The organism is Actinoplanes sp. NPDC049316, from assembly GCF_040677315.1.
GTDB lineage: Bacteria > Actinomycetota > Actinomycetes > Mycobacteriales > Micromonosporaceae > Actinoplanes.
This window is the reverse complement of the sequence record NZ_JBFAQM010000001.1, coordinates 514,030-571,700: the sequence shown is the minus strand read 5'-3', so window position 1 is coordinate 571,700 and position 57,671 is coordinate 514,030. Positions and strand designations below refer to the sequence as shown.

44 protein-coding genes and 1 pseudogene are annotated in these 57,671 nt (G+C 72.4%); 22 read left to right on the top strand and 23 right to left on the bottom strand.

The genetic code is table 11. The annotated features are described in order from the left end of the window. Positions 1-142 precede the first annotated feature (142 nt). The 3 genes from AB0K03_RS02435 to AB0K03_RS02425 all read left to right on the top strand — a co-directional run bounded on the left by AB0K03_RS02435 (position 143) and on the right by AB0K03_RS02425 (position 4,751). Positions 143-1,153 (top strand): LuxR C-terminal-related transcriptional regulator, encoded by a 1,011-nt coding sequence (locus AB0K03_RS02435; RefSeq protein ID WP_364679405.1) that lies wholly within the window; start codon positions 143-145, stop codon positions 1,151-1,153. Between the two features lie 82 nt (positions 1,154-1,235). Beyond that, positions 1,236-3,728: a Tex family protein gene (locus AB0K03_RS02430; protein ID WP_364679317.1), complete on the top strand. Its 2,493-nt coding sequence runs from the start codon at positions 1,236-1,238 to the stop codon at positions 3,726-3,728. A 168-nt stretch (positions 3,729-3,896) separates the two neighbouring features. Then, positions 3,897-4,751, top strand: coding sequence for a DUF427 domain-containing protein (locus AB0K03_RS02425; protein ID WP_364679314.1), 855 nt, complete (start codon positions 3,897-3,899; stop codon positions 4,749-4,751). Positions 4,752-4,821: 70 nt separating this feature from the next. Here AB0K03_RS02425 and AB0K03_RS02420 read toward each other — a convergent pair whose 3' ends face one another. The 6 genes from AB0K03_RS02420 to AB0K03_RS02395 form a co-directional block, all read right to left on the bottom strand. Beyond that, the gene (locus AB0K03_RS02420; RefSeq protein ID WP_364679312.1) at positions 4,822-6,561 is read right to left on the bottom strand and encodes a serine/threonine-protein kinase; all 1,740 of its coding nucleotides are present in this window, start codon (positions 6,559-6,561) and stop codon (positions 4,822-4,824) included. Positions 6,562-6,716: 155 nt separating this feature from the next. Further along, entirely contained in the window at positions 6,717-8,549 is a 1,833-nt protein-coding gene (locus AB0K03_RS02415; protein WP_364679309.1) for a serine/threonine-protein kinase, read from the bottom strand. A 2-nt stretch (positions 8,550-8,551) separates the two neighbouring features. Next, complete coding sequence (locus tag AB0K03_RS02410) at positions 8,552-9,415, bottom strand: cytochrome c biogenesis protein CcdA (RefSeq protein WP_364679306.1); 864 nt, start codon at positions 9,413-9,415, stop codon at positions 8,552-8,554. A gap of 3 nt (positions 9,416-9,418) precedes the next feature. Beyond that, positions 9,419-9,943 carry a redoxin domain-containing protein gene (locus AB0K03_RS02405; protein WP_364679304.1) on the bottom strand — a complete coding sequence of 175 codons (525 nt, stop codon included), beginning with the start codon at positions 9,941-9,943 and terminating at the stop codon, positions 9,419-9,421. Continuing rightward, positions 9,940-11,412, bottom strand: coding sequence for an NADH-ubiquinone oxidoreductase-F iron-sulfur binding region domain-containing protein (locus AB0K03_RS02400; protein ID WP_364679302.1), 1,473 nt, complete (start codon positions 11,410-11,412; stop codon positions 9,940-9,942). Before AB0K03_RS02400 ends, AB0K03_RS02405 begins: the two co-directional genes overlap by 4 nt. Next, entirely contained in the window at positions 11,409-13,298 is a 1,890-nt protein-coding gene (locus tag AB0K03_RS02395; RefSeq protein ID WP_364679299.1) for a translation initiation factor III, read from the bottom strand. The genes AB0K03_RS02400 and AB0K03_RS02395 overlap by 4 nt, the downstream gene beginning before the upstream one ends. 421 nt (positions 13,299-13,719) lie before the next feature. Here AB0K03_RS02395 and AB0K03_RS02390 point away from each other — a divergent pair, with 421 nt between their 5' ends. Next, positions 13,720-14,511 carry a hypothetical protein gene (locus AB0K03_RS02390; RefSeq protein WP_364679296.1) on the top strand — a complete coding sequence of 264 codons (792 nt, stop codon included), beginning with the start codon at positions 13,720-13,722 and terminating at the stop codon, positions 14,509-14,511. Between the two features lie 158 nt (positions 14,512-14,669). On the opposite strand, the gene AB0K03_RS02385 is transcribed toward AB0K03_RS02390, so the two are convergent. Next, on the bottom strand, positions 14,670-15,152 hold the full coding sequence (locus tag AB0K03_RS02385; RefSeq protein ID WP_364679293.1) for a GNAT family protein: 483 nt from the start codon (positions 15,150-15,152) through the stop codon (positions 14,670-14,672). 229 nt (positions 15,153-15,381) lie between these two features. Here AB0K03_RS02385 and AB0K03_RS02380 point away from each other — a divergent pair, with 229 nt between their 5' ends. Further along, positions 15,382-17,145 carry a glycoside hydrolase family 6 protein gene (locus tag AB0K03_RS02380; RefSeq protein WP_364679291.1) on the top strand — a complete coding sequence of 588 codons (1,764 nt, stop codon included), beginning with the start codon at positions 15,382-15,384 and terminating at the stop codon, positions 17,143-17,145. A gap of 152 nt (positions 17,146-17,297) precedes the next feature. On the opposite strand, the gene AB0K03_RS02375 is transcribed toward AB0K03_RS02380, so the two are convergent. Continuing rightward, positions 17,298-18,686, bottom strand: a complete 1,389-nt coding sequence (locus tag AB0K03_RS02375; protein WP_364679289.1) for an OFA family MFS transporter — start codon at positions 18,684-18,686, stop codon at positions 17,298-17,300. A gap of 102 nt (positions 18,687-18,788) precedes the next feature. Here AB0K03_RS02375 and AB0K03_RS02370 point away from each other — a divergent pair, with 102 nt between their 5' ends. Both AB0K03_RS02370 and AB0K03_RS02365 read left to right on the top strand, forming a co-directional pair. Continuing rightward, entirely contained in the window at positions 18,789-19,337 is a 549-nt protein-coding gene (locus AB0K03_RS02370; protein WP_364679286.1) for an RNA polymerase sigma factor, read from the top strand. Positions 19,338-19,392: 55 nt separating this feature from the next. Next, on the top strand, positions 19,393-20,205 hold the full coding sequence (locus AB0K03_RS02365) for a hypothetical protein (protein WP_364679283.1): 813 nt from the start codon (positions 19,393-19,395) through the stop codon (positions 20,203-20,205). A 7-nt stretch (positions 20,206-20,212) separates the two neighbouring features. Here the strand turns inward: AB0K03_RS02365 and AB0K03_RS02360 are convergent, their stop codons facing one another. Beyond that, positions 20,213-22,729 (bottom strand): LamG-like jellyroll fold domain-containing protein, encoded by a 2,517-nt coding sequence (locus AB0K03_RS02360; protein WP_364679280.1) that lies wholly within the window; start codon positions 22,727-22,729, stop codon positions 20,213-20,215. Positions 22,730-22,966: 237 nt separating this feature from the next. Here AB0K03_RS02360 and AB0K03_RS02355 point away from each other — a divergent pair, with 237 nt between their 5' ends. Further along, positions 22,967-23,635 carry a copper homeostasis protein CutC gene (locus AB0K03_RS02355; protein ID WP_364679277.1) on the top strand — a complete coding sequence of 223 codons (669 nt, stop codon included), beginning with the start codon at positions 22,967-22,969 and terminating at the stop codon, positions 23,633-23,635. Here the strand turns inward: AB0K03_RS02355 and AB0K03_RS02350 are convergent. Next, positions 23,607-23,792 (bottom strand): hypothetical protein, encoded by a 186-nt coding sequence (locus AB0K03_RS02350; protein WP_364679275.1) that lies wholly within the window; start codon positions 23,790-23,792, stop codon positions 23,607-23,609. The two genes, AB0K03_RS02355 and AB0K03_RS02350, sit on opposite strands and share 29 nt — an antisense overlap. A 49-nt stretch (positions 23,793-23,841) precedes the next feature. Further along, positions 23,842-25,212 carry a UDP-glucose/GDP-mannose dehydrogenase family protein gene (locus AB0K03_RS02345; RefSeq protein ID WP_364679273.1) on the bottom strand — a complete coding sequence of 457 codons (1,371 nt, stop codon included), beginning with the start codon at positions 25,210-25,212 and terminating at the stop codon, positions 23,842-23,844. Between the two features lie 127 nt (positions 25,213-25,339). Here AB0K03_RS02345 and AB0K03_RS02340 point away from each other — a divergent pair, with 127 nt between their 5' ends. Together AB0K03_RS02340 and AB0K03_RS02335 are read left to right on the top strand one after the other, a co-directional pair. Next, a complete protein-coding gene (locus AB0K03_RS02340) occupies positions 25,340-26,860 on the top strand; it encodes a sensor domain-containing diguanylate cyclase (protein WP_364679271.1) in 1,521 nt (506 codons plus the stop codon). A gap of 57 nt (positions 26,861-26,917) precedes the next feature. Further along, positions 26,918-27,145 carry a hypothetical protein gene (locus tag AB0K03_RS02335; RefSeq protein ID WP_364679269.1) on the top strand — a complete coding sequence of 76 codons (228 nt, stop codon included), beginning with the start codon at positions 26,918-26,920 and terminating at the stop codon, positions 27,143-27,145. Between the two features lie 4 nt (positions 27,146-27,149). On the opposite strand, the gene AB0K03_RS02330 is transcribed toward AB0K03_RS02335, so the two are convergent. Further along, the gene (locus AB0K03_RS02330; RefSeq protein WP_364679266.1) at positions 27,150-27,674 is read right to left on the bottom strand and encodes a 2'-5' RNA ligase family protein; all 525 of its coding nucleotides are present in this window, start codon (positions 27,672-27,674) and stop codon (positions 27,150-27,152) included. A gap of 58 nt (positions 27,675-27,732) precedes the next feature. Next, entirely contained in the window at positions 27,733-28,398 is a 666-nt protein-coding gene (locus tag AB0K03_RS02325; RefSeq protein ID WP_364679263.1) for an alpha/beta fold hydrolase, read from the bottom strand. A gap of 112 nt (positions 28,399-28,510) precedes the next feature. Here AB0K03_RS02325 and AB0K03_RS02320 point away from each other — a divergent pair, with 112 nt between their 5' ends. After that, the gene (locus AB0K03_RS02320) at positions 28,511-30,676 is read left to right on the top strand and encodes a LuxR C-terminal-related transcriptional regulator (RefSeq protein ID WP_364679260.1); all 2,166 of its coding nucleotides are present in this window, start codon (positions 28,511-28,513) and stop codon (positions 30,674-30,676) included. A 3-nt stretch (positions 30,677-30,679) separates the two neighbouring features. Here the strand turns inward: AB0K03_RS02320 and AB0K03_RS02315 are convergent, their stop codons facing one another. Then, on the bottom strand, positions 30,680-31,801 hold the full coding sequence (locus AB0K03_RS02315) for a glycerophosphodiester phosphodiesterase (RefSeq protein WP_364679258.1): 1,122 nt from the start codon (positions 31,799-31,801) through the stop codon (positions 30,680-30,682). A gap of 263 nt (positions 31,802-32,064) precedes the next feature. On the opposite strand from AB0K03_RS02315, the gene AB0K03_RS02310 reads away from it, so the two are divergent. The 5 genes and pseudogenes from AB0K03_RS02310 to AB0K03_RS02290 all read left to right on the top strand — a co-directional run. Further along, on the top strand, positions 32,065-32,682 hold the full coding sequence (locus AB0K03_RS02310) for a hypothetical protein (RefSeq protein WP_364679255.1): 618 nt from the start codon (positions 32,065-32,067) through the stop codon (positions 32,680-32,682). A gap of 163 nt (positions 32,683-32,845) precedes the next feature. Then, complete coding sequence (locus AB0K03_RS02305) at positions 32,846-33,811, top strand: carboxypeptidase regulatory-like domain-containing protein (RefSeq protein ID WP_364679252.1); 966 nt, start codon at positions 32,846-32,848, stop codon at positions 33,809-33,811. Between the two features lie 89 nt (positions 33,812-33,900). After that, positions 33,901-34,611: a hypothetical protein gene (locus AB0K03_RS02300; protein WP_364679250.1), complete on the top strand. Its 711-nt coding sequence runs from the start codon at positions 33,901-33,903 to the stop codon at positions 34,609-34,611. A gap of 13 nt (positions 34,612-34,624) precedes the next feature. Next, positions 34,625-35,011: a DUF6086 family protein gene (locus AB0K03_RS02295; RefSeq protein ID WP_364679247.1), complete on the top strand. Its 387-nt coding sequence runs from the start codon at positions 34,625-34,627 to the stop codon at positions 35,009-35,011. Between the two features lie 1,284 nt (positions 35,012-36,295). Next, positions 36,296-36,448 (top strand): annotated as a pseudogene (locus tag AB0K03_RS02290) (IS5/IS1182 family transposase); the annotation flags it as partial. A 306-nt stretch (positions 36,449-36,754) separates the two neighbouring features. Here AB0K03_RS02290 and AB0K03_RS02285 read toward each other — a convergent pair. Both AB0K03_RS02285 and AB0K03_RS02280 read right to left on the bottom strand, forming a co-directional pair. Then, the gene (locus AB0K03_RS02285; protein ID WP_364679244.1) at positions 36,755-37,663 is read right to left on the bottom strand and encodes a DUF1963 domain-containing protein; all 909 of its coding nucleotides are present in this window, start codon (positions 37,661-37,663) and stop codon (positions 36,755-36,757) included. Positions 37,664-37,715: 52 nt separating this feature from the next. Continuing rightward, positions 37,716-40,682: a glycine--tRNA ligase gene (locus tag AB0K03_RS02280; RefSeq protein WP_364679242.1), complete on the bottom strand. Its 2,967-nt coding sequence runs from the start codon at positions 40,680-40,682 to the stop codon at positions 37,716-37,718. Positions 40,683-40,726: 44 nt separating this feature from the next. Here AB0K03_RS02280 and AB0K03_RS02275 point away from each other — a divergent pair, with 44 nt between their 5' ends. After that, a complete protein-coding gene (locus AB0K03_RS02275; protein WP_364679240.1) occupies positions 40,727-41,878 on the top strand; it encodes an acyl-CoA dehydrogenase family protein in 1,152 nt (383 codons plus the stop codon). Positions 41,879-41,884: 6 nt separating this feature from the next. On the opposite strand, the gene AB0K03_RS02270 is transcribed toward AB0K03_RS02275, so the two are convergent. Beyond that, complete coding sequence (locus AB0K03_RS02270; protein WP_364679237.1) at positions 41,885-44,776, bottom strand: WD40 repeat domain-containing protein; 2,892 nt, start codon at positions 44,774-44,776, stop codon at positions 41,885-41,887. 24 nt (positions 44,777-44,800) lie between these two features. Then, the gene (locus AB0K03_RS02265; RefSeq protein ID WP_364679235.1) at positions 44,801-45,184 is read right to left on the bottom strand and encodes a PRC-barrel domain-containing protein; all 384 of its coding nucleotides are present in this window, start codon (positions 45,182-45,184) and stop codon (positions 44,801-44,803) included. Between the two features lie 232 nt (positions 45,185-45,416). Here AB0K03_RS02265 and AB0K03_RS02260 point away from each other — a divergent pair, with 232 nt between their 5' ends. Continuing rightward, entirely contained in the window at positions 45,417-46,127 is a 711-nt protein-coding gene (locus AB0K03_RS02260; protein ID WP_364679232.1) for a hypothetical protein, read from the top strand. A 6-nt stretch (positions 46,128-46,133) separates the two neighbouring features. Here the strand turns inward: AB0K03_RS02260 and AB0K03_RS02255 are convergent, their stop codons facing one another. Further along, a complete protein-coding gene (locus tag AB0K03_RS02255) occupies positions 46,134-47,774 on the bottom strand; it encodes a glycoside hydrolase family 27 protein (protein WP_364679229.1) in 1,641 nt (546 codons plus the stop codon). A gap of 161 nt (positions 47,775-47,935) precedes the next feature. Continuing rightward, positions 47,936-49,486 (bottom strand): SGNH/GDSL hydrolase family protein, encoded by a 1,551-nt coding sequence (locus AB0K03_RS02250; protein ID WP_364679227.1) that lies wholly within the window; start codon positions 49,484-49,486, stop codon positions 47,936-47,938. Between the two features lie 118 nt (positions 49,487-49,604). Here AB0K03_RS02250 and AB0K03_RS02245 point away from each other — a divergent pair, with 118 nt between their 5' ends. Then, positions 49,605-50,768 (top strand): helix-turn-helix domain-containing protein, encoded by a 1,164-nt coding sequence (locus AB0K03_RS02245; RefSeq protein WP_364679224.1) that lies wholly within the window; start codon positions 49,605-49,607, stop codon positions 50,766-50,768. Positions 50,769-50,775: 7 nt separating this feature from the next. On the opposite strand, the gene glpK (AB0K03_RS02240) is transcribed toward AB0K03_RS02245, so the two are convergent. Further along, positions 50,776-52,269, bottom strand: a complete 1,494-nt coding sequence (glpK, locus tag AB0K03_RS02240) for a glycerol kinase GlpK (RefSeq protein WP_364679221.1) — start codon at positions 52,267-52,269, stop codon at positions 50,776-50,778. A 25-nt stretch (positions 52,270-52,294) separates the two neighbouring features. Further along, positions 52,295-53,050 (bottom strand): IclR family transcriptional regulator, encoded by a 756-nt coding sequence (locus tag AB0K03_RS02235; RefSeq protein WP_364679219.1) that lies wholly within the window; start codon positions 53,048-53,050, stop codon positions 52,295-52,297. A 106-nt stretch (positions 53,051-53,156) separates the two neighbouring features. Between AB0K03_RS02235 and AB0K03_RS02230 the strand changes: the two genes are divergently transcribed. The 3 genes from AB0K03_RS02230 to AB0K03_RS02220 are packed head-to-tail and all read left to right on the top strand — an operon-like array spanning position 53,157 to position 57,205. Beyond that, positions 53,157-53,996: an MIP/aquaporin family protein gene (locus AB0K03_RS02230; protein ID WP_364679217.1), complete on the top strand. Its 840-nt coding sequence runs from the start codon at positions 53,157-53,159 to the stop codon at positions 53,994-53,996. Further along, positions 53,989-55,506: a glycerol kinase GlpK gene (gene glpK / locus AB0K03_RS02225; protein WP_364679214.1), complete on the top strand. Its 1,518-nt coding sequence runs from the start codon at positions 53,989-53,991 to the stop codon at positions 55,504-55,506. The genes AB0K03_RS02230 and glpK (AB0K03_RS02225) overlap by 8 nt, the downstream gene beginning before the upstream one ends. A 43-nt stretch (positions 55,507-55,549) precedes the next feature. Next, positions 55,550-57,205, top strand: a complete 1,656-nt coding sequence (locus AB0K03_RS02220) for a glycerol-3-phosphate dehydrogenase/oxidase (RefSeq protein WP_364679403.1) — start codon at positions 55,550-55,552, stop codon at positions 57,203-57,205. Between the two features lie 132 nt (positions 57,206-57,337). On the opposite strand, the gene AB0K03_RS02215 is transcribed toward AB0K03_RS02220, so the two are convergent. After that, positions 57,338-57,544: a hypothetical protein gene (locus AB0K03_RS02215; protein WP_364679211.1), complete on the bottom strand. Its 207-nt coding sequence runs from the start codon at positions 57,542-57,544 to the stop codon at positions 57,338-57,340. Positions 57,545-57,671 lie beyond the last annotated feature (127 nt).

Here is a 57,671-nt window from a genome sequence, read left to right as displayed (position 1 = left end):
CACAAAGCTCATGGCACATAGACTGCCGCGTTGCGCAAAGCTCATGACACCCAGACTGCCGCGTTGCACGAAGCTCATGCGACAAGACTGCCAAAGGCCGGTGGGCATGTCTGTAGTACGTACTACGTAGTGTTGGGCGGTGATGCCGGTACCGATGGTGGGGCGGGCGGTCGCGCTGGACGAGCTGCGGCACGCCTGGGAGCGGGTGCGCGGCGGCGGTCGATGCGTTCCCGCCGTCGTCACGGGGCTGCCCGGCACCGGCAAGAGCACGCTGGCGGCCGCCGCGCTGCAGGTCGCGGCCCCCGAGGTCACGCTCGCCGGGTCGGCGCGGCTGCATTCGCCCGCACCGTACGACTGGCTGGCCGCGGTGCTCGCCACCACCGGCCCGCGCCCGGACCTGCCCGTACCACCGGACGCGCTGGCGTGGCTGGCGCAGGACCCCGATGTCCCCCGGGAGCGGTACACACCCGACGCGCTGCTGCGCCTCGCCGTCACCACCGTGCGGGGGCTGATCGGCGGGCGTCCCGCCGTCCTCGTGGTCGAGGATCTTCACGCGCTCGACCCGGCGAGCCTGAGCCTGATCGCGGAGCTGGCCGGCGCGGACCTTCCCGCCCTGCTGCTGGTCACCTCACGGCCGCCGGATTCGGCCGTCAACCCGCTTCTGACGGTACGCACGCTGGAACGGCTGGCGGGCTCCCCCGGCGCCGTGCGGCGCCATCTGGGACCGCTCAACGCCGGCGAGGTGCACAAAATCCTCGACCACGTGTACGGCGGGAGCTGCCCGTCGCGCGACGTCGCCGAGGCGGTGTGGCGGCGTACGGGCGGCAACCCGTACCGGTTGACCGAGCTGCTGGCCGAGGCCGGCGACCCGGAGCAGCTCGCCGGGCATCTGCGCGAGCCGGTGGAACTGACCGCCCGCGAGCGGGAGGTGCTCGGCTGCCTGGCCGAAGGCATGGCGAACAAGCAGATCGCCGCCGTCCTGGGCATCTCGGTGCGGACGGTCACCGTGCACGTCTCCAACCTGCTGCGCAAGACCGGCGCCGCCTCCCGCACCGAGGCCGCACTGTGGGCCGTGCACCCCCGTCCGACCGCCCCACCGCCACCCACGAACGGACTGAAGGCTCATGGTCGCCGTCAGAGCGCGACCCGATGACGTGCCCGGAGAGGGTGATCATCGGCTCGCCGTACGCGGGGTGCCGCGACAAGTGTCGGACCCCTCGGTCACAATCGTCCGCGTGACGACAGCCATCCATCAGCGCATCGCCCAGGAGCTCGGGGTCCGTGAGGGCCAGGTGGCCGCGGCCGTCGAGCTGCTCGACGGCGGCGCCACCGTGCCCTTCATCGCCCGATATCGCAAGGAGGTGACCGGCACCCTCGACGACCAGCAACTGCGCGTCCTGGAGGAGCGGCTCGGCTATCTGCGGGAGCTCGAGGAGCGGCGCGCCGCCGTGCTGGAGTCGATCCGGTCGCAGGGCAAGCTCGACGACGCTCTCGAGGCCCAGATCCTGGCCGCCGAGTCCAAGGCCCGGCTGGAGGACATCTACCTGCCGTACAAGCCGAAGCGGCGGACCCGGGCGCAGATCGCCCGCGAGGCCGGCCTCGAGCCGCTCGCGGATCTGCTGCTCGGCGACCCGGCCAAGGATCCCCGCGCCGAGGCGGAGGCCTTCGCCGACACCGACAAGGGCGTCGCGGACGCGCAGGCCGCGCTCGACGGCGCACGCGCCATCCTCATCGAACGCTTCGCCGAGGACGCCGACCTGATCGGCGAGCTGCGCGAGCGCATGTGGACGCGCGGCCGGCTGGTCGCCAAGGTGCGCGAGGGCAAGGAGACTGAGGGCGCCAAGTTCGCCGACTACTTCGACTTCGCCGAGCCGTACACGAAACTGCCCTCGCACCGGATCCTCGCCATGTTCCGCGGGGAGAAGGAGGAGGTCCTCGACCTCACGATGGAGCCGACCGCCGACGAGCAGGACCTGCCGTCGTTCGAGGCCGCGATCGCCGGCCGCTTCGGCATCACCGACCAGGGCCGCCCGGGCGACCGCTGGCTCGCCGACACGGTGCGCTGGGCCTGGCGCACGCGCATCCTCATCCACCTCGGCGCCGACCTGCGGGTCCGGCTGTGGCAGGCGGCCGAGGACGAGGCCGTGCGGGTCTTCGCGGCCAATCTGCGCGACCTGCTCCTCGCCGCGCCTGCCGGCACGCGCACCACCATGGGCCTGGACCCCGGATTCCGTACGGGCGTGAAGGTGGCCGTCGTCGACGCCACGGGCAAGTGCGTCGCCACGTCGACGATCTACCCGCACGTCCCGCAGAACAAGTGGGACGCGTCGATCCACACGCTGGCGGAGCTGGCCAAGCAGCACAAGGTCGACCTGGTGGCGATCGGCAACGGCACGGCGTCACGCGAGACCGACAAGCTGGCGGCCGATCTCATCAAGCGGCACCCCGAGCTCAAGCTCACCAAGGTCATGGTGTCGGAGGCCGGTGCGTCCGTGTACTCGGCTTCGGCGTACGCGTCGCAGGAGCTGCCCGGTCTCGACGTCTCGCTGCGCGGCGCGGTCTCCATCGCCCGCCGCCTGCAGGACCCGCTCGCCGAGCTGGTGAAGATCGACCCGCGCTCGATCGGCGTCGGGCAGTACCAGCACGACCTGTCCGAGGTGAAGCTCTCGCGCTCGCTCGACGCGGTGGTGGAGGACTGCGTGAACGCGGTCGGCGTCGACGTGAACACCGCGTCCGCTCCCCTGCTGACCCGGGTGTCCGGCATCGGCGCGGGCCTCGCGGAGAACATCGTGCTGCACCGCGACGCGAACGGCCCGTTCCGCAACCGCTCGGAGATCAAGAAGGTGCCGCGGCTGGGCCCGAAGGCGTTCGAGCAGTGCGCGGGCTTCCTGCGCATCCCGGACGGCGACGACCCGCTCGACGCCTCCAGCGTGCACCCGGAGTCGTACCCGGTGGTCCGCACGATCCTCGCCACGGCCGGCACCGACCTGCGCACGGCCATGGGCAACGGCCCGATCCTGCGCGCGCTGCGCCCGGAGCAGTTCGTCACGGACACCGTGGGCCTCCCGACGATCACCGACATCCTCAAGGAGCTCGAGAAGCCAGGCCGCGACCCCCGCCCGGCCTTCACCACGGCGACGTTCGCCGAGGGCGTCGAGAAGATCGCCGACCTGCAGCCGGGCATGGTCCTCGAGGGCGTCGTGACCAACGTCGCGGCGTTCGGCGCCTTCGTCGACGTCGGCGTCCACCAGGACGGCCTGGTCCACGTCTCGGCCCTGTCCAACACGTACGTCAAGGATCCGCGCGAGGTCGTCAAGTCCGGCGACGTGGTCAAGGTCCGCGTGGTGGACGTCGACGAGGCCCGCAAGCGCATCTCCCTGACGATGCGCCTCACCGACGAACCCCGCCAGGGCGGCGACCGGCGCGGCGCGGGCGGCGACCGTCCCCGCCAGGCCGGCCGCGACAGCTCCGGCGCCGCCCGGGGCGGCCGCGACGGCACAGGCCGCGACGGCACGGCGCGGGAGGGCGGACAGCGGGGCGGCCAGCCCCGTCAGGGCGGTGGCGGCGACCGTCGCGGCGGCGGGGACCGGCGCGGTGGACAACCCCGGCAGGGCGGCGGGCAACAGCGGCAGGGTGGCGGGCAGCAGCGGCAGGGCTCGTCCGGCACCAGCTTCAACGGCGGCGCGATGGCCGACGCCCTGCGCCGGGCCGGGCTGACCAAGGACTGACGCGCCGGCCCTCAGCACGGGCGAAACCGGGCGGCCGCGGCGATGCGGCCGCCCGGGGACCCGGCCGGGCGCAGTGGCCCGGAATGGCACCGCCTGCCCGGAAGACCCGGGCACGGTGACCGGGGCACGGCGCCCCGGAACGGCACCGCCCGCCAGGAGAAGCCGGGCATGGTGACCCGGGAGGGCGCCGCCTGCCGGGAGGCGGCCACCGGCGCCTGCCGGGAGGCGGCCACCGGCGCCTGCCGGGAGGCGGCCACCGGCGCCGAAGGCACCGGGAAGGGCTGGCCCTCGACCTCGCACCGGTGTAGACCGGACGTCATGGCCTGGACACCGCCGCAGCCGTACGTCGAGCGCTCCCCCCGCCGCGTCCGCGTCCGCCTCGGCGGCACGGTCGTCGCCGACAGCGAACGGGCCCGACTGCTGATCCGCTACGGCCCCGAGGGCTTCCCCACCTACTTCATCCCGCTCGAGGACGTACGGCCCGGCGTGCTCGTCGACGAGACCCCGCGCGGCTGGTCCGTCGTGGCCGGTGGGCGGCGGGCCGAGGCCGCCGCGATCGTCGAGGACGGGTTCGCCGAGCTCAAGGGTCACGTGACGTTCTCGTGGGAGACCCTCGACTGGTACGAGGAGGACGAGCCGGTCCACGTCCACGCCCGCGACCCGCATCACCGCGTCGACACCGTGCGCGCCTCGCGGCGGGTCGAGGTGTTCGTCGACGGTGAGAAGCTTGCCGACAGCGTACGGCCGGTGCTGCTGTACGAGACCTCGCTGCCGACCCGCTACTACCTGCCGTTCGCCGACGTGCGGACGGAGCTCCTGACCGCGAGCGAGACCGTCACCGCGTGCCCGTACAAGGGCCGGGCGCGGTACTGGTCGCACACCCGCGTGCCGGATGTGGCGTGGAGCTACCCGGACCCGGTGCCCGAGCTGCCGAGGATCCGCGACCTGCTCTGCTTCTACAACGAGCGCGTCGACCTCGTCGTGGACGGCGTACGGCAGGACCGGCCCGAGTCGCCCTTCTGAGCCCCGGCCCGCCGGCCCACCGGGCCACCAGGCCGCCAGGCCACCAGGCCACCAGGCCGCCGGGCCGGGCTCAGCGGTGGATGCCCCAGATCTTGATGTCGGTGAACGCGACCTCGTACGGCCCCTGGACCGGCGCGTACTGCTCGGTGTAGATGCCCAGCGCCAGCCGTCCGCCCTGGATGTCCGGGTCCTGCACCGGCACGGTGCCCACGAGCTCGCCGTCGCGCAGGACCTCGAGGGTGGTGCCGTACACGCTCACCGTCATCGTCGTCGGGGGCGCTCCGATGCCGATCGGCTCGTCGTCGAGCGGGAACGTCTTCAGGACCTCGATGTCGGCGTTCTTGTGCGTGCCGACGTACACGTTGCGTTCGCAGACGCGTACCTGATAGCCCTGGTTGTTGCGGAAGCGCAGCCAGATGGACGCGCAGCTGTCCGGGCGCAGCAGCCGGACCCCGACCTGGGCCTGCAGGTCGTCCGGTTCGGCGTCGGCCGGGCCGCGGCAGCGGTAGACGCCCTTGGTCTCGCGGCGCACGACCAGGCCGTCGGAGAACGAGCAGCCGGCCCGTTCGTCGCGGTCGTAGTAGGCCTTCCACAACCGCTGCTGGCGCAGCGGGTCCTCCATCAGCGGCGGCACCTCGGGCTCGGTCTGCGCCGCCGGGTCGTCGCCGCCGCGTGGCCAGAGGGTCACCGCGATGCCGCCCACCGCGAGGATCGCCAGCACCAGCAGGGCGACCGCGACGGGCAGGACCCAGGGGCGGCGCGGGTGCGGATCATGGGTGAACGGGGTGGCGGGCGCCGCCGGGGGCACGGACACCGGCTGGGTGACGATCGAGTCCTCGTCGTAGCCGACGAGGTCGCCGGCCGGCGCGAGCGCGGTCAGCTGGCGGGCGGTGTGGTAGCCGGTGGCCGCCTGGGCCTCCTGCGCGGCCACCCGCAGGCCGGGCTGGTGCGCCAGCGCCGCGGCCGCCGGGCCGGTCGTCTCCTGCGGGCCGGTGACGAGCAGGTCGAGCAGCTCGCGCGCGGTGGGCCGGTTGGCCGGGTCCTTCTCGAGGGCGTGCGCGACGAGGTCGCGCAGCGGGCCGCTGAGCCCGCCGAGGTCGGGCGGGCGGGTGAGGATGCGGGCCGCGGTCGCCGGCGGGGAGTCGGCCTGGAAGGGGGTACGGCCGTTGCCCGCGTACGCGACGACGGCCCCCCACGCGAACACGTCGGCGGCCGGGGTGAGCACCGTGGTGTCGTCGCCGAAGCGTTCCGGGGCCATGTACGCGACCGTGCCCACCATCTGGTCCGTCTGGGTGTGTCCGGTGGTGGACTCCATGGCCCGCGCGATGCCGAAGTCGATGACCTTGGGGCTGCCGGGGGCGAGCAGCACGTTGCGCGGCTTGAGGTCGCGGTGGATGATCCCGGCCCCGTGGATCGCGGTGAGCGCGGTGGCCACGCCGATGGCGACGCTGTGCAGGTTGGCGGCGGTCAGCGGGCCGCGCTCGTCGACCACCTGGGCGAGGCTGGGGCCGTCGACGTACTCGACGACGAGGTAGGGGTGCTCGTGGTCGGGGTCGGCGTCGAGGATCTCCGCGGTGCAGAACGGCGGCACCTGTCGGACGCGGGCGACCTCGCTGCGGAAGCGGCGCCGGAACGCGTCGTCGGGGGCGAGGTCGGCGCGGACCATCTTGACGGCCACCAGCACCCCCGAGGCGCTGCGGGCCAGGTAGACGGTGCCCATGCCGCCTTCGCCGAGCCGGCCGAGCAGCTCGTACGGGCCGAGCCGGCGCGGGTCACGCGGGCGCAGCGGGCTGGTCCGCTCGTCCGCCATGCCGCTGCTCCTACGCCCCCGGCGGCCTGTGCGCCGCCCGTCCCCGCGCCGGTGAGGGCGCGGGTCGTCTCCCCCGTCAGGAAGGCACCCTATCGGGCGACATCAGTGCCTGCGAAGACCCCGTACGCCGGTTGCCGCCCAACCGACACTCGTCGCTACAACGAGCGGATGTCGACATCGGCGAACGTCACCGCGTACGGCGGGTCGGTGTCGACCGCCTCGACGCTGATGCCCAGCTGCACCTGCCCCTCGTGCGGCCCCTTGACCGGCAGGTCGATCGTGCCGGCGAACCTGCCGCCGCGGAACACCTGGGCCTCGCCCTCGCGGACCACCAGGTGCACCTTGGTCGGCTTCTGCAGCGGGATCCGGTCGGTGAGCTCGACCCTGCCGTAGACGCGGTGGTCGTTCGGCGTGTCCGCGGCGATCGAGACGTCGTCCTGGCAGATCCGCAGCACCTGGCCGCCGCGCCGGTCGTCCCAGTGGAACCAGATGCCCGCGCAGCTGCCGGCCGTCTGCAGCGCCGTGATCACCTCGACGCCGAAGTCGTCCTCGATCTCCTCGCGGGGCCCGGCGCAGCGGAACGTGCCGCGGTCGACCCGTTCGGCGCGCATGACCCCGTCGGTGAAGCAGCGGGCGTTCTGTTCGCGGATCTCGCTGTCGAGCCACTGGCCGGGCTCGCTGAGCGGATCCTGGATGATCGGCTCGCCGCCGTCCGGCTCGATCGGCACGGGGGTCTGGGTGCGGCTGCGCGTGGGCTTCGGCGAGGCGGGCCGGGTGCCTTCGGGCTGGGCGGTCGCGCCGGTCGGCTCCACCGCCGGTTCCGCGTCCCCGGCTGCCTCTCCCCCGTCGGGCTGCGTGGTCGTCGTGACCGAGTCGCGGAGCTGGGCCTGGGCGTTGATGACCAGCCCGACCGTGGTGAGGCCGGCGACGACGAGCAGTACGGCCAGCGCGGCGAGCAGCTTGTGCCGGCGGGCGCGGGCGTCGCGGCCGGGCACCGGGTCATAGCGGTCGTACCGGGCGTCCGCGGCCGCCGCGACCAGGAGGTCGTCGCGCAGCGGGCCGGTGGGACCGGTGAAGCCCGGCGGGCCGGCAGGACCGGCGGGGACGGGCGGGCCGGCCGGGGCGTACTGCCGGACCGGGGCCGGGCGGGGCGACGGCCGGTCGCCGAGGAGCATGTCGAGCAGCTCGCGCGCGGTGGGCCGCTCGTCGGGGTTCTTGGCCAGGGCCAGCTCGACGACGTCCCGCAGCGGGTCGGGCAGGCCGTTCAGGTACGGCGGCTGGGTGAGGATGCGGGCGGCGGTCGCCGGGGGCGAGTCGCCGTGGAAGGGGGTGCGGCCGGTTCCGGCGTACGCGACCACGCAGCCCCACGCGAAGATGTCGGCGGCGGCGGTCAGCGGGGTGCCCGGCTCGGACGAGAACCGCTCCGGCGCCATGTACGCGACCGTGCCGACCATCTGGTCGGTACGCGTGTGCTGGCTGGTCGCCTCGAACGCCCGCGCGATGCCGAAGTCGATGACCTTGGGGCTGCCGGGGGCGAGCAGCACGTTGTCCGGCTTGAGGTCGCGGTGGATGACGCCGGCGCCGTGGATGCCGGTGAGCGCGGTGGCCACGCCGACGGCGAGCGAGTGCAGCGCGGCGGTCTTGAGCGGGCCGCGCTCCTCGACGACCTCGGCCAGGCTGGGCCCGTCGACGTACTCGACGACCAGGTACGGCGGGTAGTGGTCGAGGTCGGCGTCGAGCACCTCGGCGGTGCAGAACGACGGCACCTGCCGGGCGCGCTCCACCTCGCTGCGGAACCGCCCGCGGAACTCGGGGTCGTTGACGAGCGTGGCGTGCACGAGCTTGATCGCCACGTAGCCGCCGTCACGGTCGCGGGCGAGGTACACCACGCCCATGCCGCCGGAACCGAGCCGGCCGGTCAGCCGGTACTGACCCAGCCATTCCGGATCGTCGCGGCGTAGTGGACTCACGCGGTACGCGGTGTCCACGATCAACTCCCCACTGAGGTACGGCGGCGGGACAGCAGGAGCGCTGCCAGCGTCAGGACGGCCAGCAGCAGCCCGAACCAGCCCGCGCCCAGCCGCCCGACCAGACCACTCAACTCGTGCTGGACATTCGAGGCAAGATTCACCACCGGATCCTGCCCGGAAGTCCTCACATTCTTGACAATCCGCAGCTCATACCATCCGTAGTAGGCCACGTACGCTCCGGCGAGCACGAGGATCGCGCCGCCCACGCGAGGCACCGCCGCGGCCGCCCTGCGCAACCGTGCCACTGCGGAGAGCCGCGCCAGCGCCACGGCCGTCGCCGTCACACCGATGACCAGCCCCATCCCCGTGGCGTAACTCACGAACAGCGCGAGTCCCTCGCCGAGGGAGCCGGCGCGCAGGCTGGAGACCACGATCGCCAGGAACGGCCCGACCGCGCAACCGAGCGAGGCCACGGCGTACGCGGCACCGAACAGCACCATCGACGCGGCCGTGCCGGTGAGCCGGGGCGCGCGCAGGCCCCGGCCCGGCGTGGGCAGCGACCGGCCGGCCAGCAGCCATCCGCCGAGCAGCGCCAGGGCCAGACCGAAGACCACGGTCAGCCAGGGCAGCCGCGGCACCAGCCGGCCGGCCAGCGGCGCCAGGAGCAGGCCGAAGGCCCCGAAGACCGCGACGTACCCGAGGGTCAGCGCGGCCGTGCAGCGCAGCGCGCGGCCGACGGCCGCGAGGCTCGCCCGCGGCCCCTCCGGCCGGCCGCGATCCCCCGCCACCAGCACCGACAGGTACGCCGGCAGCAACGCGAAGCCGCACGGGTTCACGGCGCCGAGCATGCCGGCGGTCAGCGCGAGCAGCACCGGCCCCCGCACGGCTCAGGCCACCAGGGCCTTGACCCGGGAGGTGAGCTGCAGGTCGTCGAGGTAGCTCGTGACCACCACCCGGCCGGACCGGTCCAGGATCACGTACGTGCTCTGCTCGGTGACGCCGAACTTCTTCCAGATCACGCCGGGCTCGTCGTCGAGGTGGGGCACCGCCCCGACCTCGAGGTCCGAGACGAACTCGTGCATCTCCTTGTTGCCGCCCATGCCGGCGATGCCCACGATGTTCAGGCGGTCGCCGTACTCCTCCTGGATGTCCGCGATGGACATCGCCTCGCTGGCACAGGTCGCGCACCACGGCGCCCAGAACCACAGGATCGTCGGCTTGCCGGCCAGCGTGGCGGCGTCGAACGCCGTACCGTCCAGAGTCCTGCCCGTGAAGGTGAGCGAGGCGGGCACCGCGCCGGGCGACGCGCCCGGGGCCGCCGGGGCCGCGACCGGCGCGGCGGGCGCCGCCTGGCCGCACCCGGCCAGGGCCGCCACCATCGCCATCGCGAGCAGGACCTTGGACCTCGTCACTTCTTGCCCGCCTCCGTCAGCCGCAGGGCCAGCGCCGGGCACACGTTCACGGCCTTGCGCGCGCCGTTCTCCAGCCACGGCGGCAGCGGCGTCTGCGGGAACGCCGGGAAGCCGTTCGCGTCCAGCCGGATGATCTCCGGGGCCACCGCGGAACAGAGGCCGTGGCCGTCGCAGCGCGACCAGTCCAGCGCGAGCTTCCGCGCGCCCTGCTGCTGGTGGTACGGCAGCGGCAGGATCCCGCGGACCTGCTTGCCGCAGCCCTCGCCGTTGGCGTGCAGCTCGACGTCGCGGGCGAACACCTCGAGCGCGGACAGGGCGAAACGGGACGTGCCGTCGGGGTGGCTGCACGCGCCGCGTCCCTTGACCACGCCGGCCGCCTGGCGCACGTTCTCCAGCGCGCTGCCGCCCAGCGCGACCAGCGTCACCGCGCGGGCCAGGTCGGGCAGGCCGAGCCGGCACGGCCCGCACTGGCCCGCGGACTCGCCGGCGAGGTACTGCACGACCTGCGCCACCTCGCCCAGCGGGCAGGTCTGCGAGCCGATCGGGATGAGCATGCCGGCGCCCAGCGTGCCGCCCACCTTCGCGAAGCCCTTGCGCGAGATGGTGACGGTCTTGGCCGCCTCGGCGCTGATCCACTTGCCGTGGTAACCGCCGACCAGCAGGCCGGGGCCGATGTCGGCGCCGCACATCTCCAGCACCTCCATCAGCGGGGTGCCCGACGGCGCCTCCACGACGGCGGGCGCGGTCGACGAGCCGCCGACGGTCAGCATGACCGTGCCGGGCTCCTCGGGGATGCCGACCGCGTTGTACTCCCACGGCCCCAGCCGGGCGGCGATGGCCAGCTGCGAGTACGTCTCCGCGTTGGACAGCAGCGTGGGCAGGCCCGCCACGCCGTTGTCGCTGGAGCGGACTTTGCGCCCGGGCGGGATGTGCGCCTCGCCGTTGATGCCGCGGACCAGCGCGCCGCCCTCGCCGGAGATGAACCGGTGCGGCACGGTCACGATCCGCGTCGGCACCGGCATCCGGCGCTCGGCCAGCGCCGCGGCCAGCGAGTCCTGGCCGATCCCGTCGTCGGCGATGCCGATGACGATCTCCTCGGCGTCGAGCGCGGCCGCGGCCAGCGCGGCGCCGTCGAGGATGAGGTGCGGGCCGCGGGTCAGGATCGCCTTGTCCTTCCACGACGGCGGCTCACCCTCGGTGGCGTTGACCACGATGATCGGCGGCAGGTCCTGGCGGCGGCACGAGTCGAGCACCGCGCGCAGCTTGCGGGCGAACGGGAACCCGGCCCCGCCGCGCCCGCGCAGCTCGATGCGGTCGGCGAGGCCGATCAGCTCACCGCTGGACAGGGCCGCGAACCCGCCGTGCACCTCCTGGTGCGCCAGCAGGTCCAGCCGCCCGTACTCGTCGAAACCCGCGGTGATCCGCGGCGTCCCGATCGACGTGACAGGTGGAACCTTGCCAGAACTCACTGGGCTTCCCCTCGCAGCTGCGCCCAGTACATGTCGTCAGCTGCCTCGTCAGCCGTGCGGCTCCGGGATCCCCGGCGGGCCCCCCGGCCCGATCCGGAGCGCACGGGTTCCTGCTGTGCTGCCCTGCGAGCCCGGCGCTGGGCCATGTCGACGAGCGTGGGCGTCTCGTCGGGCTCGAGGTAGTTCGGGTCGGCATCGTCGCCGGCCAGGTCCACGAACTCACTGCGGCTGTGCCGCCCCGAGTCGGCGCGGTCGACGTCGGCGCCCCGGTCGCGCCGGGCCCGGGGCGCATCCTCGTCCTCCTCGGCGTAGCGGGAGGAACGCGACGGGCGCGGCGGCTCGTCGTCGGCGTACCGGGTGGCCCGGCGGCGCGGCGGGGTGTCGTCGTACCGGTCGTCGTCGTCGGCGTAGCGGCGCTGGCGCGGGGCCGGCGGCTCGTCGTCGGCGTACCGCGACAGCGGCAGGTCCTCGGCCGCCCGGCGGCCGCGCGGAACCGGCACGACCTCCTCGTCCTCGCCGGCGTAGCGGCGGCCCCGGGAGCGGGGGGCCGGCTCGTCGTCCAGGTCGGTGTCGGCGTAGCGGCGGGAGCGGGGGCGGGGCACGTCCTCGTACGCGTCGTCCGTCCGGCGGCGGCCCCGCGGCGCGGGCACGACGTCCTCGTCCTCGTCGGCGTAGCGGCGCACCCCTTCCTCGAGCGCCCGGCGCGACATGGCGCCGGTGGGCTCGTCGAACCGCTCGCCGCGGCGCTGCCGGGGCGCCGGGGCGCCGTCCTCGGCGTAGCGGCGCGAGCGCGGCGGCGGCATGTCGTCGTCCTCGTCCTCGAAGCTCCAGCGCTGGGTGGGAGCGTCGTCGAAGTCGCGGCGCCGGCGGGCCCGCTCGTCCTCGTCGGGACGCCGGCGGGGAGCGCGCTCGGCCATGGGCGCGGCGCTGACCGGCGCGGGCGCGGCCGGGCTGACCGGCTTGACGACCGGCTCGGTCATCGCCGGCGCGGCGGGACGGGCCGGCCCGGCGGGCTTCCACGCCTCGACGGCGTTGCCGCGGTCGGACACGATCGGGTCCTCGTCCCGGCTGCTCCGGCCCCGGCCGCGGCCCTTGGCGATCACGCCGGTGGTGGGCGCGAGCTTGCCGACCGGCTTCATCCCGCCGGTGCCGCCGGCGGTGCCGGCCTGCGAGGCGAAGTCCTTCTTGCGGTTCAGGCTGACCGCGAGACGCACCGCGAGCCCGATGAGCACGCCCAGCACGCACACGATGTAGCTGACGATGACCCAGACGGCGGCGGGGCGTCCGGCGTTCAGGCCGTGCATCAGGGCGATCGGCCAGGTCAGGTAGGAGATGCTGTGCACGGCCCGCCACATCCACGGCTTGCCGCGGCCGATGAACCGCGCCCGGATGATGCCGGTCCACATCGTCAGCACCATGACGTACGCGGAGATCGTGCCGAAACCGACGAACACTCTGGCAAGGCCCGGGTACATGAACGGGATGAAGATGTCGAGCAGCCCGATGTGGTTCTCGGCGAACTTCGTCCAGAGGTGGATGCCCAGGGCCGAGACCGCCATCACGCCGGTCGTGCGGTGCGCCGACTGCAGCAGCAGGCGCTGGCGGATCGACAGGACGAGGCGGTCGGTGGAGACCAGCCCGATCATGATCGTGATCGAGAGCGACACGAGCGCGAGCACACCCATGTAGAACTCGAGGTAGTAGAAGATGTAGACGTACGCGACCCGGCCCTGCGGGATCAGCATCATCACCGACCAGACGGCGGCCAGGATCGACACCGCGAACAGGGCGATGGTGAGCTTCGACGGTGGTGTCCGGCCACCGGTGGCACCCATCTCGACGTCCACACGACTGGCGGATCGTTCTTTCGTCTTCGTCCGGGCCATGGCTCCTCGTTCTCCGCAGCGGTATGGCGTCCGTCGTGGGCATTCGCCGACGCCGGCATCCGTGGGGGATGCCCCGCGCTCGTTACTGTCGGGCGGTCCGGTGCTGCCTTCCCTTCCTCACGTTCTGTCGTCCCCGGTCCCTGCCCTCCCCCATCTACGTGCCGGGGGCCGGATCGGATGAACGTTCGGGCACTCTTTTGCGGCGAAGTTTGCGCGGCCTTGCTAGGCAACCCCGCCGAACGTGCCCTGACCAGGGAAGACACCGTCTCGAAACCGGGCGCTAAGGGAAAAATAATGTGGCGCGTCCCGGTGATCCTGTGCCGGCGGTGAACCTTTCGCGACCCAGCGCCGAACTACCTCACGTGCGGGCACTCCGGTGACTTTGTGTGAGGAGATGATTGCTGTGCGGCATCGTGCTGCGGTGGCTGCGACCGCTCTGGCGGCGGCAGCGGCGGCGCTCGCCCTGCCGGGCCCGGCTTCCGCCGTGGAGCCCGGCTTCGCGGTACGCATCACCGAGCTGCCGGCGACCTTCGGGGCCGGCGCCGAGAGCCGGACGCTGACGGTCGTCGCGTCCACCGACCGGGTGCGCTGCCAGAAGGTGCGGTGGTCGCTGGTGCTGCGGGTCGAGGGTTCCACCCTGGACCAGGTCGAGGTCGACCGGGTCGAGGAGAGCGGCGCCTTTCCCGTACGCGTGCAGAGCAACGGCGACACCGCCCGGATCACCGACGTGAACCTCGACCCCGGCCAGCTGTGCCGGGGTCGTACGGTCACCGCCCGCTACCGGATCGCCTTCGACGACGAGGCCGGCACCGGCCGGGTCCAGTTCCAGCCGCAGGCGTTCGACGCGGCCGGCACCCTGCTGCAGCAGAGCTCGGGGCAGAGCCCGGTCGTCGGTCAGCAGCCCGCGGCCACCGAGTCCCCCGCCGGCGAGGCCGAGCCGACGCCGACGCCCGGCGAGACGCGGGACTCCGGCGACGCCTCGATCGACGGCGGCGGCGAAGCGACCGCCACTCCGGAGCCGGCCGAGTCCGACGACATCGGCGCCGTGCCGGCCTCCGCCACCGGGGACGGACCGAGCCTGCTCGGCCCCGGCCTGATCGTCGGCGCGGTGCTCGTCTTCCTGGGCGTGGCGCTGCTGCTCCGCCTGCGGATGCGCACCCGCGGGACCCCCGGCCACGGCGCAATGCCCACCGGTTTCCACCCCGGCCGGTGACGCGGATTTGCGGTAAACCTGCGGAAGACTTCAGACGGAGTTAAGAGACCGTCGCGGACGGTAGCCCTAGGGTGGGTCGAGCGCTACCCGAGACCTTTCCGAGGGGCCGATGCCGGCGCCCCGCCGATGCGGCGGGGCGCCGGCGTCTTCGTCCGGGCTCAGCCGTCCGCGTCGAGGCGCAGCACGGTCTCCTCGATCTCGTGGCCACGGCCGGTCGCATACGCCACCTCGGTGCCGACCTTGCGGAAACCGGCCTTGCGCAGCACGGCGAGCGAGCCGGCGTTGTCGCTGGCCGCCCGGGCGGTGATCGGGCGTACGGCGAGCCTGCCGAGGTACAGCTTCAGCGCGGCGGTGGCCACGCCCCGCCCCCACCAGGAGCGGTCGAACCAGTACGTGATCTCGGTGTCCGTGCCGACCGCGAAGCTCGCGATGGTCCCGGCGAGCTCGTCGCCGACCGTGACGGCCCACAGATCGATGTCGGCGGCGGTGCGCAGCCGCCGCATGTGCGCGTCGAACTCGGCCCGGTCGCCGGGGTCTTCGGCGGTGAACGCAGCCATCCGCACCGCCACGGGATCGCGCATCTGGTCGAAGATGGCATCGAGGTCGTCGTCTCGGACTCGCCGCAGCCCGATCTCCGCCATCTGGCCCCCCATCCCCCGGTGTGGCGGCAGCGTACCGCCCGCCGGCGCGGGGCCGTGGGCACGGTGGCGGGTCGCAACGCCGAAAAGTTTCGGGCCCATTACGTATTGATGTCATGGGAGCGCTCCCATACTCTGAAGCCGTCGCCGGATCAGTGACACACTTCGATCCGGCGATCCCTGAGGCCGTGCCTGCCCCGGGCACAGCCACGTCTCCCAGGAGCGCTCGCGCATGAGACCACGTCCCCACAGTGTGGCGCGCGGCCTGACAGCCGCCGCCGCCGTCACCCTCCTCACCGGCGCCGGGATAGCCGTCGCCAGTCAAGCCAGCGCCGCGGCCGGATGCCGGGTCACTTACTCGGTCAACCAGTGGAGCACCGGGTTCACCGCGAACGTGTCGGTGACCAACCTCGGTGACCCGATCTCCGGCGGCTGGAACCTCGCCTGGGACTTCTCCGGCAACCAGCGGGTCACCCAGGGCTGGAACGGCACCTTCACCCAGTCCGGCCAGCACGTGAGCGTCGCCAGCCCGTCGTACGCGAACAACCTCGCCACGAACGCGTCGGCGTCGTTCGGCTTCAACGCCGACTACTCGGGCACGAACACCGCGCCGTCGGTCTTCACGCTCAACGGCACCCAGTGCACCGGCTCGGTGCCGACGACGCCCGGCACGCCGTCGAACCCGGGCACGCCGCCGCCGTCCAACCCGAGCACGCCGCCGCCCAGCGGCCCGACCACCCCGCCGCCGGCGGGCACCAAGGTCGACAACCCGTACGCGGGGGCCAAGGGCTACGTCAACCCGGAGTGGAAGGCCAAGGCCGACGCCGAGCCCGGCGGCAACCGGGTCTCCAACAACCCGACCGCCGTGTGGCTCGACCGGATCGCCGCCATCAACGGCACCAGCGACTCGAGCTCCAACGGCTCGATGGGCCTGCGCGACCACCTGGACGCGGCTCTCGCCCAGGGCGCCGGCTACATCCAGCTGGTCATCTACAACCTGCCCGGCCGCGACTGCTCGGCGCTGGCCTCCAACGGTGAGCTGGGCGTCAACGACCTGCCGCGGTACAAGGCGGAGTACATCGACCCGATCGCCGCGATCGAGGGCGACGCGAAATACCGCAACCTGCGCATCATCAACGTGATCGAGATCGACTCGCTGCCGAACCTGGTGACCAACACCAACGTGGCGACCTGCGCGACGATGAAGAGCAACGGCGGCTACGTCCAGGGCGTCGGCTACGCGCTGAACAAGCTCGGCGCGCTCTCGAACTCCTACAACTACGTCGACGCCGCGCACCACGGCTGGATCGGCTGGGACACCAACTTCGGCCCGACCGCGGACATCATGCTCGAGGCGGCCAAGGCGTCCGGCAACGTGAAGAACGTGCACGGCTTCATCACCAACACGGCCAACTACTCGGCGCTCACCGAGCCGTACTTCACGATCAACACGAACGTGAACGGCACCTCGGTGCGGCAGTCCAAGTGGGTGGACTGGAACTACTACGTCGACGAGCTGTCGTTCGCCCAGGCGTTCCGGCAGAAGCTGGTCCAGGTCGGCTTCGACTCCGGCATCGGCATGCTGATCGACACCTCCCGCAACGGCTGGGGCGGCGCGAACCGGCCAACCGCGGCGAGCACGTCCACCGACGTGAACACGTTCGTCAACCAGTCCCGCATCGACCGCCGGATCCACGCCGGCAACTGGTGCAACCAGGACGGCGCGGGCCTCGGCGAGCGGCCGCGGGCCAACCCGGCCACCGGCATCGACGCGTACGTCTGGGTCAAGCCCCCGGGCGAGTCGGACGGCTCGAGCAGCCTGATCCCGAACAACGAGGGCAAGGGCTTCGACCGGATGTGCGACCCGACCTACACCGGCAACGAGCGCAACGGCAACAGCCCGACGGGCGCCCTGCCGAACGCGCCGATCTCCGGAGCGTGGTTCTCCGCGCAGTTCCGCCAGCTGATGGCGAACGCGTACCCGCCGCTCTCCTGAACGATCGAGTAAGAGAGGCGGCCCGGCATCACGCCGGGCCGCCTCTTCTCATTGGAAGAGCTTGGCGGCGGTGATCGCCGTCTGGATGACGCCGTACCCGAGCAGCACGGTGACCAGCGCCCAGGAGAGCGCGATGCGGACCGGCGAGGTTTTCATGCCACAGCCTCCTTCTCCTGCTCCGGCTGCTCGTGGAAGCGGGCCGGGACCGGCTGCACGAGCAGGTTGGCGACGAAGCCGACGGCCAGGATCGCGACCATCGTGAACAGCGCCGGCTGGTACGCCGACGAGGTGAGCGTGCCGGGCTTGCCCTGCGCGTCGAGGAAGCCGTTGACGATCAGCGGCCCGGCGACACCCGCGGCGGACCAGGCGGTGAGCAGGCGGCCGTGGATGGCGCCGACCTGGTAGGTGCCGAACAGGTCCCGCAGGTACGCCGGGACGGTCGCGAACCCGCCGCCGTAGAACGACAGGATCACCCCGGCCAGCACCACGAACAGCCCGACCGCGGTGTGCCCGACGCTCGCGAGCAGCGCGTACAGGATCATGCCGACGCCGAGGTAGACCAGGTAGATGCGCTTGCGGCCGATGAAGTCGGAGGTCGTCGACCAGACGAAGCGGCCGGCCATGTTGAACAGCGAGAGCAGCCCGACGAAGCCCGACGCGGCGGCCACCGCGACCGCCGACTTGCCGTCCGAGCCGCGGAAGAAGTCCTGGATCATCGGGCTGGCCTGCTCGAGGATGCCGATGCCCGCGGTCACGTTGCAGAACAGCACGATCCACAACAGCCAGAAGCTGCGCGTCTTGATCGCGTTGGCGGCGGCCACGCTGGCGGTGGTGACCAGCGCCTTCTCCTTCACCGAGGCCTGGTCGAAGCCGGCCGGCACCCAGTCGTCGGCGGGCACCCGCATGTTGAGCACGCCGAACATCATGACGACGAAGTAGCCGATGCCCAGGGTCAGGAACAGCGCCACGAGCGCGCCGCCGGAGGCCACCGACGACGACACGTTCGGGTCGTAGCCGGCGTCGTAGTACGACAGCAGCTGCCGCGACAGCGGGCTGGCGATCAGCGCGCCACCGCCGAAGCCCATGATGGCCAGGCCGGTCGCGAGGCCCGGGCGGTCCGGGAACCACTTGATCAGCGTGGAGACCGGGGAGATGTAGCCGATGCCCAGGCCGATGCCGCCGAGGACGCCGTACCCGAGGTAGACCAGCCACAGCTGCTTGGTGCTGATCCCGAGCGCCGCGACCAGGAAGCCGGCGGTCCAGAAGCAGGCCGACACGAACATGGCCTTGCGCGGCCCGTTCGCTTCGACCCAGGTGCCGCCGACCGCCGCCGACAGGCCGAGCATGACGATGGCGATGCTGAAGACGACCCCGACGGCGGTCTGGCCGGCGTCGAAGTGCTGGACGAAGGAGTTCTTGTAGACGCTGGTGGCGTACACCTGGCCGATACACAGGTGCACCGAGAGCGCGGCCGGGGGGATCAGCCAGCGGCTGAAGCCGGGCGGCGCCACGGAGTGCTTGCGGTCGAGCGCGGACAGCATGACGGCGCCTCCCTGAGCCGATCACCGTGATCGATAGAACGTCATCATCAACCCGCGCAAATATTGCCGCAACAATTACCGGACGGGCGGACATAACCAGGCGTGACAGCACAGACCCGACGGCGCGACGACGACCTCGGCGACGAGGCCGGCTTCGGCGCCGCCTTCGACCGGCACTGCCGGGCCGTGTACAACCACGCGTTCCGGCTGACCGGCTCGTGGAGCGTGGCCGAAGACGTCACCCAGGCCACGTTCCTGCTCGCGTGGCGCAAGCGCGGCGCCGTACGCCTTGTCGACGGGTCCGCCCTGCCGTGGCTGCTCGTCGTCGCCGGGAACTGTGCCCGTACGGAACACCGGTCGGCCCGCCGGCGCAGTGCCCTGCTGCAGCGCGTGCCGTACGAGGAGGAACGCGACCCGGCCGACGACGTGGCCGGTCGCCTCGACGACGAGCGCCGGATGCGGGAGGTGCTCGCGGCCGTCCGCAGGCTGCCCCGCACCGAGCGGGAGGCCGTCGCGCTGTGCCTGTGGTCGGGTGTCTCGTACGCCGAAGCCGCCGCCGTCCTCGGCATCACGGAGGTCTCCGTCCGCTCGCGGGTCAGCCGCGCCCGGTCGCGCCTCACCGGAATCCTGAGCCCCCCGGAGGAACGATGACGAGCTGCTACGCCCGGTCGCGCCGCACCGGACTCCTGAATCCCTCGGAGGAGCGATGACCGAGCTGCTGCGCCCGCCCGCCGACCGCGACCTGCCGCCCGGGCGCGCCGAGCGGATGCGCCACGACCTGCTGCGCGCCACCCGCGAGCGTCCCCGCCACACCCGCCGGTGGCTGGCCGCGGCCGTCGCCACGGGGCTCACCCTGGTGGCGGCCGGCACGGTCGTCGCGCACGTCCGCGACGAGCCGGGGATGCAGGTGCTGGCGATGGGACCGGGCGAGCTCGACGGCACGCTGCGCCGTGCCGCGCAGGAGTGCCTGGAATGGGCCGGGCGCGACAGCGGGCCGCGGGTTCCGCTGGCCCTGGGTGACTTGGCCGTCAGCGCCCGGCAGGGCGACCGGGCCGCCGTGCTGTTCCTCTCCGGTGCCGGCTACGCGGCCTGCGACTTCGACCTCGGCGGCCGGGAGTCAAGCGGCGGCGTCAACTCCGGGCCGTGGGCGCACCGGGACTGGCTGCCCGGCCCGGTGCAGCGGCTGAGCCTGTCGTCGTCGGAGGCCGACGGCGGGGCCGTGGCGGCGCTCGGCCGGGTGAGCGGCCGCGTCCACCGGCTGGTGCTGGAGCACGGCGACGGCCGCACGACCGTGGCCCGGCTGCGCGACGGCACGTTCGGCATCGTGACCGCCACCGCTGACGTCCGCCCCGACGCCCAGCTGGTCAGCTATGACGCCGCCGGTCACGAGATCGACCGGCGGCCGTTGTTCCCGCTGCCCGGCCGAGCCGAGCAGTGCTGGACCGACCCGGCCGGCGCGGTGGTGTACGGAACGCTCGGCGGGACGTGTCGTCCCGCCGAGCGCTGGAGCCGCTACTAGAGAGGTGTCAGTTGCCGGAGTCGTACAGCGCCTTGATCTCGGTGGCGGACAGGGCGCGGTCGTACAGGTGGACCTGGTCGACCGTGCCGTCGAGGTAGTCGACGGGGTTGCCGCCGTACTTGCCCCGGCCGATCACCGTGTTGCCGGTCGGCGCCGCCTGCGGCAGGCAGGCGCTGGTGCGCCCGGCCGGTTCGCCGTCGACGTAGAGCCGCAGCTCGCCCTTGACTGAGTCGCGGACGCCGGTGAGGTGGTACCAGCGGCCGGTCTCCGGCTTGACCGGGCCGAGCGCGCGGACGCCGGCGAAGCTCATCGCGAACCGCTGGTCGGCGCCCGAGTACTGCAGGAAGAAGTCGCTGTTGCTGGGCCCGTCCTGGCTGACGATCGTCTGGAAGGCGCCGTCGGCCTTGTCGAGCTTCACCCACGCGGAGGCGGTGTAGTCCGACGCGGTGTTCAGGATCGGCGCGCCGGTGTCGACGAACTGCGAGGAGCCGTTGAGCTCGAGGCCCTGGCCGTTCTTGGCAGCGACGTACTGCGGGCCGCCGACGGGGGTGCCGTCGTGGTCGCCGGCCGCGTCCTCGGCGGTGCCGTCGAGCGGATAGAACGACACACCGGTCAGGCCGGGGGTGCCGGGCGGCGGCTGCGGCACGTTGGACGCGCTGCCGTCCGCCTTGGCGATGATCTCCCGGTTGATCGCCCGGACCTGGCTGAAGTCCATCTTGGGCACCTGCCGGTCGTACGTCCAGAAGCCGTTGAGCTCACCCTCCACGTCGGTGATCTGGGTGTAGATCGCCGCGCTGATGCCGCACGACTGGGCGGCGGTGATGACCTTGCGCTGGTTCTCGACGTACTTGCGGGTCAGCGTCGCCGAGTCGGGCTCCATCTCGTACGCCTGCCCGGTGCCGAACCACATGTGGTTGGAGACCTTGAGGCCGTATCCGCCGTGCTCGCCGTCGATGGACACCCGGGTGGCGTCCGGCGACGGGGAGGCCGGGCCGCCGTTGTTGTACTCGTGGAAGTCGATGACGTCGCCCTTGCCGGAGTCACCCTTGGAGTTGCAGCAGTTCACGCCGCTGTGCGCGTTGACCAGGCGGCTCGGGTCCTGCTTCTTGACGTCCTCGGCGATGCGGCCGGTGGCCGTACGGTCCCACTCGCCCCAGCCCTCGTTGAACGGGACCCAGGCGATGATCGAGGTCCAGCTCTGGTGCTCGCGGACCATCTCGTGCAGCTCGGCCTCGAACTGGTCGCGCCACTCCGGCGGGATCGGCCCGGTGTTGGCGGCCGGCATGTCCTGCCAGACCAGCAGGCCCAGCTTGTCGGCCCAGTAGTACCAGCGGTCGGGCTCGACCTTGATGTGCTTGCGCACGGTGTTGAAGCCCATGACCTTGTGCTGCTCGAGGTCGAACTTGAGCGCCGCGTCGGTCGGGGCGGTGTTCAGCCCGTCCGGCCAGAAGCCCTGGTCCAGCGTGGACATGTTGAACAGGATCTTGCCGTTGAGCGCGATCCGCAGCTTGCCGTCGGCGCCCTTCTTGGTGCCGATCTCGCGCATGCCGAAGTACGACCGCACCGTGTCGAGCACGCGGTTGCCGTTGAGCAGCGTGACCTCGAGGTCGTAGAGGTACGGGTCGTCCGGCGTCCACACGTGCGCGTTCGGCACGGGCACCGAGAGCTGCGTACCCGCGGCGCCGGTGACCTTGCCGACGACCTTGCCCTTGCTGCGCGCGACCGCGCGCACCTTGAGGCCCTCGCCGCGGACGGTGTTCGCGGTGAGCTGGAGCGCCGAGGCGGACAGGTCCGGCGTCAGTTTGAGGTCGGCGATGCTGGAGGCGCCGACCGGCTCCATCCACACCGTGCGCCAGATGCCGGAGCTGCCCTGGTAGAAGATGCCCCGGTCGCCGACGCGACGCTGCTTGCCGATGGGCTGGCCGGTGGCGTCGGTGAGGTCCTCGGCCCAGACGATGAGCTCCTGCGGGCCGGTCTTGACCAGCGCGTCGGTGACGTCGACGTCGAAGCCGTCGTAGCCGCCGCGGTGGGTGGCGACCTGCTTGCCGTTGACGAAGATCTTCGAGTCGTAGTCGATCGCGCCGAAGTGCATCAGCAGGCGCTGTCCCCTACCGACCTTCCAGTCGGACGGGACCGTGAAGGTGCGCCGGTACCACATGCGGTCCTCGTGGCGCTCGATGCCGGACAGCGCCGACTCGATCGGGTACGGCACCAGTACCCGCTCGCCGAGGGACTGGCCGGTGGGCACGGCCTGGCCGGTCTCGGCCTTCGCGAACTCCCAGACGCCGTTGAGGTTCTGCCAGCGGCTGCGCACGAGTTGCGGGCGCGGGTACTCGGGCAGGGCGTTGCCGGGGCCCACCGCGTCGGTCCAGGGGGTGGCGATCGGCGGGACGCCCTTGTGCCAGGCGGCCGCCGCGGCCGCCGCGGCGGGCGCGGCGCCGACGGGTGCCGCGGCTCCCACGGCCAGGAGAGTGACGGCCGCGACTGCTATGGCGTGCCGCCGGCGGGTCCGGGGTCTGTTCACGCGCGTGGTCCCTTCGGAGCGGAAGTGACGCGGGCAGCACAGATCGACGCACCACGGTGGACGATGAGCATCACCGCGAAGCGTGTCAGTGGACCACCCATGAGCTCACACATTTCAACAAGGTTGCTCAGGTAACGTCAAGATTTCGCGCGATGAACTTCGATGGTCTGACACTTTCCAACATGGACGCGCACCGCTGGACGGCCGCCGTTCAGCTCGGTGTGCGACGATGCGGCCGTGCCGGAATCGATCTTGGAAGTCATCGCGCTGGACGTCGTGGACGCGCGGGCCGCGCGGGACGGGGGCGCCGACCGGGTCGAGCTGGTCGCCGACATGAGCCGGCAGGGCCTCACCCCCGCCGTCGAGACCTTCGCGCAGGTCCGGCGGGTCGCCGGCCTCGCGGTCCGGGTCATGCTGCGCAGCCATGACGGGTACGCGCTGAGCGACGCGGCCACCCTCACCCGGGCCGCGGCCGAGCTACGCGACGCCGGCGCGGACGAGTTCGTGCTGGGTTTCCTGGACGCCGGCGGGGCGGTCGACGTGGCCGCCGTCGAGGCGGTGCTCCCGGCGATCGAGGGATGCCGCTGGACGTTCCACCGGGCCCTGGACCACGCCGCCGACCGCGCCGCCGCCTGGCGGGCGCTGGCCGGGCTGCCCGGGCTGGATTTCGTGCTGACCGGCGGCGACCCGGCGGGGGTCGGCGCGGGGCTCGGCACGCTGTGCGCGGAGGCCGGCCGCAGGCCGCGGGTGCTGGCCGGCGGCGGGTTGCGCCCGCACCACGTCGCGCCGCTGGTCGCCGCGGGTGTGGACGCCTTCCACACCGGGGGCGCCGTACGCCCGGACGGCCGCTGGGACGCCCCGGTGGACGCGGCGCTGGTCAGGGCGTGGCGCGACCTCCTGCCGTGACCGGGTCGCCGGGCCCGCCGGGGCCGGTGACCGGCGGGATGTACGTGACGACCTGCGGCATCTCCGGCGCCGACGCCTGCAGCCGGGCGGCGACGAGGCCGGCGGCCAGCAGCAGCGCCGCCAATCCCGCGGTGAGGACGTGAACGGTGAATCGCATGCGGCGCAGGATGACACCGCGATGTCAGGAACCTGTGCGGTCCCGGCGCTCAGCGGGAGCCGGACACCGACAGGTAGCGGTAGCCCAGCTTGGTGAGCCGCTGCGGGTCGAGGATGTGCCGGCCGTCCAGCACGACGGGCGTCCGCATGAGCCCGGCGAGCTTGCCCCAGTCCAGGTCCTGGTACTGCGCCCACTCGGTCACCAGGACCACCGCGTCGCTGTCGTCGAAGACGTCCTCGACCTCGTCGGCGAGGTACGGCACCAGGTCCGGCTGTTCGCGCCGGAAGCGCTCGGTGGCCACCGGGTCGTGCACGCGGACGCGCGCGCCGCGGTCGATCAGCATCCGGGTGATGTCCAGCGCCGGGGCGTCGCGCAGGTCGTCGGTGTCGGGCTTGAACGCGAGCCCGAGCAGCCCGATCCGGCGGCCCTTGAGGATGCGCAGCTCCTCGAGCAGCCGGTCCACGACGAGGCGCCGCTGCAACTGGTTGACCTGCCGGGCAGCGGTCACGATCGGCATCTCGTGGTGGTACTCGGCCGCCGTGGCGATCAGCGCGGCGGTGTCCTTGCCGAAGCAGGAGCCGCCCCACCCGATGCCCGGCTGCAGGAACCGCGGCCCGATCCGGGCGTCCAGGCCGATACCGCGGGTGATCTGGGTGATGTCGGCGCCGACCCGGCCGGCGAGCTGGCCTACCTCGTTCGCGAAGCTGATCTTGAGCGCGAGGAACGCGTTGGCCGCGTACTTGATCAGCTCGGCGGAGGCCAGGTCGGTCGAGACCATCGGCACCGCGCCGAGCCCGCCCGGGCGCGGCAGGTACGTCGGTGGGGTGAACGTCTGGTTCAGCAGGGTGCGGTAGAGGCGGTTGAGCACGTCGAGGCTGCGGGGGTTGTCCGAGCCGACGACCACCCGGTCGGGGTACAGCGTGTCCTGGATCGCGGCGCCCTGGCGCAGGAACTCCGGGTTCGAGGCGACCGAGAACTCGCCGTCGCTACGCCGCTCGTGCGTACGCTCGAACGACTCCCGCAGGATCGAGTCGACCCAGTTGCTGCTGCCGATCGGCACGGTCGACTTGTTCACCACGACGGTGAAGTCGCCGGAGATGTGCCGCCCGACGCTCTCGGCGGCCGAGCGCAGGTGGGTGAGATCCGGGTTGCCGTCGGGCAGCGACGGGGTCTGCACGGCGATGAACACGACGTCCGCGCCGGGCACCGCGGCGCTGTAGTCGGTGGTGAAGCTGAGCCGGTCGGCCGAGTCGGCGAGCAGCGCGTCCATGTGCGGCTCGTAGATCGGCGAGCGCCCCGAGGCCAGCAGATCGACCTTGGCCTGGTCGAGGTCGACGCAGGTGACGTCGTGGCCGAGGAAGGCCAGGCAGACGCCCGTCGTGAGACCCACGTAGCCGGTGCCGACGACGCACACCCTCATGCCGTACTCCCCTCGTCGCGTGCCGGGCTCCGGATGCCCGCAACCTGGAACGGTAATCCGTCGTGTCGCGCACCACGGCACCACCCGGATGCTCAGGCGCGTCGTCTCACTGCCGATCCTTGGGTCCGTGACGGTCAGCAGCGAGACACGTACGGGTGGCGGCGACTTCGCCCTGTCCGTGTCCCCGCTCGCCCTCGACGAGCAGACCCGGCTGCTGGCCGACCTCGTCGAGGTGATGACCCGCGACATCCCCTCGCTGGGACACATCCTGGGCATCATCGAGCGCCGCCTCGGTGAGGCGTGCGGGATGACCGCGGCGACCGTCTTCACGCTCGACCCCGACGACGGCAGCCTGCGCCCCGCCGCCACCATCGGCTCGCCCGGCCCCGACGACCTGCGCATCGCCGGCCGGGTCTTCCGGGTCTCCGCGGGCGCCCCGCCGGTGCGCGTGGGCGAGCGTACGGCGATCCGCCTGCGTATCGGCGGCCAGACCGTCGGCGTGCTCGTGCTCACCGGCACGGCCCTGGAGCACCTGCGCCCGGAGACCGCCGCCGGTACGGCCCTGCAGGTCGCCGCCACCCTGCAGGTGCTCTCCGCGGAGGTGCACCAGCAGTTCACCGCCCGCGCCAACGCCACGATCCGCAGCCTCTTCGAGGAGGGCGCGACCGCCACTTCGGTGGAGGCCGCCGGGATGCTGCTGGCCAAGGCCACCGGGGAGGCCTTCCGCACCGAGTACGCGGCGGTGCACCTCATCGGCCCGGACAACACGATCCAGTACGTCGGCGGCGTGGGCCTGACCGAGGAGATGAACACCCAGCTGCGCCACAACCTGCTCGGCAAGCTGGCCACCGACTCGCCGGTGTGGAAGGCGATGCTCGACACCAACGGGCCGGTCCTCGTCGGCGACGCGGCCGACGGCGACTTCCGCCGCGGCGGCTTCGTCGAGACCCTGCAGCTGCGCTCGTTCCTGTCGATGCCGCTGCTCTCGGCGTCCGGGCCGGTCGGCGTGGTGATGTGCGGCGACGCCAGCGGCCCGCGCTCCTGGACCAGCCGGGACCAGACGCTGGCCCACCAGGTCGCCATGGAGGGCGCGCTCATCGTCGACAGCGCCCGCATGCGTCAGGCCGAGCAGATGCACGTCGCCGAGCTGACCCGGCAGGCGTACCACGACGCGCTCACCGGGCTGCCGAACCGCACCCACCTGCTCGACCGCGCCGAGCAGGAGGTGGACAGCGCGATGGCCACCGGCGGCCGGATCGCGCTGCTGCTGCTCGACCTGGACGGCTTCAAGCGGGTCAACGACACCGTCGGGCACCACGCCGGCGACGCCCTGCTGCAGGCGGTGGGCCAGCGGCTGCAGGCGGCGGTCCGCGACAACGACCTGGTCGCGCGGCTGGGCGGCGACGAGTTCGCCATCCTGCTGACCCGCAACCCCGACGAGAAGTCGGCCGCCGCGATCGCCGGGCGCATCCACGAGCGGCTGCAGCAGCCGTACGACATCGACGGCGGCGAGGTGCGGGTCGGCGCCAGCATCGGCATCGCGCTGTTCCCCGCCGACGCCGACGACATGGCGACGCTGATGCGCGGAGCCGACGCGGCGATGTACCGCGCCAAGCGCAACGGCGGCGGTGTGCGCCTCGCCGTCTGACGGGCCGTCTCCCGGATTCGTCGATAAGCTTCGACGAACCGACGGGAGGAGGGCGCTGTGCCGCCGATCCGGGTCACGGTGTGGGGCGAGAACCGGCACGAACACGCCGAGGAGCACGTGCGCGCGATCTACCCCGACGGGATGCACGAGACCATCGCCGCCGTGCTGACCTGGTGGGGCCACGCCGGGGACGCCTGCGCGGCGGCGGTCTTCGAGATGACCGGCGGCGCCCGCTACGTGTACCACGGCTGGCCGTCCGCCCGGGCCCGGGTGGGCCTGGACTGACCGCTCATCCCGCCGCGACCGGCAGCGGGTGCGAGATGCCGTTGGCGTGGTCCGTGACGGCGGCGCCGGCGAGCTGCGCGCGTACGGGAAGAATCTCCAGGCAGCGGCGGACGGCCGGGCCCATCGCGGGGTTCGGCACGCGCAGCGACACCGTGCAGTGCGGCACCCAGCGTCCCGGCCGGTAGTGCTCCCACACCGGCACCCCGGCGTGCGCCAGCCGGTCGTGGACGGCCCGGTGGTGGGCCAGCAGCTCCTCGGTCATCGTGACCCCGAGCCACAGCACCCGCCCGACGAACTGCCCGGCGAAATCCATGCCGACGCTCAGCCCCCGGCCGACGTCCAGCCCCCGCAGCGCGGCGGCGACGGCGTCCGGGGGCAGCCTACGAGCGGCGGCCAGGGAGATGTGCGGGCGGTGCCGCTCGTGCAGCGACGCCATCGTGGGGATGCCGTCGGCTTCGAGGGCTTTCCACAACGCGCGGATCCGCCGCGTGGCGTCGACGTCCAGGTAGACCTCGAGCGCGGCGACCACCTGATCACCGTACCGCCGGGCCGCCCGCGCTCGAGCACGGGCGGCCCGGCGGCGGTGCTCAGGTGGCCAGGAACGTACGGACCTGGGCGAGGATGGACGTGTCGGTCAGGTACGTCAGGTGGTTCTCGCAGAGGACGTAGTTGTTCGCCGCTCCGCTGAGGACCGTGCTGGTGTACGGCAGGATGACGCCGTCGCAGGGCGAGTACCAGGTGGCGTAGCGGGTGCTTCCCGGCGTCTCGTCGCCCGCGCTGAGCGTGGCGATGAACGACGAGCCCGGGTACATCTGCCGGCAGGTGACGAAGATCAGGCAGGCGCCGGCCGAGGTGGTGCCGTGGTTCGCGCCGGCCAGCGAGGCGAGGTGGCCCACGTACTGCGCGCCGCCGAGCTGTTTGACGTACCAGAGGCTGACCAGGCCGCCCATCGAGTGGTTGACGATGTCGACCTTGGCCGCCCCGGTGCGGCTGCGGACCTGGCTGACGAAGGTCGCCAGGCCGCGGGCGTTGGTCATGTTGTCGCCGTAGGAGTTGTACTCGTACGCGTACAGCTCGCTGCTGCTGTAGCCGGCCGCCCGGAACAGCGACTCGGCGGTCGTCCAGTTCGAGGCGCTGCCGGTGTAGCCGTGCACGAACACGACCGGCGTACGGGCTGCCGCGGCGGCGGGGGTGGCCGGCACGGCGGCGAGCGCGGCCACGACGGCGAGCAGGAGAGCGAAGATCCGGCGCATGGAACCTCCAGGGGATCGGGTTCCTCGCAGCCTGCGGCCGGCAACAGTTTTGACACATCGGTGAAATCACCGGCCTTGCCGCCCCGGCGTCCGCACATCGACACTTGTCGACATGATGTTTGCACCTCTAGTGCAGGAATCTGCGGCGGTGCCGCTCCCGCCGCTGGACCCGGCGGCCGGCCGGGCCCTCCTCGCCGGCCTGCGCCCCGGTCTGCCGGCGGACCTGGCCGGCGCGCTGGTCGACCTGGCCGGGGGCGACCCGGCCGTGCTGACCGACCTCGCCGCGGCGCTCACGCCCGAGCAGATCCGCGGCGACGCGCCACCGCCGGTGACGCTGCCGCGCGGGAGCCCGCTGGGCCGTCACCTTCGGGCTGCGATCGCCGCGCTGCCCCGGGCCGTACGGCCGGCCCTGCTGCTCGCCGCGGCCGATCCGCAGCAAGCGGACGGCGATCTGCGCCCCGCCGAGGACGCCGGGCTGGTCCGGGTGAACGGCGACGAGGTCGAGTTCGTCCCGGGGATCCTGCGGTGGGTCGTGTACCACGACGCACCGGCGCACGAGCGACGCGCGGCCCACGCCCGCCTGGCCGTCGGCGGCGGTCCCCGGGCGCTGCTGCACCGTGCCGCCGCCACGCCGGGAAGCGACGACGTGCTCGCCGAGCGGCTGCTGGCCGCCGCTCGAACGGCGCCGCCGGCGTACGCGGCGACCGCCCTGCGCCACGCGGCGCGGCTCACCACCGCGCCGGACGTGGCCACCGACGCCCTGCTCGCGGCGGCCCGGCAGGCCTGGACGGCGGGCCGCCAGCACGAGGCGGAGACGCTGCTGCGCGAGGTGGCCCACGTCCCGCGGGCGCGGGCCCGGTGCCGGCGGCTGACCGGCGAGATGGACGTCCGCGCGGGCGGCTCCGGCGGCGGCCTCGACGACCTGCTCGACGCCGCCACGCTGCTCGCCGAGGAGGACGTCGCCGCGTCGCTCGACGCGCTGCTGCTGGCCGGTGAGGCGCTGCAGCGCGCGGGCGACCACACCCGGTACGCCGACGTGGCCCGCCGCGTGCTGGCGATGCGCCGCGAGACCGAGCCGCCCGGGCTGGAGCTCGCGTTCGACCAGGTGGCCGGCCTGTCCGAGCTGTACGCCGGCGACTACGCCACCGGCTTCGGGCACCTGCGCCACGTTCTCAGCCTCGCCACCCGCGTCGACGAGCCCGCCGCGCTGATCCGCGCCGCCACGGCCGGCATCCTCGTCGGGGACGGTCCGGCGGCACACGCCCTGGCGGCGCGGGCGGCGCGCATCGCGCGTACCCGCGGGGAACTGGCCCTCGTGCCGTACGGCCTGGAGATCGCCGCCTTCGCGGCCCTGGCCGCCGGCCACTACGACGCCGCGACCGCCGACGCCACGGAAGGCGCCACCCTCGCCGCGGCGACCGGCCGGCCGGGGCCGGCGCAGGTCCACTTCGGCATCCTGGCCGTGCTCGCCGCCCTGCTGGGCGACCGGGAGACCGCGATGCTACGGGTACGCCAGGCCGGCGCGCACGACAGCAGGACCGGGCCGGGACAGGCCCGGGCGCTGTGCGAATGGGCGCTGGCCCTGCTCGACCTGGTCGAGGGCCGGCCGGCCGGCACGGTGGAGCGGCTCGGCCGGATCATGCTCACACCGTCGGGACACGGCAACGCGGTGTTTCAGATCGCGGCGACCCCGCACCTGGTCGAGGCCGCGTGGCGCGGCGGTCGTCCCGGCCCCGGCCCGCGCATCCGGGCGGCCCTCGCACCGTTCGAGCGGTGGACGGCCGGCACCGGGCAGCCGCCGTGGCTGGCGCTGCGGTCGCGGTGCCGGGCCCTGGTGGCGGCGGACGCCGACACCGCCGACGGCCACTTCCGGGAGGCGCTGCGCCAGCACCTGCGCGGCGACGGCGACTTCGCCAGGGCCCACACCGAGCTGCTGTACGGCCGGGAGCTGCGCCGCCGCCGGCGTCCGGGAGCGGCCCGCGACCTGCTGCGCAGCGCGGTCGAGACGTTCACGCTGCTCGACGCGCGGCCGTGGGCGGCGCAGGCCGGCGTGGAGCTGCGCGCGGCCGGGGCGCCCGTACCCGATCGGCGACCCACCACGGACCTGACCGCCCAGCAGGAACGGATCGCCCGGCTGGTGGCCGGCGGGGCCACCAACCGGGAGATCGCGCAGCAGCTGTACCTGAGCCCCCGGACCGTCGACCACCACCTGCGCAACGTGTTCGCGCGGCTCGGCGTGCGGTCGCGCACCGAATTGGCCCGGCGCTTCGTCACCTGATCGTCAGACGCGGGCGAAGGCGACGCTGCGGGCGAGGACGCCGATGTCGGCCTGGTCGGTGAAGAGGCCGTCGATCCCGGTACGCAGGAAGGTGACCTGCTCGTCGATCGCCCTGCCGTACGCGGCCGGGTCCGCGCCCACCCGGTAGTCCGCGGGCAGGAACTGGTTCTCCGCCCGGAACGTGTACGGGTGGACCTGCAGCCCGGCGGCGTGCGCGTCGGCGACCAGACCGGTGGGCGTGCCCAGGGTGCCGTCGGCGTCGCGACCGATGACCTGGTTCTTGTCCGGCCCGATGCCGTCGGTGTAGCCGGCGAGCTCGCGCAGGCCGGCGGGCGTGAGGTAGTCGGCGTAGCTCCTCGGGTCGCCGAACGGGCTCCCGGTCGCGCTGGTCAGGAAGACCATCGGCGCACGCAGCTTGTACTCGTCGTGCAGACGCCGCAGGTTGACCGCCTCGAACGACTGCACGAACACCTTGGCGTCGCGGCGGTCCAGGCCGTTGCGGCGCAGCGCCCGCACCAGCGGCGTCTCCAGGTCCAGCCCGAGCCCGCGGAAGTACGTCGGGTGCTTGGTCTCCGGGTACACGCCGATCTCGCGGTCGAGTTCCCGGGAGAGCCGCTTGCGCAGGTCCAGCACCTCCTGGAAGGTCGGGATCTGGAACAGGCCGTCGTAGAGGGTGTTGTGCTGGCGTACCTGCGGGATGCGCTCGGTGGCCCGCAGCGTCTTCAGCTCCGCGAGGGTGAAGTCGTGGGTGAACCAGCCGGTCGTGGTGACGCCGTCGAGCACCACCGTGCGCCGCCGCGACGCGAACTCCGGGCGCGACGCGACGTCGGTCGTGCCGCCGATCTCCGGCTCGTGCCGGGCCACCAGCACGTGGTCCTTGGTGGCCACCAGATCGGGCTCGATGAAGTCGGCGCCCATGCGGGCGGCCAGCTCGTACGAGGCGAGCGTGTGCTCGGGCCGGTACCCGGAGGCGCCGCGGTGCCCGATGACGAGGGACGGCTGCCGGCCGTGCCCGTGGCCGTGCTCCTTCGGCGCGGCGAGCGCGGGCGTCGCGGTGGCTCCCAGCACCGCGGGCGCCCCGGCGGCCAGCGCTGACAAGCGCAGCACCTGTCGGCGGTCTGCCACGATCTCCTCCTGTCGGCGGGCGCCGGCGCGGGTCGCCGGCCCTTCCGCCAGGAGTCCAAACGATCACCGCGACCAGGTGGCGACGCCGCCGTGACCGGGACGCGAACGGCGTGGGAAGGGTCGGTCGCCGGGATTGATCGGCCCGCCGACGGGGAACGAATGATGGTGGTCGCCGCCCGTTCGTCCGGTTGAGGCGGCCCCGAAGAGCGGCTTACGGTGGTGTTCCGAACGCTCACAGTGATCGACCGTCATGGAGTCTCACCATGCGTTTCCCCGAGCGTCGCGCCGAGCAGCACGGGAGGCGTCCGTCCCGCACCGAGGACCGGTACGGCATCAAGCCGGGCCCGCGCTCCGGCTGCTCCAACGAGCCCCTGTACGCCCCCGCCCACCGCGCGAGCCCGGCTCCCACGCCGCCGCCTCGGCAGGTGGGCCGCACTGATCTGACTGTGCTCCTGGGTCGTAGCGTCCTCGAGGCGCGCGTACAGGAGATCTGCCGCGAGTACGGCCTGCTCCCCCACTCCGGCTCGGGCCTGTCCCGCTCGTACCTCGCCCGCGACACCGGCGTGGAGGTGGCCGCGGACGCCCACGGCACGGTGACGGCCGTGTTCCTGCACTTCCACGGTGACGACGGCTTCGTCACGTACCAGGGTGAGATCCCGGGCGGCGGCGGCAACGTGCCCCGCCGCACCCATCTGTGGTCCATGCTGGGCCGCCCGGACGAGTCCGGCGACCCCTACCGGGACCGCTTCCTCGGCGACTACGGACCGTGGGACAGGTGGGTCCTGCCGAAGTTCGCGCTGCACGCGCAGTACGCCACGGACGCAGAGACGCTCGACCGGATCACGCTGACCCTGCCGGACCGCCTTCCCCGCGCGGCGTGACCGGATACGCCCTCACCGGGGGGTGGCCCGCCGCCGGGAAGACGACCGTGGTCCGGGCTGGGCCGTAAGCCTGATGCTCCCCGCCCGGCCGGTCCGCGGCGATCCATCGAAGCCCGTTGGTCTAGGCTGCACCGGTTCGTCGATCGATCACGGGGAGCAGTGGATGTTTCTTCGCACGTTGACCGGGGCGGCGCTGGCCGTGACGGCTGGACTGGCGTCCGTGGCGCTCGGTTCGCCGGCGCACGCCGAGGAGGCGCAGCCCGACATCAGGACCGCCATCGCGTTCAGCCAGGAGACCGGCAAGGTCGGCGACACGCTCACCGTCACCGTCACCGTGTCCAACAACGGCACCGCGACGGCCGAGGACGTGTCCGTACGCCGGGAATGGGATGACGCCCTGACCTGGACCTCGCCCGCCCTCGCCGGCGGCGCCGGCTTCGACCTGGCGGCCGGGGAGTCGAAGGTCCTCACCCGCACCGGCACCATCCCGGAGAGGGCGCTCGCCGACGGATACATCCAGGTTTTGTACTTCTTCGCCGCGGCGAACTCGGACAAGAACATCAACGACAACATCGCGTACCGCAGCATCCGGGTGCCGGGCCGGGTCGGCGACTACACGGCCCGCGTCGTCGACGCCCGGACCAACGCCGTTGTCGCCGGCGCCGTCGTCCAGTTCACCGAGCTCTCCAACAGCCCCGGCAACGTCTCGGCCCGCGTCACCACCGACGCCGCCGGGAACGCCGAACTGAAGGGCACACAGGTCGGCCGGTACGAGCTGACGGTCACGCCGCCCGCCGGCTGGAAGGCGGCCGAGGTCGCCCAGGCCCAGGTCAACGTCAAGGCGGAGCCGGACAGCTTCACGTTCCAGCTCGAGCGCACCGGCGAGCCGACGGCCGAACCGAGCGGGCCGGCGCCGTCGGCGTCTCCCGGCGGCGGACAGCCGAGTCCCTCCGCCTCGGGTGCGACGCCCGGCGCCGGCGCCGGCGGCGGCGAGGACGACGGCGGCCTGCCGGTCACCGGCTCCAACATGACGGTGGCCGCACTGGCGGGCGTGGGCCTGCTGGTGGCCGGAGCGGCGGCGTTCCTGCTCGCACGACAGCGGCGCACCCGCTTCACCAGCTCCAACTGACCATCCCGCCGATGTCAATGGGCTCACGGTGTCGTCCACAGCGTGAGCCCATTGATGTACGCACATCCGTACGTTCTAAGGTATCGCTCATGATCATCCGCCTCCTGGCCCTGGTCCTGTCCACCGCTGTGCTCACCGCCTGCACGGACGAGCCCGCCGCGCCGCCCGCCCCGGACGCCAAGGCGGTCCTGGCCGCATCCACGGCGGCGCTCGCCACGGGCGCCTACAGCTATCGGGTGGCCGTACCCAAGGTGGAGATCTCCGGGGTCACCGACGTGCCCCACCACCGCGCGATGTGGACGACGACCTACCGCGACGGTCCCACGGAGCCGGTCGAGATGCGCCTGCTCGACGACGACCAGTACAGCCGCACCGGCACCGCCCGCTGGCAGCACATCGACCTGTCCCGCGCGCCGAAAGCGGCCAAGCGGATGGGCCTCACCTGGACGCACGCCGATCGCACCGAGGCGAAGCAGGCGCTGCAAGCGGTCACCGAGGCGAAGCAGGACGGGCAGGTCATCCGCGGCACCCTCGAAGGCACCCGCGTGCCGGCCGCCGGCACGACCCTGTCCACCATCGCGTCGCGCCTGGTCAAGCCGGTGCCGTTCACCGCATCCGTGGACGGCCAGGGCCGCCTCACCCACCTCGAGATCGAACTGTCCCCCACCCCGGCGCCGAAGTCCGAACCCGCGGCGCGGTGGACGCTCGACATCACCGGCTACGACACGGCGGCCGACGTGCAGCGGCCGGCGGGCGGCAAGGAGATGCCGGACAGCTTCTACGCAACCCTCGAATCCTGACCCGGTCCCGGTCATGGGCAAGTTGTTCTACGCGGGTACGGCCCCGTCGACAGCGGAGGAATACCGCGATCGGCCGCACGCGCCGACCATCTGGGAACGCGGCCAGGACACGAGCGCGATGTTCTGTGCTCAGATCACCGCTCTGGAAAAGCTGCTGGGGAAGCCGAGCGGGGTGCGCGACACCGGCATGGACGAGGTGTACGTCGACCCGCAGGCCCTCCGGGCGTTCCTCATGGCGGCCTTCGACTTCCTCCGGCGCAGCGGGTCACTGCCCCTGCGCCGGATGCTGATCGGCGTGCTGCAGACAGCGTTGTTCCTGAACGCTCGGGCCGGCGGCGAACCACTTCCCGTTCCGCCCGGATGCGAGGACATCCGGCAAGGGCTCGAAGACATCGAGTAGGCCCGCGCCGACGACCTTACCGGCCCACGAGTCGCTCCCCGGCGACGACATCACCCGGCGACTCGGCCTGCGACCCGGCCTGCGACCCGGCCTGCGACCCAGCCTGCGACCCAGCCTGCGACCCAGCCTGCGACTCGGCCTGCGACTCGGCCTGCGACTCAGCCGGCGGCCCATGGCCGTCTCGGAGCGAGGAGATCCGGGGTCCGCACGCATGCCGGACGCCGGCCGGCGCGGACACACGACCTGGGCGCCGGCCAGTCCGCTGGGCGACGACGCGGAACCGGCCGCTCACCTCGCGGCGAGTTCACCGTTGTCGAACCGGCGGTGCCTGCTCTTCATCCATGACGGCGATACCGGCTGACCACTCGAGGTTCGGATATTCGCTGTGGCGATCGTCGCTTTTTCGAGGTGATCGTTCAGTGTCGCCGCGGGGCCGAGCGCGGGACAATTCTTGGGTGCGGCAGATTGGATTCTTCTCGACGGCGGAATTGGCCCTGATGCGTGATCGGACCGCGTCTCGGAACTATTCTGCCGCGCGGGAGGAGTTTCGCCGTGAGCACGCCCGCCATCGGATTTGGGGGTTGGCGCAAAGGCACGCCACCAAGCTTCGTCGCCTGCACGGGGATCGGCCGGCGGACATGCGGAGCGGGGGTTGCCCGGCCACACAGCCCAGGGCGACGGCGGGGGCGACGGCGAGGGCCACGGCGTCGGAGGCCACGGTGTCTGGGGCCACGGTGTCGGGGGCCACGGCGTCGGAGGCCACGGCGTCGGAGGCCACGGCGTCGGAGGCCACGGCGTCGGAGGCCACGGCGTCGGAGGCCACGGCGTCGGAGGCCACGGCGTCGGAGGCCACGGCGTCGGGGGTGACAGCGGCGAAGGTGTGCCGTCCGGCTGGGGCATCCGGGCCGAAGCCCGCAGAAGCGAGGGCTGGCCGGCACACAGATGCGCACGACGCAGCGCAGCTGACAGCAGTCCCAGGCGCCGCCGCGACCGAGCCGGGGGCCAGCCCGAAAGGCACCGCGATCGAGCCGGCAAAGCCGTCGATAACGGCGGTGAAAACCGATACCGATGCGACCGCCCTGAGGAATCACCAGCATTCCCTTCTGCGCCGGGATGAAAGCCCGGAAAACGCCGTCTCCGGAAGCCGGCGTCAAGTAAAGCCTTGGGGCCGGATTCGCCACGGAAGGCGCAACTCCTGTCGCCGTTCCAGACGCATTCCCGCCGATGGCGTGACTCCATCAGGCCGCTGCGCCGCGGCTCCGTCGAACAATGCGCGCTCCGGCTGCGCTGCCGGCCTCAACGCGCGACCTGACCGCGGCCCGCACGCACGGCATCGTCGCCGCGCTGACCGACGCCGAGGTGATGACCTTCGCGGACAAGGCTTACCAAGGCGCCGGCGGGCCCATCCGCACGCCGTTCCAGCGCCACCGCCACCGCCACCGCCACCGGCACCAGCACCAGCACCAGCACCAGCACCAGCACCAGCACCAGCACCAGCACCAGCACCAGCACCAGCACCAGCACCAGCACCAGCACCAGCACCAGTCGTAGCTGCCAGCACGGCAGAAGGCCGTGACCAAAGCCACGCCCGCATCCGCGCTCGCGGCGAATGCGCCGTCGCGAGCCCGACAACCGGGAAGCTGCCGGCCAAGCTGCGCTGCAGCCCATCCCGCCCCGATCGTGCAGGCCATCTCGTCCTGCACCACGCCGACAACCCGATCTACCGAGGTGGAAGGACGCTCACTACTCGGTGAACTCGCAGAACGACAGCGCAGCGCCGAAGCGGCCCGCGGCGAGGTCGTCGTGCCGGATCAGGAACCGTGCGAAAAGGAACTCGTGGTGCGGGGCCGCGAACTGAGCGAGCGGCACCCATTCACGTACCACCTCGTGCTCGGCCTCCTGCGGGTCGAGGAACGGATCGGGGCCCGGTTCCCCGGTTGCGAGCTCGTCGGCCATCAGCAGCTCGGGACTGTCCTGCGCCGAAATCGTGTATCCGCCGATGAGGACGGCGTTCCCGTCCCCCGGGCGGGAGGGGTGGAGGCGCTGAGCCAGGGCACACAGTGCCGCGAAGTGCGGCAGGTCGTGGATCAGGTGCCTCTCGAAGTCCGATGTGATGTCGTCCGGGCTGACGTAGAGGTCCGCCTGGACCGAGGCGTGAAGGTCCCGCTCGGCGCTGAGGAAAGTCTCGGCGGCGTACTCGTCGACCGGAGGCTGCTGGGCCACCTCGGTCGGGGTGCCGGCCGGCACGTACACCACCCGGGCGCAGGTCTGTTCCCGCTCGATGGACATCGTCCCGCATTCCTGTGCCCCCTGGGGGTCGAGGAAGAACAACAGAGAGCCGTCCGCCGGCAGGGGGAGGCCGGGCACCCGGGGCAGCGCTGCGCAGTCGAGGGAAAGCATGAACGGCAGGGGCGCGCCGGCCGGATAGGACGGTTCGGCCAGCGACGGCCAAGGCATGCCGGCCGGAAGTTCGGGAAGCCCGCCGCGCCGCCCGACCGGGACGCCCTTCGGCTCGTCGTCGGCCCCGGCTCCCTTCGGCCTGTCGCCGGCCCGGATCTGATATCTCAGGAGACGATCGGAGAACCGGGCGACTTCCTCCTCGGGAACGCCCAGCTCGGCTCCGCCGGCGCGCAGCAGATCTCGGTAAACCATGGGGCAGCATTCTTGCACCGCGGGCCGCGCCGCCGGGTGCGGTCCGACCGGCTCACTGGAGCCGCAGCTGCTCCCAATCCAGCTGCCCTTCCCCCAGGTCCCGCACGCTCGCCAGCAGCCCCAGCCGGGCCGCCCGCACCTGCGCATCCTCGGCCATCACGAACACCTCGGCGAAGAACGTGTGCACCGGCGCCGTGACCGCCCCCGCCACCTGCGTGAAACGCCCCAGGTCCGGGGCGCCGTCGAGGTGTTTGCGGGCCTGCGACACCGCCTCGTGCAGGGCCAGCTCCGCCGGCTCCTTGAGTTGCGTCGCGTCGTACGCCGGGGCCGTGCCCTCCGGGACGATGCGCCGGGCGCGCTGGATGGCTTCCGCCAGGTCTTGGAAGGTCTGGTCGGCGACCAGGCGGCCCAGCTGGGCGAGCAGCCGGTCCGCCACCGACGGGCGGGCGGCGTGCGGCAGGATCGCGCGGACCCGGTCGACCGGGTGGCCCTCCTCCGTGAGCACCTGTTCGAGGCGGCGGGTGAGGAAGTCGCGGACGGCGGCCGGCACCGCCGGGTCCACGGTGACCGGCTGCAGCGACGCCGCGCGGTCGAGGGCGGCGAAGAGGTCGATCGCGGCCAGGTCCGGGTGGGCTCGGTGCACGGCGAGCAGGCCCAGCACGGCGCGGCGGACCGCGAACGGGTCGCTGCTGCCCGTCGGCAGGCCGACCGTCGCGGCGAGGCCCGCGATCAGGTCCAGGCGGTCGGCCAGGGACAGCAGGGCTCCGGGTACGGACTCGGGAAGGTCGTCTCCGGCGTGCCGGGGCAGCTCGGCCTCGTAGATCGCCTGGGCGACCTGCGGGGACTCGCCCGCGTGGGTGGCGTAGTCGCGGGCCATCACGCCCGCGAGGCTGGTCATCTCGGTGACCAGGCGGGAGCCCAGGTCGAATTTGACCAGTTCGCCGGCGCGGGCGGTGACCTTGGTGTCGGTGTCGGACACGCCCGCCGCCGTAGCGGCGAAAGCGCCCAGCGTGGCGATGCGGGCCGCGCGGTCGGCCATCGAGCCGAGCTTGTCGGTGAAGGTGAGCCGCTGCAGCTTCTCCCGCATCTCGGGCAGGGGCGTGTCGCGGTCGGCGCGGTAGAAGAACGCCGCGTCCTCGTAGCGGGCGCGCAGCACCGCCTCGTTACCGGTCCGGACCACGTCCACGTCGACGGGCCCGTTGGCGACCGTCACGAACATCGGCAGCAGCGCGCCGGCGGCGTCGAGTACGGGAAGGTATCTCTGGTGTTTGCGCATCACCGTCGTCAGCACGGCGCCGGGCAGCTCCAGGTAGCGCTCGTCGAAACGGCCCAGCAGCGGGGTGGGCTGCTCGACGAGGTAGGTGATCTGGTCGATGAGCGCGTTCTCGGCGACCACGTCGACGCGGCCCTCGCCGTACACGAGGTCCTGGGCGCCGGAGATGATCAGCTCGCGCCGGTCGTCGGGGTCGGCGACGACGCCGTTGACCGAGATGGTCTCCATGAACGTCTCCGCGGAAGCGACGCGCAGCTCGGGTGTCTGCGCGGTGCGCAGCACGCGGGTCTCGCGGCCCGCTTCGAGGGCGCCCACCGCGACCGGCACGACCTGGTCGCCCCACAGCGCGACCAGCCAGCGGATCGGCCGGGTGAAGATCAGCCGGGGGTCGTTCCAGCGCATGTTCTTCGCCGAGCGCAGGCCGGCGACGACCCGGGCCAAAACCGGGCCCAGCACGGCGGTCGCCGCGCCGCCCGCGACGTGCCGTTTGACCACGAGGTGGGTGACACCGTTGACGTCCGCGGTTTCCAGAGCTTCCACGGGTACGCCCTGAGAACGCGCGAAGCCTTCGCGGGCCTTCTCCGGCGCCCCCTCCCGCGGCCCCTTCACGGTGTGCGTGTAGTCGTCCTCCCGCGCGGCGACACCGGTGACCACCGCGACGAGCCGGCGCGGCGTGGCGTGCACACGGACGTCTCCGTGCGCGAGCCGGGTGCGGCCGAGCTGCTCGCTCAGGTCCCGTCGTACCTGCTCACGGGCCGCGCGGGCCTCCGACGGCGGCATCTCCTCGGTGCCGATCTCGACGACGAGGGTGCGCGCCCGATCCTCGCCGGCCGGCGCGGGAGCCGCCAGGGCGACGGCGGCCTCGGGCAACGGTTCCGCTTCGCCGAGCGGGTGACCGAGCTCCTCGCGGCGGGCCATCCACAGCCGGGCGACGTCACCGGCGAGGCGGCGCATCCGGGCGAACTCGGCGGCCCGGTCCGCGGTGGAGACGGCGCCGCGCGCGTCCAGCACGTTGAACGCCTGCGAGCACTTGAGGACGAAGGTGTGCGCGGGCACCGGCAGGCCGGCGTCGATCATCCGCTGGGCCTCGCCCGCGTACAGCTCGAGCAGCCGGCGGTTGGCCGCCACGTCCGCGTCGTCGAGGTAGTAGCGCGACATCTCGTACTCGGACTGGCCGAACACTTCGCCGTAGCTGACGCCGGGCGCGTACTCGATGTCGCGGAAATGGGTGACACCCTGCAGCGCCATGATGATGCGCTCCATGCCGTACGTGATCTCGACCGAGACCGGCTCCAGCTCGAGCCCGCCGGCCTGCTGGAAGTAGGTGAACTGGGTGATCTCCAGCCCGTCGAGCCACACCTCCCAGCCCAGCCCCCACGCGCCGAGCGCCGGCGAGGCCCAGTTGTCCTCGACGAAGCGCACGTCGTGGGCGGCGACGTCGATGCCGAGCGCGGCCAGGCTGCCCAGGTACAGCTCCTGCGGGTTGCCGGGGTCCGGCTTGAGGATCACCTGGAGCTGGGTGTGCGTCTGCAGGCGGTTGGGGTTCTCGCCGTACCGGGCGTCGTCGGGCCGCACGGACGGCTCCGGGTACACCACGCGCCACGGCTCGGGCCCCAGCACGCGCAGGAACGTGGCCGGGTTCAGGGTGCCGGCCCCCACCTCGGTGTTCATCGGCTGGACGACCAGGCACCCCTGATCGCTCCAGTACGCGGTGAGCCGGGCGAGCGCGTCCTGCATGGTGAGCATGAGCCCGAAGTCTAGTGAGCCGGTCACGCGGGTATGGGGTTGCTATGTCGCAGCTACTCGCGGGTGACCTCTACCGCTTCCAGGATCTGCTCGCCCCGGACGAGGCCGAGGTCGTGGCCCGGGTCCGGGACTTCCTCGCGGCCGAGGTGACCCCTATCGCGAACGACCATTGGGCGCGCGCCGAGTTCCCGTTCCAGCTGATCAAGGGGTACGCCGACCTGGGCCTGGCCGGCAAGACGTACTCCAACCTGTGCTCGGGCTGGCTCGCGCTCGAGATGGCCCACGCCGACGCCTCGATGGCCACGTTCTACGGTGTGCACTCGGGCCTGGCGATGGGCAGCATCGAGGCATGTGGCTCGCCGGAGCAGCAGGAACGCTGGCTGCCGCGGATGAAGGCGTTCGACCAGATCGGCGCCTTCGCCCTGACCGAACCGACCGGCGGCTCCGACGTGGCGGCCGGCCTGCGCACCACGGCCCGCCGCGACGGCGACCACTGGGTCCTCAACGGCAGGAAGCGCTGGATCGGCAACGCCACGTTCGCCGACCTCATCGTCGTCTGGGCCCGCGACGAGGAGGACAACCAGGTGAAGGGCTTCGTCGTCGGCAAGGACAATCCCGGGTACGCGGCGACGAAGATCGAGAACAAGATCGCCCTGCGCATCGTGCAGAACGCCGACATCACGCTCACCGACTGCGTGGTGCCGGAGTCCGACCGGCTGCAGAACGCCCGGACGTTCAAGGACACCGCCAAGATCCTGCGGCAGACCCGCAGCGGTGTGGCGTGGCAGGCGGTCGGGGTCATGCTGGCGGCGTACGAGATCGCCCTGCAGTACGCCAAGGACCGCGAACAGTTCGGCCGCCCGATCGGCACGTTCCAGCTCGTCCAGGACCTGCTGATCCGCATGCTCGGCAACGTGACGGGATCCCTGGGCATGTGCGTACGCCTGGCGCAACTGCAGGACGCGGGCGAATTCCGCGACGAACACTCGGCGCTGGCGAAGGCGTACACGACGACCCGCATGCGCGAGGTGGTCGGCTGGGCTCGCGAGCTCCTGGCGGGCAACGGCATCGTGCTCGACTACGACATCGGCCGCTTCGTGGCGGACGCCGAGGCGCTGTACTCGTACGAGGGCACCCGCGAGATCAACACCCTGATCGTGGGGCGCGCGGTGACCGGCCTGAGCGCCTTCGTCTGACCTGCCTCACGCGCCGCGGTCGAGCGTGTCCGGGTCCCAGAACCGCAGGGCGTTGCCGCTGTCGCCGGAGGCCACCACGGTACGCCCGGCGACCTCGGTGGCCGCCACGCAGGTCACGTTCGCGCGGTGCCCGTCGTACTCGGCGTCGCTGCCCGTCAGACCGATGACGGCGATGCCGTGCTCCGCCGCGACCAGCACCACTGGGCCTCGGGCGCCAGGCGCCACAGCTGCCGTCCGGCTCCAGCCCTGTCCGTGCCGAGCGTGTCTGAGCACCGTGCCCGTGGCGACGTCGATCACCTGCACGTCGGCGGCCTCCTCCGGGTGGTAGCCGCCGCCCGCGTCGATGCCGTGGACGACCACGAGCCGCCCGGACACCGTCGCGAGCGTGCCCAGGTCCGCGGACTCCTCGGGCACTGTCACGGGCTTCGTCAGCGGCACGCCGGCGGCGACGTCCCACAGGGTCAGCACCGATCCGTCGTCGGCATGGTCCTCGGCCATGGTCAGGGCGACCAGTCGCCCGTCCAGCACGCCGAGATCCGCGCGGCGCACCGGCGTCTCCGCGCCCGTACGCAGGCCGGCATGCGGCTCACCCGACAAGGCCTCCCAGACGTGGAAGGTTCCGTCCGTGGTGCCGATCCCCACCAGGCCACGACCGTCCACCTCGGCCGTACCCATCCCGACGACCCGCTTCCCCGGGCCTGCCAGCGGCTCACTGTGCAGGACGCCGGCGCGAACCTGCCGACGGAGCACGACCCCCGACTCGTCGCCGGTGATCAGGACGTCGCGGTCAGGACCGGCGAAGACGACGTGGGTGACCGCCGCGGCGTGGCCGGTGAGCGCCGTGCCGAGGGGACGCCCGGTGGCCGCATCCCACACGCGCACGGTCCGGTCGGCGCCGCCCGAGGCGAACACGGGGATGCCGTCCCACCGCCCGGCGGCCACGGCGCGGACGGCACCGGTGTGCCCTTCGTCCCCGGCGGGAGCCCGCAGCCGCCACATCCGCGGCGGGGCGAGCACCACCGGTTCGCCGTTCCACCCGGTCACCCGCAGCGCGGCGGCCTCGCCGTTCCACGGCCCGGCGACGGGTACGCCCGTGGCGGCGTCCCAGGCTCGCACGGTGGTGTCACCGCTGCTGGAGACCACCACGGAGCGGCCGTCCGCGCTGCCGAGCGCCACCGCGGTGACGCTCTCGGAATGGCCCGCGACAGGCGGCACGACGGCGTCACCGGAAGCCGGGTCGATCACATGCACAAGCCGGTCCCGGCCACCGAGGGCGAGCACCGGGCGGTCGCCGATCCGGCCGGCCGCCAGCGCCAGGATCAGCGCGCCGGACCCCCGGTACGGACGCCCCAGCGGCTCGCCCGTGGCGGCGTCCCACGCGTGCACGGTACGGCCGATCACCACTGCGACCGCCGTGCGGCCGCCGATCTCGGTGAAGGCGACAGCCCCGGGCCGGTGGTCGCCGACGATGAAGGGGTCCAGCGGCACCTCGGTGATCACCACGTCGGTGGACGGATCCCAGACCGTGAGGGCCGCCGGGGTGTCGCGGGCGCCGGCGACGAGGGCCAGCACGCGCCGGCCATGGAGCATGCCCGCCGCGGACCGGGCGATTCCCCCGGCGGGCCGGTTCAGCCGGGCGACCGGAACCCCCGCGGCGACGTCCCAGGCGCGCAGGGGCCGCCCGTCCAGGATGACGACGGGACGGCCGTCCCGGTCCGCCGCTCCGAGGATGTGCCGGTTCACCGGCCCGCCGTAGAACGGGCTGTCGAACTCCCGTCCCGTCCGGACGTCGAACAAGCGAAGATCGCCGCCGGAGCCGCCGAGCGCGACCGTGGGGCGCCCGTCGACCGTGCCGTGCGCGACCCGCCACACCGAGCCGTCCGTCAGCGCCGTACGCCGCGTCCCCTGCGCCGAGCGGACCCACAGCTCGGCCGCCCCGTCGTCGAGGGTGACCGCGTAGAACCCGTCGTCGAGGCCGCCCAGCACCACCTGCCGGCAGACGCCGTCATACCCGGCGAAGATCTCCGGGAACACTTCCCGGCCACCGACCGGGTCCCACAGCAGCACCGGCGATCCCGGGTTCCCCGAGCGGGCCGCCAGCAGCAGCGGCCGCCCCTCCGGCGCCGCGAGGCCGATCGCCCGCACGTCCTCGGCGGCCGGGACGGTCGCCAGCGGGACGCCGGCTGTCACGTCCCACAGCGACACCTGCGTGTCCCGATGGGAGTCGAGGAACGCCACGAGCAGGCGGCCGTCATGCTCCACCGCCTCCAGCCGGTGGACGCTCATGCAGAAGTCGCAGTCGATCGGGTGTCCGACCGGCTCACCGGTCAGCACGTCGTACGCCCGAAGCGTCCGCGCGGTCTCCTCCGCGATCAGCAGCAACCGTCCCCGGTACGTCACGAGATGCCGGCCGTTGATGCGCTCGTGCCGCCGGACCAGCTCACCGCTCGCCACGTCGTGGACCGCCACGCCCCCGCCCGTTATCACCACCGCGGGCCGTCCGCCGGCCAGGGTGAGTCCGAGCGACCGCGGTTGCTGCGCCGCGCGGACCGGTACGCCGACAGGCACGCCGGTGACCGCGTCACGCACGACGACGGTATTGCGGTGCGGACCCAGCGTGGCCAGCAGACGACCGCCGCCCACCGCCAGGACCTCGTGCCGTTCGTAACGCAGCATCGAGCGGTCCGGCAGCGTCGTGCCGGTGGCCAGGTCGATCGCCCGGAGCAGGCCGGAGCCGTCGCCGTCCGAGTCCGGCAGCACCAGGACCGGGCGCCCGTCGACGGTGACCAGCGCCGAGCTCCGTCCCCCGACGGCGCGCCCCCGCAGGATCAGGTGCGGCGGCGCCTCGGGGTCCTCCACCCAAACCGACTCCACTGAGGACTGCTCGAGCGCATGCATGCGGGCAGCGTAGTGGGGTGCTCCCTACCGGGCAGGCGCGGCGCTCTCGCAGCCGTAGTAGCCGTACAGGGTCTCGCAGAACTCGCGCGGCCCCATGACGGTCGGGTCGTAGAGCGGCGCGTCGGCGACCTGCGCGCTCGGCAGCGCGATGCGGATCCCCTCCCCCGTGACCTCGTCGACGGCCTCGACCGGGATGAACGACGGCGTCGCGCCGAAGCCGACCACGCCGCCGTGCTCGACGCTGATCAGGCGGAGCCGCTGCGCCTCGGCGTCGACCAGCAGGTCGTCCACCGTGCCCAAGGGGTTGCCGTCGCGGTCGGTGACCCGGCAGCCGAGGATGCGGCCGGGCGCGGCGGTGCGGTGACCGGTCTCGGTCAGCCTGATCATCGTGACGGTCCGGCTGGTCATCAGCGTCTCCCCTCGTCACATCAACAGCTACCCATGGCAGCGCCGGGGAAACGGCACGACGAGGGACCGCCTGTCACTACGGCGAGGCCGCCACCTCGACGCGCCGGCGGAGCGTCGAACGTCAAGATCTCCACGCCGGACGGTACAACGACACGGCAGGCCGCCGGGACGTCGTCGCGGGGTGATCTCCATTAGCATGGCCGGGTTCGTCGGGCGGCTGAGATGAGGCGACATGCGGTGGTTCCGTCGGGGGTCCGGCCGGCAGGTGGAGCACGATCCCGGCCGGCAGGACGCGCTGCTGCAGGACATCCGGCAGCGCTTCGGGCCGCACGTGCAGGTCCGGTTCGACGAGCAGGCCGGCGCCGTCGCCGCGCAGCTGCAGGGGGATGACGGGCTGGTGGTCGCGGCCGTCGCGCTGCGGGAGGTCGCCGATGCCGCCCATGCCGACCTGCTGGCGCAGGCCGCCGAGCTCTATCGGCGGACCGGTCGGCCGGTCACTGTGGATCGGCGCAACTATCGGCCGTTGTGGCAGGAGGCCGGCAGCGCGTTGCGGTGGCCGCTGTTCGCGCTTCCCGGCCGGCTTCATCCGTACATTCAGGTGCGTGGGGCCGTCACGGCCGTCGGTGGGCAGTCGCGGCGGACGGTACGGGTGCTCGATCCGTACCCGCTGCTCGGGCATCTGTTCGAAGTTCTTGATCTGACCATCGCCGGATGGGAGTTCGGACTCGTGCGGGTGGACGCCGACGCCGCCGCCCTGGCGAACGGGCTGATCGGCGCCGCGCGGGACGTGCGGGCGGCGATGGACGACCCGCCGCCCCTGCCCCCGCCCGTGCGGGAGCTGATGCGCCGCAACCACACGGTCGAGGTGTACGACCTGACCGCCAACCGGGTGGCCGGCGGCTTCAACCCGGGCCGGACGATGCGCGAGCAGCTGCTGGCCTGACGGTCCTCAGCCGATCCGGAGGAAGTCGCCGACCCACTGGCTGCCGTTCCAGCTGCCGCCGTTCGCGTCGAGTTGCAGGTTGACCGTGCCGGACAGCAGGTTGAGGTCTTCGTAGTCGTAGTGCGGCTCGCCGCCGATGGTGAACGTCGCGTGCACGCGGATGCCGTAGATGAGCCGGGGGTCGGCGCGGCTGACGGTGACGACCGCGGGCCCGGCGGAGCTGCCCGAGGTGCGCAGCAGGTCGCCGACCCAGCGGGAGCCGTTCCAGGTCGCGCCGTTGCCGTCCAGCGTCATGGCCACCGTACGGTCGAAGGCGCCGACGGCCTCCGTGTCGTCGTGCCATTCGTCGTTGATCAGGAACTCGGTGCGGATCTGCAGGCCCGCGATGGCGCGCGGGTCGGTCTTGGTGATGCGCACGGCGTCCGGCGTCTCGGTTCCGGCGACCCGGAGCAGGGCGACACCATGCGACGGCACGGTCGTGGAGTATCCGCCGGTGAAGCTGCCGCGGTCGGCGCGGGCGTGCAGGTCGCGTACGGTCGCCGCGCCCGTGCCGAGCCCGATGTCACGCCAGTCCACCCGGATGGAGGCCGCCGACCCCGCGCGGTTCCAGAGCGCCACCACCCGTACGCCCGAGCCCTGGACCTTCTTCGACCAGACCTCCTGGTCGCCGAGGTCGCGGACCCGGCGGCCCTGCGAGCCGAGGGGGTCCTGGTCGACGGCGATCACCTCGGGGTTCGTGAGGATCCGCCGGGTCGCGTCGTTCATCGCGGTGAGGTCGTTGCCGGCGATCAGCGGCGCCGACATCAGCGCCCACATGCTGAAGTGCGTCTGGTACTCGGTGTCGGTCATGCCCCGGCCCGCGGTCGCGCCGGTGCCGTAGTTGCCGACCTGCAGCATGTCCGGGTCGTTGAAGTAGCCGGGGTGGGCGTACATCGCGTACTCGTTGTCGCGGTCGATGATCTGCTCGACGGACTGCAGGCCCGGGGATGCGCCGGTGTAGTCGTCACCGATGTCGCCGGTGGTGCGGGCCTGGTTCCCCGTCTTCGGCGCCCACGGCTTGAACTCCCAGGCGCAGACGCTGAACAGGATCTGCCGGCCCGAGGCGGCGAGCGCGTCGCGCATGGTCGCGTACTGGGTCTGCTGGTCCAGCGTCGCGTTGCAGTTGTCGTACTTGAGCAGGTCGACGCCCCACGACGCGTACGAGCGCGCGTCCTGATACTCGTACCCCTGCGACCCGGGCCGGCCGGCGCAGGTGTGCGTGCCGCGATCGGAGTAGATCCCGAACTTGAGCCCGCGCTCGTGCAGGTAGTCGCCGAGCGCCTTCATCCCGCTCGGGAACCGGGCCGGATCGGCCACGATGTTCCCGGCGCCGTCGCGGCCGGTCTGCCAGCAGTCGTCCACGTTGACGTACCGGTACCCGAGGTCGCGCATGCCGGAGCCGACCATCGCGTCGGCCTGTCGCCGGATGAGCGACTCGTCGATGCCGCAGGTGTAGCGGTTCCAGCTGTTCCAGCCCATCACGGGAGTCCGGCCGAGGCCGTTGTCGAGCGCGGCGGCCGGCCGGAACCGGGCGTCCACCGCGACGGTGGCGATAAGGGTGAGCAGCGAGAGAAGGGCGGCGGCGGCACGACGGGCACGAGGCGACATGGCGACCATCCATCGGCAGGTGTCTATGTAGCCGTGAGTCTGCACGATGTCACAGAATTAAACAAGAAACCTCACAGTGCATCGGCGTGTGCCGCGGCATGACGGGGCTCCGACAGGCGCCGAGGCGCCCGGCGTAAGCCGGGCGCCCCCTACATCGCGGTTCAGGTCAGGCCCAGCGCACTCCGCAGGCGGTCGCCGATCGCCTGGTAGCCGCGGGCGTTCGGGTGGAACGAGTCCTCGGGATCGAGCGCCTCGACGCCGTTGGACCAGGGATCGCCGCTGCACACCCGGTGCGCCCGGAACGCGTCGAACACGTCCACGAAGAGCACCCGGGGATCGCCGGTGGCCGCCACCGCGTTCGCGATCATGTCACGGGCCTGGGCGGTCCCCTGATAGATGAGCCGCAGCTCGGCGCTGGTGATCTGCGAGTTCGTGGCCGGGCACGCGCTCACCGACGGCTGCGGATCCGCCGGATCGTCCGGGTTGGGCAGGAACGCCGGGTAACTCAGCACCACCAGGTAGCCGTCCGCGCGCATGCGGGATCTGATGTCGCGGTACAGCCCGGTAAGCCGGCTCTGTGTTGCCGACAGCTCCGCGGGGGTCACCAGCGGGGCTCCCGAGCAGTCGGACAGCGCACAGTTGCGCAGTTTCGGCCCGAAGCCGAGATCGTTGCCGCCGATCGTGATCGTCGCGAACCTCGTGTACGGCTTCACGTATTCGATCTGCGCCGATTCGGAGACCGGATTCTGTGCCTGGTAGATGTCGTTGATCCGGGCCGCGTGACAGGCTTTCAGGTTGGGCCGGTCGATCGGCAGACCTTGGAAGCGGTCCCCGGCGACGTCGAAGCTGTAGGTGGCGTTGCTGCGCCGGCACGACGCCGGGTTGGCACCGCCCAGGTAGGGGTACGCGCCGGTGCCCGAGGAGTACGAGTCGCCGAGCGCGGTGTATCGGTGGACCGGCGGGGTGAGCCCGGTGTTGAACGGCCCCGTGCCCACCACCACGTGCAGCAGGTCGGTGCCGAGGCCGTCGCACAGCAGGTAGCGCAGGCCCGGCAGCGGGTTGCAGGCACCCCAGCGGACCCCGTACGGCGCCAGCAGGTAGACCTCGAAGACCACCTCGATCTGCCGTCCGCCGTCGTAGTAGTCGCCGGGGATCCGCAGGCCGCCGGCCGACGCGCCGGCGTACGACTGGTAGAACTCGAAGGGCGTGCCGACATGCAGCAGGTCGCCGTCCCAGGAGGGGCTGCGGTCGAAGATGCCGGCCACGCCGTAGGCGTAGTCCAGGTAGAAGTTGCAGCCGAGCCGGCCCACGTACTGGGTGGTGGCCGAGTAGTTGTCCGCGTCGGCGTTCACACTTGTCGATTGACTGATCTGCTCCTCGCAATAGAGCTGGCTGGGTTCGCCGGCGCCGTCGACGCGCCGCAGGCTGGGCCCGGCCGCGGCGGCCCGGCCCGGAGCGAGCGCGTTCGCCTTGGTCTTCTCCGAGCCGGGAAGCGCGGTGGCCCGGGTCGGCTTCAACGGCGTCGTGAACGGCGCGGGCCGCACTCCCTTGCCGGGGATCTCGACCGGTCCGGGCAGGGACGGCTGCGGATCAAAAGCTTCTCCCCGGGTACGGGTATCGCGCGGTTCCGGCGGCGCGGCGAGTACGGGCGTGCTTCCCTCCAGTACGGCCAGCACGGCGCCCGCGGCCAACCAGAGTCGGTGGGACCTCATGGACATCACCTCCACATAGGACGTACTCAGGGTGGCAGCGAAGGGGCGGGCGACTCTTCGTGATTCCGCGACGACTGAGCGGAGGCTCTTGTCACTTCGCGCAGTAGGATCGGCGGGCATGGGGGAGCTGTTCCGGCTCTGGGGCCAGCGGGTGTCCGACAACGCCCGCCGCGCGGTCGCGGCGTACCAGGACGAGCTGCCCGAGTACCGCGACCTCGCCGCCCGCCCGCAGGCGCGCTCGGAGATGCTCGACTTCGCGGTCTTCCTGCGCCGCCGCACGGTCGACCTGGCGGCGGACAGCGCGCCGTTCCCCGACGACGACCTGGAGCTGATGGCCTCGATGGGCCGGCGGCGCAGCGAGAAGGGCCTCACCCTGAGCGCGCAACGCCAGGTCCTGCTCCTGCACACCCGCCTGACCCTGCGCGAGGTGTACGAGGCGGCCGGCCCGGACGACATCGACGCGACCATGCACACGCTGGCGTGGCTGGCACCCGCCGGGCTGGCGGCACAGGGCGCGTACACGAGGGGGTGGATCGAGGGGCAGCAGCGCATGCTGCCGACGGCGGCCCGGGTGCAGCTGCTCGCCGCCATGCTCCTGGCCGGCGACGCCGGCGCGGCCGAGCTGGCCCGCTCCCTGCGGATGACCGTCCCCGACCAGGTCCTGGCCGCGGTGATCCGGGTGGGCGGCGAGCCGAGGAGGGCGGCCCGCGAGGAGTTCGCCACCGCCCTGCTTCGGACGCAGTGGGTGCCGCTGAGCTGGCAGGACCCCCGCGAGGTGATCGTCCTGATCCCGAGCGTGCCGGGCGGCCCGGAGGTGGCGGCGGAGCGGGTGCTCGCGCTGGCCCGGGAGGTGGCGCGGATGACCGGTCACCCGTGCGCGGCCGGCACGGCGCCCGGCCGCCGGCCGTCCTTCGCCGACGCCGTGGCACTGGCCCGCCAGGTCAGCGACGTCGCCCCGCTGCGAGCCACACCGAGTCACGTGTACGCCGTCACGGACGTCTTCGCCGAGCTGGCCGTGGCCCGCCTGCCGGAGGTCGAGTACTGGATCGACGCGGTGGCGGCCCGGCTCAGCGCCGGTCCCGACCTGGTGACGACTCTGGACGCCTACTACCAGCACGACATGAACAGGCTGGAGACGGCGGCGGCGCTCTGCATCCACCCCCGGACCCTCGACTTCCGCCTGGCCCGCGCCCGCGAGCTGACCGGCCTGAGACCGGGGTCCACCCGCGGCGTGCGGGTGCTGAGCACGGCGGTCGCCCGCATCCTCGCCGCCGGCTCATGACCCTTGGCTAGGCGGGCTGGATCCAGTCGAAAGTCCGCTCGACCGCGCGGCGCCAGTTGCCGTACTCGGACTCGCGCAGCTTCGGGTCCATCGCCGGGAGCCACTGCGCCGCCCGGTGCCAGTTGCGCCGCAGGTCCTCGAGGTCCGGCCAGTGGCCCACCGCCAGCCCCGCCGCGTACGCCGCGCCCAGCGACACCGTCTCCGCCGCCAGCGGCCGCACGACCGGGACGTCGAGGACGTCCGCGACGTACTGCATGAGCAGGTTGTCCGCCGTCATGCCGCCGTCCACCTTGAGCGTCTTCAGCGTCAGGCCCGAGTTGGCGTTCATCGCGTCGACGACCTCACGGGTCTGCCAGGCCGTGGCCTCCAGCACCGCGCGGGCCAGGTGGCCCTTGGTGATGTACGAGGTCAGCCCCACGATGACCCCGCGCGCCTCGGAGCGCCAGTGCGGGGCGTACAGGCCGGAGAAGGCCGGGACGATGTAGCAGCCGCCGTTGTCCGAGACCGTACGGGCCAGCGTCTCGATCTCCGGCGCGGTGGTGATGAGCTCGAGCTGGTCGCGGAACCACTGCACGAGCGAGCCGGTGATCGCGATGGAGCCCTCGAGCGCGAACTGGGCCGGCTCCCCTTCGATCTGGTACGCGACCGTGCTGAGCAGCCCGTTGTCCGAGCGGATCAGGTCGGTGCCGGTGTTGAGCAGCAGGAAGCTGCCGGTGCCGTACGTGCATTTCGCCTCGCCGGGGGTGAAGCACGTCTGGCCGAACAGCGCCGCCTGCTGATCGCCGAGCGCCGCTCCGATCCGTACGCCCGGGAAGGCCGCGGAGGCCGTGCCCAGCACCGACACCGAGGGCCGGACCTCGGGCAGCATCGCCCGCGGGATGCCGAAGAAGTCGAGCGACTCCGGCGACCAGTCGAGGGTGTGCACGTCGAGCAGGTTGGTGCGGCTCGCGTTGGTGACGTCGGTGACGTGCAGGCCGCCGGTGAGGTTCCAGATGAGCCAGGTCTCCATCGTGCCGAAGAGGATCTCGCCGCGTTCCGCGCGCTCCTGCAGGCCCGGTGTGTGGTCCAGCATCCAGCGCAGCCTCGGCCCGGAGAAGTACGTGGCCAGCGGCAGCGCCGAGCGGTCCTGCACCTCGGCGGCGCCGGGGGTCTCGAGCAGCCGGTGCACGAGGGAGTCCGTACGCGTGTCCTGCCAGACCAGCGCGCGACCGACCGGGACGCCCGTACGGCGGTCCCACACGACCGTGGTCTCCCGCTGGTTGGCGATGCCGACCGCCGCGACCTGGTCCAGGGTGATGCCGGCGCGGCGCAGCGCCTGCGGCGCGAGGCGCTCGACGTTGCGCCAGATCTCCGCCGCGTCGTGCTCCACCCAGCCCGGCTTGGGGAAGTACTGCTTGTGCTCCTGCTGAGCGAGGGAGACGAGCTGTCCGCGCCGGTCGAACACGATGCACCGCGTCGACGTGGTTCCCTGGTCGATGGCGACCACGTAGCGCTCGGTCATGAGCGGTCCCTCCCCTGGCGGTGGTCTAGTGCCGGGCGGCTCCCAGGTCACGGGAGACCGCGCGGGCGGCGTCGCGGACGTAGCCCACCAGCCGCGGGTGCGGCCGGTACCGGTTGTCGCAGATGCGTTCGACGAGGCCGGAGACGCCGATGGCGCCGACGACCAGGCCGCCGTACCCGCGGATCGGCGCGGCCACAGCGGCCTGACCGACGGTGTACTCCTCGATCTCGGCGCCCCATCCGGCCTCGCGGACCCGGTCCAGGTCCGCGGCGAGCTGGCGGGCGCCGACGACGGTGCGATGGGTGAAGCGTTCGAGCGTGGTGGCCGGCCGGGCCGCCCGGTACGCGAGCAGCACCTTGCCGAGCGCCGTCGCGTGCAGCGGCAGCAGGGTGCCGATGTCGAGGGTCTGGAAGGTGTCGTCGGGGCGGAACACGTGATGCACGACCAGGACCCTGCCCTCCAGGACCGTGCCGATGCGGACCGCCTCGCCGGAGCGGGCCGCCAGCGGGTCCGCCCAGTTGATCGAGCGGGACCGCAGTTCGTTGATGTCGAGGTAGCTGGTGCCCAGATGCAGCAGGGCGGCGCCGAGCTGGTAGTGGCCCGACACCCGGTCCTGCTCCACGAAGCCGACGTGCTGCAGTGTGCGCAGGATGCCGTGCACCGTGCCCTTCGCCAGGTCCAGCGACCGGGCGATCTCGCCGAGGCCCAGCCGGCCGGGGCCGCCCGCGAGCATGCGCAGGATCGCCGCGGCCCGCTCGATCGACTGCACCGTGCCGGGCATGTTTCGGAGCCTATGCCAGCGTGTTACCTGCGGCACAGACGTCGGTGTTCGACAATGCCGAACGACGTTCATTGTCCGGGCGGACCGCCGTCCATAGCGTCGCGTCATGGCAGCACAACGGAAAGTCCCTGCATTGGCGGGCGAGCTGGCCGCCGAGTTTGCCGGGACCATGGTTCTCATCCTCTTCGGCGTGGGTGTCGTCGCGCAGGTGGCAGGCGGCGGCATCGGCGACCACGACTCCATCGCCTGGGCGTGGGGGCTGGGTGTCACGCTCGGCGTCTACGTCGCCGGCCGCATCAGCGGCGCGCATCTCAACCCCGCGGTCACCGTCGCGCTCGCCGCCTTCAAGGGCTTCGAGTGGCGCAAGGTGATCCCGTACTCGCTGGCGCAGACCCTCGGCGCGTTCGTCGCCGCGCTGCTCGTGCGGTGGAACTACACCGAGGTCCTGCACAATGCCGATCCGAACCTCACGATCAAGACGCAGGGCGTCTTCTCCACGCTGCCCGGCAACGGGACTTTGCCGGTCGGCGAGTGGGGGGCGTTCCGCGACCAGATCATCGGCACGGCCATCCTGCTCTTCCTCATCCTGGCGGTCACGGACGCGGCCGGCACCCCGCCGGCGGCGAACCTGGCCCCGTTCATCATCGGCCTGATCGTGGTCGCCATCGGCATGGCGTGGGGCACGAACGCCGGGTACGCCATCAACCCGGCCCGTGACTTCGGCCCCCGCCTGGCGAGCTTCTTCACCGGGTACGGCGGGGCGTTCCGCGATCAGACCGGATACCTGTATTTCTGGATACCGATCGTGGCGCCGATCCTCGGCGGCCTGCTCGGCGCCGGGCTCTACCGGGTGCTGGTGGGACGCTTCCTGCCCACGCAGGAGCCGCAGGAGCCGGGCCGCATCCCGCAGGACACCCCCGAGACCGTGGAGGCACGTCGTGGCTGACTTCGTCGGCGCAGTGGACCAGGGCACCACCAGCACCCGCTTCATGATCTTCGATCACGGCGGCAACGAGGTGGCCCGTCACCAGCTGGAGCACGAGCAGATCCTGCCGCAGGCCGGCTGGGTGGAGCACAACCCGGTGGAGATCTGGGAGCGGACGGTCTCGGTCGTGCGCACCGGGATGCAGAAGGCCAACCTGGGCGCGACCGACCTGGCGGCGCTGGGCGTCACGAACCAGCGGGAGACCGCGGTGGTGTGGGACCGGCGCAGCGGGCGGCCGTACTACAACGCGATCGTCTGGCAGGACACGCGGACCGACCGGATCGCCTCGGCGCTGGACCGCGACGGCCGCGGCGACGTGATCCGGCGCAAGGCGGGGCTGCCGCCGGCCACGTACTTCTCCGGCGGCAAGATCCAGTGGATCCTGGACAACGTCGACGGGGTGCGCGAGGCGGCCGAGCGCGGCGACGCGATCTTCGGCAACACCGACACCTGGCTGCTGTGGAACATGACCGGCGGCGTCGACGGCGGCAACCACGTCACCGACGTCACCAACGCCAGCCGCACCATGCTGATGAACCTCGAGACGCTCGACTGGGACGACGAGCTGCTCGGCTTCTTCGGCATCCCCCGGCAGATGCTGCCGGAGATCCGGCCGTCGTCGGACCCGAACACCTACGGCATGGCCCGCTGGCCGGGCACGCTGGGCGGCGAGGTCCCGCTCACCGGCGACCTCGGCGACCAGCAGGCCGCCACGGTCGGCCAGGTCTGCTTCGGCGTCGGCGAGGCCAAGAACACGTACGGCACCGGCAACTTCATGCTGCTCAACACCGGCACGGAACTCGTACGCTCGGAGCACGGCCTGCTGACCACGGTCTGCTACAAGTTCGGTGACGCCGCGCCGGTCTACGCCCTGGAGGGCTCGATCGCGGTCACCGGCTCGGCCGTGCAGTGGCTGCGCGACCAGCTGCACATCATCAAGTCCGCGGCCGACAGCGAGGCGCTGGCCGCCTCGGTCCCGGACACCGGCGGCGTCTACTTCGTCCCGGCGTTCTCGGGCCTGTTCGCACCCTACTGGCGTTCCGACGCCCGCGGCGCGATCGTCGGCCTGTCGCGCTTCAACACCGACGCGCACCTGGCCCGGGCCACCCTGGAGTCGATCTGCTACCAGAGCCGTGACGTGGTCGAGGCGATGGAGAAGGACTCCGGCGTGACGCTGGACGTGCTCAAGGTGGACGGCGGCATCACCGTCAACAACCTCTGCATGCAGATCCAGGCGGACGTGCTCGGCGTCGCGGTGAGCCGCCCGGTGGTGGCCGAGACGACCGCGCTGGGCGCCGCGTACGCCGCCGGCCTGGCCGTCGGCTTCTGGAAGTCGACCGACGAGCTGCGGGAGAACTGGAACGAGTCGCAGCGTTGGCAGCCGCAGTGGACCGAGGAACAGCGGGAACACGGGTACGGACGGTGGAAGAAGGCCGTGGAGCGCACTCTCGATTGGGTTGACGTTGACTGACACCGACCTCTCCCCCGCCGGCCGCGACGCGGCCCTGACCGCGATGGCCGAGGGCGAGCTGGACGTGCTGGTCGTGGGCGGCGGCGTGGTGGGCACCGGGTGTGCCCTCGACGCCGTCACCCGCGGCCTGTCCGTCGGCCTGGTCGAGGCCCGGGACTTCGCCTCGGGCACCTCGAGCCGCTCCAGCAAGCTCATCCACGGCGGCCTGCGCTACCTGGAGATGCTGGACTTCGCCCTGGTCCGCGAGGCGCTGCGGGAACGCGGCCTGATCCTGCAACGCCTCGCGCCGCACCTGACCCGCCCGGTGCCGTTCCTCTACCCGCTGCAGCACCGGGTCTGGGAACGGCTGTACGCGGGCACCGGCGTGCAGCTCTACGACCTCATGGCCACCACCCAGGGCGGCCTGCCCCGGCACCGCAACCTGACCCGCCGGGGCGCGCTGCGGGCCTGCCCGGCGCTCAAGAAGGACGCGCTGGTCGGGGCGCTGCAGTACTACGACGCGCAGATCGACGACGCCCGGCACACGATGTTCCTGGCCCGGACGGCGGCCGCGTACGGGGCGCACGTGGCCTCCCGCGCGGAGGTGGTCGGCTTCCTGCGCGAGGGTGAGCGGGTCACCGGCGTACGGGTGCACGACCTGGAGCACGACCGCACGTTCGAGGTCCGCGCGCAGCTGGTCGTCAACGCGACCGGGGTGTGGACCGACGACACGCAGGCGCTGGTCGGCGAGCGCGGGCAGTTCCACGTCCGCGCGAGCAAGGGCATCCACCTGGTGGTGCCGCGCGACCGGATCCAGTCGTCCACCGGCCTGATCCTGCGTACGCCCACCAGCGTGCTGTTCGTGATCCCGTGGGGGCGGCACTGGATCGTCGGCACCACGGACACCGACTGGACGCTGGACAAGTCGCATCCGGCGGCCTCCAGCACGGACATCGACTATCTGCTGAGCCAGGTCAACCAGGTGCTGGCGACACCCCTGGACCGCACCGACGTGCAGGGCGTGTACGCGGGCCTGCGCCCCCTGCTGTCCGGCGAGTCGGAGTCGACGTCCAAGCTGTCGCGCGAGCACACGGTCGCCAGTCCGGTGCCGGGGCTCGTGGTGGTGGCCGGCGGCAAGTACACCACGTACCGGGTCATGGCCAAGGACGCGATCGACGCGGCGGTGCACGGTCTCGGCCGCTCGGTGCCGCGCTCGTGCACGGACCGCGTGCCGCTGCTCGGCGCGGAGGGCTACCAGGCGCTGTGGAACCGCCGCCGGGTCTTCGCCGAGGAGTCGGGCCTGCACGTGGCCCGCGTCGAGCACCTGCTGCGCCGGTACGGCTCGCTGGTCCACGAGGTGCTCGACCTGATCCGCGAGAACCCCGAGCTGGGCCGCCCCCTCGAGGGCGCGGACGACCACCTGCGCGCCGAGATCACGTACGCGGCGGCGCACGAGGGCGCCCGCCACCTCGAGGACGCCCTCACCCGCCGGACGCGCATCTCCATCGAGACCTTCGACCGCGGCGTCGGCGCGGCCCCGATGGTCGCGGAGCTGATGGGCGACGTGCTGGGCTGGACCAAGGACCAGCGCGAGCGGGAGGTCGAGCACTACCGGCTGCGCGTGGAGGCGGAACGCGCCTCGCAGGAGCAGCCCGACGACGAGACCGCGGACGCCGCGCGGCTGGGCGCGCCGGACGTCGTACCCCTCAGCGTCATCTGACCGTCGCGGTGCGGCGCCGTCACGCACTCGCGTGGCGGCGCCGCACCGCGTTCGGGGAATGAAATTCGTGACATTTTGATTGCGCGGAAGTTAATGGTGAGCCGGCGTCCACGGCCTCCGATGGACCGGCCTTTACCACGAATGGCCGAGGTCGCGCAATTGTTCCCACAGCACCCGTTCGGCGTCATCGAGCGGAATACTCCCCGCCACCACTTCCGGATTCGGCAATGTGCCGCCGCGGGATCGCACCACACCGGGTGTCTGCGTCATCGGTAAGCCGGTCAAAAATCGGCCATATTCGCGCATACCCACGGCGACCCACCCGCCGACAGTGATCAAGAATGTGACGCTCCGTGGTCGATCTTCCCGCCGCATGTCGCCCACCGTGGCAGGGCCACCTCGAGAAGTACTCGAAGGACCCTTGCGGGTGGGCACCAATCCGGCATAACACCCCGTTGCTTGCTTA

Bases quoted from the DNA above. Each gene is read 5' to 3' on its own strand.
- AB0K03_RS02435 (WP_364679405.1), top strand. From the start codon at position 143: ATGCCGGTACCGATGGTGGGGCGGGCGGTCGCGCTGGACGAGCTGCGG.
- AB0K03_RS02425 (WP_364679314.1), top strand. From the start codon at position 3,897: ATGGTGACCCGGGAGGGCGCCGCCTGCCGGGAGGCGGCCACCGGCGCC.
- AB0K03_RS02420 (WP_364679312.1), bottom strand. From the start codon at position 6,561: ATGGCGGACGAGCGGACCAGCCCGCTGCGCCCGCGTGACCCGCGCCGG.
- AB0K03_RS02395 (WP_364679299.1), bottom strand. From the start codon at position 13,298: ATGGCCCGGACGAAGACGAAAGAACGATCCGCCAGTCGTGTGGACGTC.
- AB0K03_RS02385 (WP_364679293.1), bottom strand. From the start codon at position 15,152: ATGGCGGAGATCGGGCTGCGGCGAGTCCGAGACGACGACCTCGATGCC.
- AB0K03_RS02380 (WP_364679291.1), top strand. From the start codon at position 15,382: ATGAGACCACGTCCCCACAGTGTGGCGCGCGGCCTGACAGCCGCCGCC.
- AB0K03_RS02375 (WP_364679289.1), bottom strand. From the start codon at position 18,686: ATGCTGTCCGCGCTCGACCGCAAGCACTCCGTGGCGCCGCCCGGCTTC.
- AB0K03_RS02365 (WP_364679283.1), top strand. From the start codon at position 19,393: ATGACCGAGCTGCTGCGCCCGCCCGCCGACCGCGACCTGCCGCCCGGG.
- AB0K03_RS02350 (WP_364679275.1), bottom strand. From the start codon at position 23,792: ATGCGATTCACCGTTCACGTCCTCACCGCGGGATTGGCGGCGCTGCTG.
- AB0K03_RS02345 (WP_364679273.1), bottom strand. From the start codon at position 25,212: ATGAGGGTGTGCGTCGTCGGCACCGGCTACGTGGGTCTCACGACGGGC.
- AB0K03_RS02325 (WP_364679263.1), bottom strand. From the start codon at position 28,398: ATGCGCCGGATCTTCGCTCTCCTGCTCGCCGTCGTGGCCGCGCTCGCC.
- AB0K03_RS02320 (WP_364679260.1), top strand. From the start codon at position 28,511: ATGATGTTTGCACCTCTAGTGCAGGAATCTGCGGCGGTGCCGCTCCCG.
- AB0K03_RS02310 (WP_364679255.1), top strand. From the start codon at position 32,065: ATGCGTTTCCCCGAGCGTCGCGCCGAGCAGCACGGGAGGCGTCCGTCC.
- AB0K03_RS02305 (WP_364679252.1), top strand. From the start codon at position 32,846: ATGTTTCTTCGCACGTTGACCGGGGCGGCGCTGGCCGTGACGGCTGGA.
- AB0K03_RS02300 (WP_364679250.1), top strand. From the start codon at position 33,901: ATGATCATCCGCCTCCTGGCCCTGGTCCTGTCCACCGCTGTGCTCACC.
- AB0K03_RS02295 (WP_364679247.1), top strand. From the start codon at position 34,625: ATGGGCAAGTTGTTCTACGCGGGTACGGCCCCGTCGACAGCGGAGGAA.
- AB0K03_RS02285 (WP_364679244.1), bottom strand. From the start codon at position 37,663: ATGGTTTACCGAGATCTGCTGCGCGCCGGCGGAGCCGAGCTGGGCGTT.
- AB0K03_RS02280 (WP_364679242.1), bottom strand. From the start codon at position 40,682: ATGCTCACCATGCAGGACGCGCTCGCCCGGCTCACCGCGTACTGGAGC.
- AB0K03_RS02275 (WP_364679240.1), top strand. From the start codon at position 40,727: ATGTCGCAGCTACTCGCGGGTGACCTCTACCGCTTCCAGGATCTGCTC.
- AB0K03_RS02270 (WP_364679237.1), bottom strand. From the start codon at position 44,776: ATGCATGCGCTCGAGCAGTCCTCAGTGGAGTCGGTTTGGGTGGAGGAC.
- AB0K03_RS02265 (WP_364679235.1), bottom strand. From the start codon at position 45,184: ATGACCAGCCGGACCGTCACGATGATCAGGCTGACCGAGACCGGTCAC.
- AB0K03_RS02260 (WP_364679232.1), top strand. From the start codon at position 45,417: ATGCGGTGGTTCCGTCGGGGGTCCGGCCGGCAGGTGGAGCACGATCCC.
- AB0K03_RS02255 (WP_364679229.1), bottom strand. From the start codon at position 47,774: ATGTCGCCTCGTGCCCGTCGTGCCGCCGCCGCCCTTCTCTCGCTGCTC.
- AB0K03_RS02250 (WP_364679227.1), bottom strand. From the start codon at position 49,486: ATGAGGTCCCACCGACTCTGGTTGGCCGCGGGCGCCGTGCTGGCCGTA.
- AB0K03_RS02245 (WP_364679224.1), top strand. From the start codon at position 49,605: ATGGGGGAGCTGTTCCGGCTCTGGGGCCAGCGGGTGTCCGACAACGCC.
- glpK (WP_364679221.1), bottom strand. From the start codon at position 52,269: ATGACCGAGCGCTACGTGGTCGCCATCGACCAGGGAACCACGTCGACG.
- AB0K03_RS02235 (WP_364679219.1), bottom strand. From the start codon at position 53,050: ATGCCCGGCACGGTGCAGTCGATCGAGCGGGCCGCGGCGATCCTGCGC.
- AB0K03_RS02230 (WP_364679217.1), top strand. From the start codon at position 53,157: ATGGCAGCACAACGGAAAGTCCCTGCATTGGCGGGCGAGCTGGCCGCC.
- AB0K03_RS02220 (WP_364679403.1), top strand. From the start codon at position 55,550: ATGGCCGAGGGCGAGCTGGACGTGCTGGTCGTGGGCGGCGGCGTGGTG.